The sequence below is a fragment of the Streptomyces albiaxialis genome (assembly GCF_039530985.1).
GTDB classification, from domain to species: Bacteria; Actinomycetota; Actinomycetes; order Streptomycetales; family Streptomycetaceae; genus Streptomyces; species Streptomyces albiaxialis.
Genome location: NZ_BAAAPE010000008.1, coordinates 298,452 through 354,746, shown reverse-complemented (window position 1 = coordinate 354,746; position 56,295 = coordinate 298,452). Strand labels below are relative to the sequence as shown.

52 protein-coding genes and 1 riboswitch (1 of these 53 cut by a window edge) are annotated in these 56,295 nt (G+C 73.4%); of the genes, 29 read left to right on the top strand and 23 right to left on the bottom strand.

What is annotated here, in order from left to right; genetic code table 11:
* Positions 1-265 carry the final stretch of a uroporphyrinogen-III synthase gene (locus ABD343_RS17790; protein WP_344529205.1) on the top strand. The gene continues 938 nt to the left of window position 1, outside the view, so 265 of the gene's 1,203 nt are visible here — the last part of the coding sequence; the start codon falls outside the window, past its left edge; it ends in the stop codon at positions 263-265.
* Positions 262-1,032 (top strand): sirohydrochlorin chelatase, encoded by a 771-nt coding sequence (locus ABD343_RS17785; protein WP_344529203.1) that lies wholly within the window; start codon positions 262-264, stop codon positions 1,030-1,032. Before ABD343_RS17790 ends, ABD343_RS17785 begins: the two co-directional genes overlap by 4 nt.
* 212 nt (positions 1,033-1,244) lie before the next feature.
* Here ABD343_RS17785 and ABD343_RS17780 read toward each other — a convergent pair whose 3' ends face one another.
* A complete protein-coding gene (locus ABD343_RS17780) occupies positions 1,245-1,913 on the bottom strand; it encodes a maleylpyruvate isomerase N-terminal domain-containing protein (protein WP_344529201.1) in 669 nt (222 codons plus the stop codon).
* 39 nt (positions 1,914-1,952) lie between these two features.
* Entirely contained in the window at positions 1,953-2,918 is a 966-nt protein-coding gene (locus ABD343_RS17775) for a GlxA family transcriptional regulator (RefSeq protein ID WP_344529199.1), read from the bottom strand.
* A 51-nt stretch (positions 2,919-2,969) separates the two neighbouring features.
* Here ABD343_RS17775 and ABD343_RS17770 point away from each other — a divergent pair, with 51 nt between their 5' ends.
* On the top strand, positions 2,970-3,359 hold the full coding sequence (locus ABD343_RS17770; RefSeq protein ID WP_344529197.1) for a cupin domain-containing protein: 390 nt from the start codon (positions 2,970-2,972) through the stop codon (positions 3,357-3,359).
* On the opposite strand, the gene ABD343_RS17765 is transcribed toward ABD343_RS17770, so the two are convergent.
* Both ABD343_RS17765 and fabG read right to left on the bottom strand, forming a co-directional pair.
* On the bottom strand, positions 3,337-4,566 hold the full coding sequence (locus tag ABD343_RS17765) for an MFS transporter (protein WP_344529195.1): 1,230 nt from the start codon (positions 4,564-4,566) through the stop codon (positions 3,337-3,339). The genes ABD343_RS17770 and ABD343_RS17765 overlap by 23 nt on opposite strands.
* A 1-nt stretch (position 4,567) precedes the next feature.
* Positions 4,568-5,341: a 3-oxoacyl-ACP reductase FabG gene (fabG, locus tag ABD343_RS17760; RefSeq protein ID WP_344529193.1), complete on the bottom strand. Its 774-nt coding sequence runs from the start codon at positions 5,339-5,341 to the stop codon at positions 4,568-4,570.
* Positions 5,342-5,397: 56 nt separating this feature from the next.
* Here fabG and ABD343_RS17755 point away from each other — a divergent pair, with 56 nt between their 5' ends.
* Positions 5,398-6,417, top strand: a complete 1,020-nt coding sequence (locus tag ABD343_RS17755) for an ArsR/SmtB family transcription factor (RefSeq protein ID WP_344529191.1) — start codon at positions 5,398-5,400, stop codon at positions 6,415-6,417.
* Between the two features lie 47 nt (positions 6,418-6,464).
* Here ABD343_RS17755 and ABD343_RS17750 read toward each other — a convergent pair whose 3' ends face one another.
* Complete coding sequence (locus ABD343_RS17750) at positions 6,465-7,658, bottom strand: ROK family protein (protein WP_344529189.1); 1,194 nt, start codon at positions 7,656-7,658, stop codon at positions 6,465-6,467.
* Positions 7,659-7,755: 97 nt separating this feature from the next.
* Here ABD343_RS17750 and xylA point away from each other — a divergent pair, with 97 nt between their 5' ends.
* From xylA to ABD343_RS17735, 3 genes are all read left to right on the top strand, one after another.
* The gene (gene xylA, locus ABD343_RS17745; RefSeq protein WP_344529187.1) at positions 7,756-8,931 is read left to right on the top strand and encodes a xylose isomerase; all 1,176 of its coding nucleotides are present in this window, start codon (positions 7,756-7,758) and stop codon (positions 8,929-8,931) included.
* Positions 8,928-10,334 carry a xylulokinase gene (gene xylB, locus ABD343_RS17740; RefSeq protein WP_344529185.1) on the top strand — a complete coding sequence of 469 codons (1,407 nt, stop codon included), beginning with the start codon at positions 8,928-8,930 and terminating at the stop codon, positions 10,332-10,334. Before xylA ends, xylB begins: the two co-directional genes overlap by 4 nt.
* 98 nt (positions 10,335-10,432) lie before the next feature.
* A riboswitch (SAM riboswitch) is annotated at positions 10,433-10,551 on the top strand.
* Between the two features lie 129 nt (positions 10,552-10,680).
* Positions 10,681-12,084 (top strand): aminotransferase class V-fold PLP-dependent enzyme, encoded by a 1,404-nt coding sequence (locus ABD343_RS17735; RefSeq protein WP_344529183.1) that lies wholly within the window; start codon positions 10,681-10,683, stop codon positions 12,082-12,084.
* 201 nt (positions 12,085-12,285) lie between these two features.
* Here the strand turns inward: ABD343_RS17735 and ABD343_RS17730 are convergent, their stop codons facing one another.
* The 7 genes from ABD343_RS17730 to ABD343_RS17700 form a co-directional block, all read right to left on the bottom strand.
* Positions 12,286-13,506, bottom strand: coding sequence for a glycerate kinase family protein (locus ABD343_RS17730; RefSeq protein ID WP_344529181.1), 1,221 nt, complete (start codon positions 13,504-13,506; stop codon positions 12,286-12,288).
* 22 nt (positions 13,507-13,528) lie between these two features.
* Positions 13,529-14,947 carry an SLC13 family permease gene (locus ABD343_RS17725; protein ID WP_344529179.1) on the bottom strand — a complete coding sequence of 473 codons (1,419 nt, stop codon included), beginning with the start codon at positions 14,945-14,947 and terminating at the stop codon, positions 13,529-13,531.
* Between the two features lie 277 nt (positions 14,948-15,224).
* On the bottom strand, positions 15,225-15,884 hold the full coding sequence (locus tag ABD343_RS17720) for a response regulator transcription factor (RefSeq protein ID WP_344529177.1): 660 nt from the start codon (positions 15,882-15,884) through the stop codon (positions 15,225-15,227).
* Positions 15,881-17,371 (bottom strand): sensor histidine kinase, encoded by a 1,491-nt coding sequence (locus ABD343_RS17715; protein WP_425578206.1) that lies wholly within the window; start codon positions 17,369-17,371, stop codon positions 15,881-15,883. Before ABD343_RS17715 ends, ABD343_RS17720 begins: the two co-directional genes overlap by 4 nt.
* A complete protein-coding gene (locus ABD343_RS17710) occupies positions 17,358-17,717 on the bottom strand; it encodes a hypothetical protein (protein WP_344529175.1) in 360 nt (119 codons plus the stop codon). Before ABD343_RS17710 ends, ABD343_RS17715 begins: the two co-directional genes overlap by 14 nt.
* A gap of 113 nt (positions 17,718-17,830) precedes the next feature.
* The gene (locus ABD343_RS17705) at positions 17,831-18,112 is read right to left on the bottom strand and encodes an Lrp/AsnC family transcriptional regulator (protein ID WP_344529173.1); all 282 of its coding nucleotides are present in this window, start codon (positions 18,110-18,112) and stop codon (positions 17,831-17,833) included.
* Positions 18,113-18,161: 49 nt separating this feature from the next.
* Entirely contained in the window at positions 18,162-18,923 is a 762-nt protein-coding gene (locus ABD343_RS17700) for a rhomboid family intramembrane serine protease (protein WP_344529171.1), read from the bottom strand.
* 153 nt (positions 18,924-19,076) lie between these two features.
* Here ABD343_RS17700 and ABD343_RS17695 point away from each other — a divergent pair, with 153 nt between their 5' ends.
* From ABD343_RS17695 to ABD343_RS17675, 5 genes are all read left to right on the top strand, one after another.
* Positions 19,077-19,316: a hypothetical protein gene (locus ABD343_RS17695; protein WP_344529169.1), complete on the top strand. Its 240-nt coding sequence runs from the start codon at positions 19,077-19,079 to the stop codon at positions 19,314-19,316.
* 226 nt (positions 19,317-19,542) lie between these two features.
* The gene (locus ABD343_RS17690; RefSeq protein WP_344529327.1) at positions 19,543-20,844 is read left to right on the top strand and encodes an NYN domain-containing protein; all 1,302 of its coding nucleotides are present in this window, start codon (positions 19,543-19,545) and stop codon (positions 20,842-20,844) included.
* A 446-nt stretch (positions 20,845-21,290) separates the two neighbouring features.
* On the top strand, positions 21,291-22,337 hold the full coding sequence (locus ABD343_RS17685) for a C40 family peptidase (protein WP_344529167.1): 1,047 nt from the start codon (positions 21,291-21,293) through the stop codon (positions 22,335-22,337).
* 240 nt (positions 22,338-22,577) lie between these two features.
* Positions 22,578-23,642, top strand: coding sequence for a C40 family peptidase (locus ABD343_RS17680; RefSeq protein WP_344529165.1), 1,065 nt, complete (start codon positions 22,578-22,580; stop codon positions 23,640-23,642).
* Positions 23,643-23,666: 24 nt separating this feature from the next.
* Complete coding sequence (locus ABD343_RS17675; RefSeq protein WP_344529163.1) at positions 23,667-24,854, top strand: hypothetical protein; 1,188 nt, start codon at positions 23,667-23,669, stop codon at positions 24,852-24,854.
* Positions 24,855-24,864: 10 nt separating this feature from the next.
* On the opposite strand, the gene ABD343_RS17670 is transcribed toward ABD343_RS17675, so the two are convergent.
* The gene (locus ABD343_RS17670) at positions 24,865-26,124 is read right to left on the bottom strand and encodes a glycosyltransferase 87 family protein (protein ID WP_344529161.1); all 1,260 of its coding nucleotides are present in this window, start codon (positions 26,122-26,124) and stop codon (positions 24,865-24,867) included.
* A 91-nt stretch (positions 26,125-26,215) separates the two neighbouring features.
* On the opposite strand from ABD343_RS17670, the gene ABD343_RS17665 reads away from it, so the two are divergent.
* Positions 26,216-27,358: a glycosyltransferase family 4 protein gene (locus ABD343_RS17665; RefSeq protein ID WP_344529159.1), complete on the top strand. Its 1,143-nt coding sequence runs from the start codon at positions 26,216-26,218 to the stop codon at positions 27,356-27,358.
* A 446-nt stretch (positions 27,359-27,804) separates the two neighbouring features.
* On the opposite strand, the gene ABD343_RS17660 is transcribed toward ABD343_RS17665, so the two are convergent.
* A complete protein-coding gene (locus tag ABD343_RS17660; RefSeq protein WP_344529157.1) occupies positions 27,805-29,613 on the bottom strand; it encodes an AMP-dependent synthetase/ligase in 1,809 nt (602 codons plus the stop codon).
* Positions 29,614-29,948: 335 nt separating this feature from the next.
* Between ABD343_RS17660 and ABD343_RS17655 the strand changes: the two genes are divergently transcribed.
* From ABD343_RS17655 to ABD343_RS17630, 6 genes are all read left to right on the top strand, one after another.
* Positions 29,949-30,710: a metallophosphoesterase family protein gene (locus ABD343_RS17655; protein ID WP_344529155.1), complete on the top strand. Its 762-nt coding sequence runs from the start codon at positions 29,949-29,951 to the stop codon at positions 30,708-30,710.
* Positions 30,711-30,809: 99 nt separating this feature from the next.
* A complete protein-coding gene (locus ABD343_RS17650) occupies positions 30,810-31,307 on the top strand; it encodes an SRPBCC family protein (protein ID WP_344529154.1) in 498 nt (165 codons plus the stop codon).
* Between the two features lie 92 nt (positions 31,308-31,399).
* On the top strand, positions 31,400-32,593 hold the full coding sequence (locus tag ABD343_RS17645; protein ID WP_425578211.1) for an ArsA family ATPase: 1,194 nt from the start codon (positions 31,400-31,402) through the stop codon (positions 32,591-32,593).
* A gap of 55 nt (positions 32,594-32,648) precedes the next feature.
* Entirely contained in the window at positions 32,649-33,266 is a 618-nt protein-coding gene (locus ABD343_RS17640; protein WP_344529153.1) for a DUF5304 domain-containing protein, read from the top strand.
* 102 nt (positions 33,267-33,368) lie between these two features.
* Positions 33,369-34,310, top strand: coding sequence for an ROK family glucokinase (locus ABD343_RS17635; protein ID WP_344529151.1), 942 nt, complete (start codon positions 33,369-33,371; stop codon positions 34,308-34,310).
* A gap of 23 nt (positions 34,311-34,333) precedes the next feature.
* A complete protein-coding gene (locus tag ABD343_RS17630; protein WP_344529149.1) occupies positions 34,334-35,089 on the top strand; it encodes an endonuclease/exonuclease/phosphatase family protein in 756 nt (251 codons plus the stop codon).
* A 206-nt stretch (positions 35,090-35,295) separates the two neighbouring features.
* Here ABD343_RS17630 and ABD343_RS17625 read toward each other — a convergent pair whose 3' ends face one another.
* Positions 35,296-35,889: a hypothetical protein gene (locus ABD343_RS17625; protein WP_344529147.1), complete on the bottom strand. Its 594-nt coding sequence runs from the start codon at positions 35,887-35,889 to the stop codon at positions 35,296-35,298.
* Entirely contained in the window at positions 35,876-36,652 is a 777-nt protein-coding gene (locus ABD343_RS17620) for an alpha/beta hydrolase (RefSeq protein ID WP_344529145.1), read from the bottom strand. Before ABD343_RS17620 ends, ABD343_RS17625 begins: the two co-directional genes overlap by 14 nt.
* 164 nt (positions 36,653-36,816) lie before the next feature.
* On the opposite strand from ABD343_RS17620, the gene ABD343_RS17615 reads away from it, so the two are divergent.
* From ABD343_RS17615 to ABD343_RS17595, 5 genes are all read left to right on the top strand, one after another.
* Positions 36,817-37,617 carry a lysophospholipid acyltransferase family protein gene (locus ABD343_RS17615; RefSeq protein WP_425578205.1) on the top strand — a complete coding sequence of 267 codons (801 nt, stop codon included), beginning with the start codon at positions 36,817-36,819 and terminating at the stop codon, positions 37,615-37,617.
* Between the two features lie 32 nt (positions 37,618-37,649).
* The gene (gene macS, locus ABD343_RS17610; protein WP_425578204.1) at positions 37,650-38,927 is read left to right on the top strand and encodes a MacS family sensor histidine kinase; all 1,278 of its coding nucleotides are present in this window, start codon (positions 37,650-37,652) and stop codon (positions 38,925-38,927) included.
* On the top strand, positions 38,924-39,604 hold the full coding sequence (locus ABD343_RS17605; protein ID WP_344529141.1) for a response regulator: 681 nt from the start codon (positions 38,924-38,926) through the stop codon (positions 39,602-39,604). Before macS ends, ABD343_RS17605 begins: the two co-directional genes overlap by 4 nt.
* Before the next feature lie 203 nt (positions 39,605-39,807).
* Positions 39,808-40,836, top strand: coding sequence for a 6-phosphofructokinase (locus ABD343_RS17600; RefSeq protein ID WP_344529139.1), 1,029 nt, complete (start codon positions 39,808-39,810; stop codon positions 40,834-40,836).
* Between the two features lie 225 nt (positions 40,837-41,061).
* Positions 41,062-42,081: a 2-hydroxyacid dehydrogenase gene (locus ABD343_RS17595; RefSeq protein ID WP_344529137.1), complete on the top strand. Its 1,020-nt coding sequence runs from the start codon at positions 41,062-41,064 to the stop codon at positions 42,079-42,081.
* Here the strand turns inward: ABD343_RS17595 and ABD343_RS17590 are convergent.
* Together ABD343_RS17590 and ABD343_RS17585 are read right to left on the bottom strand one after the other, a co-directional pair.
* The gene (locus tag ABD343_RS17590; protein WP_344529135.1) at positions 42,044-43,930 is read right to left on the bottom strand and encodes an anthranilate synthase family protein; all 1,887 of its coding nucleotides are present in this window, start codon (positions 43,928-43,930) and stop codon (positions 42,044-42,046) included. The two genes, ABD343_RS17595 and ABD343_RS17590, sit on opposite strands and share 38 nt — an antisense overlap.
* Positions 43,931-44,394: 464 nt before the next feature.
* The gene (locus ABD343_RS17585) at positions 44,395-45,468 is read right to left on the bottom strand and encodes an Lrp/AsnC family transcriptional regulator (protein WP_344529133.1); all 1,074 of its coding nucleotides are present in this window, start codon (positions 45,466-45,468) and stop codon (positions 44,395-44,397) included.
* Between the two features lie 126 nt (positions 45,469-45,594).
* On the opposite strand from ABD343_RS17585, the gene ABD343_RS17580 reads away from it, so the two are divergent.
* The 4 genes from ABD343_RS17580 (at position 45,595) to ABD343_RS17565 (ending at position 50,289) form a co-directional block, all read left to right on the top strand.
* Positions 45,595-46,857 carry a metal-dependent hydrolase family protein gene (locus tag ABD343_RS17580; RefSeq protein WP_344529131.1) on the top strand — a complete coding sequence of 421 codons (1,263 nt, stop codon included), beginning with the start codon at positions 45,595-45,597 and terminating at the stop codon, positions 46,855-46,857.
* Positions 46,858-46,865: 8 nt separating this feature from the next.
* Positions 46,866-48,476, top strand: coding sequence for an AbgT family transporter (locus tag ABD343_RS17575; RefSeq protein ID WP_344529129.1), 1,611 nt, complete (start codon positions 46,866-46,868; stop codon positions 48,474-48,476).
* A 68-nt stretch (positions 48,477-48,544) separates the two neighbouring features.
* On the top strand, positions 48,545-49,888 hold the full coding sequence (locus ABD343_RS17570; protein ID WP_425578203.1) for a class II 3-deoxy-7-phosphoheptulonate synthase: 1,344 nt from the start codon (positions 48,545-48,547) through the stop codon (positions 49,886-49,888).
* A 122-nt stretch (positions 49,889-50,010) separates the two neighbouring features.
* Complete coding sequence (locus tag ABD343_RS17565; RefSeq protein ID WP_344529126.1) at positions 50,011-50,289, top strand: (2Fe-2S)-binding protein; 279 nt, start codon at positions 50,011-50,013, stop codon at positions 50,287-50,289.
* Here ABD343_RS17565 and bfr read toward each other — a convergent pair.
* Positions 50,270-50,749, bottom strand: a complete 480-nt coding sequence (bfr, locus tag ABD343_RS17560; protein WP_344529124.1) for a bacterioferritin — start codon at positions 50,747-50,749, stop codon at positions 50,270-50,272. The genes ABD343_RS17565 and bfr overlap by 20 nt on opposite strands.
* 184 nt (positions 50,750-50,933) lie before the next feature.
* Between bfr and ABD343_RS17555 the strand changes: the two genes are divergently transcribed.
* Positions 50,934-51,557, top strand: a complete 624-nt coding sequence (locus ABD343_RS17555; RefSeq protein WP_344529122.1) for a sulfite oxidase-like oxidoreductase — start codon at positions 50,934-50,936, stop codon at positions 51,555-51,557.
* A 16-nt stretch (positions 51,558-51,573) separates the two neighbouring features.
* Here the strand turns inward: ABD343_RS17555 and ABD343_RS17550 are convergent, their stop codons facing one another.
* From ABD343_RS17550 to pknB, 4 genes are all read right to left on the bottom strand, one after another.
* On the bottom strand, positions 51,574-52,110 hold the full coding sequence (locus ABD343_RS17550) for a DUF4396 domain-containing protein (RefSeq protein WP_344529120.1): 537 nt from the start codon (positions 52,108-52,110) through the stop codon (positions 51,574-51,576).
* Positions 52,111-52,201: 91 nt separating this feature from the next.
* The gene (locus ABD343_RS17545; protein WP_344529118.1) at positions 52,202-53,074 is read right to left on the bottom strand and encodes a deoxyribonuclease IV; all 873 of its coding nucleotides are present in this window, start codon (positions 53,072-53,074) and stop codon (positions 52,202-52,204) included.
* Positions 53,075-53,078: 4 nt separating this feature from the next.
* Positions 53,079-53,825, bottom strand: a complete 747-nt coding sequence (locus ABD343_RS17540) for a transglycosylase SLT domain-containing protein (RefSeq protein ID WP_344529116.1) — start codon at positions 53,823-53,825, stop codon at positions 53,079-53,081.
* A 347-nt stretch (positions 53,826-54,172) separates the two neighbouring features.
* Positions 54,173-56,110: a Stk1 family PASTA domain-containing Ser/Thr kinase gene (gene pknB, locus ABD343_RS17535; protein WP_344529114.1), complete on the bottom strand. Its 1,938-nt coding sequence runs from the start codon at positions 56,108-56,110 to the stop codon at positions 54,173-54,175.
* Positions 56,111-56,295 lie beyond the last annotated feature (185 nt).

Below are 56,295 nucleotides of genomic sequence, written 5' to 3'. Positions count from 1 at the left end.
CGACGGCGAGCCGCGCCCCGTACGGCCCGGGCCCATGGCCGTGCTCCGCGTGCTCGCGGCCCGCCCCGGCCAGGTGGTCCCGGTGACGGAGCTGCTCCCCGCGCTGCCGGGCGGCGGCGCCGACGCGCACGCCGTCGAGGCGGCGGTCGCGCGCCTGCGGAGCGCCCTGGGGGAGCCGGGCCTGGTGCAGAACGTGGTCAAACGCGGCTACCGCCTCGCGCTCGACGCGGGCGACTGCGGGTCCCCCGAGGAGGGCGCCCGGTGACGGGCGGCGGCGTCCTCCTCGTGGCGCACGGCACCCGCCACGCGGCGGGCGCCCGGACCGCACGCCGGCTCGCGGACGGCATGGCCGCGCGCCTCGGCGCCCCGGCCGCCCTCGCGTTCGCGGACGTACGGGGGCCGACCGTCGCGGAGGCCCTCGACGGGATGGCGGGGCCGGTCACGGTCGTCCCCGCGTTCCTCGCCTCCGGCTACCACGTGCGGGTGGACATCCCGGAACAGGTCCGGAGCACCGGCCGTACGGACGTGACGGTCACGCCGCCCCTCGGCTCCGGGCCCGCGCTCCTGCCCGCGCTCGTGGACCGGCTGGCGGAGGCGGGCGTACGGGACGGCGACGTGGTCGTCCTCGCCGCCGCCGGTACGTCGTCGCCGGAGGCGCGCGCGGAGGTCGAGGGCGTGGCGGCCCGCCTCGGCCGCCTCGTCGGCGGCCACGGCCCCGCGCCGGTCGGCTGGGCGGCGACCGCGGAGCCGCGCATCGAGGAGACGGTCGCGGAACTCCGCGCGTCCGGCGCACGCCGCGTCGCCGTGGCCACCTGGCTCCTCGCCCCGGGCCTCTTCGCCGACCGCGTCCGCTCCTGCGGCGCGGACGTGGTGGCCGACCCGCTGGGGGCCCACCCGGCGGTCCTCCGCCTCCTCACCGAACGAGCCCACCCACCACCCGGACCGACGAGGCCCCGCCCCTTCAGCGGGGAGGGCCAGCCGGGTTGCGGCGCGGATGCCGGTCACCTCGGCGGCGGGCGGGTGGCCGTGTGACCTGGGGGCGCGGGGAACGGCGCGCTCGGCCACGACGGCGGGGAGGGGCAGCCCGGCCGCGGCGGCGGATGCCGGTCATCTCGGCGGTGGGCGGGTGGCCGTACGCCCTGGGGGCGCGGGGAACTGCGCGAGCGGCCACGGCGAACGCGCGGCCTGCCGACGGCAGCGTGGATGCCGGTGGGGTATCGGGGGAGAGGGGACGCCCTCTTTCGCTAGGCGAGGGGCTCGTTGTGCCAGCGCCAAGCGGTGCGGTGGGGGAGGCCGGGGAGTTCGGCGCGGCCCGTGGCCCACAGGAGCAGGGGCCAGGGGGCGCCGGACAAGGGGACGTCGGGGAAGAGGCGCGCGAGGGCACGGGCGCAGAGCCCGTCCGGCGGCGTCCAGTTGAGGCCGAGCCCCTCCGCGAGGTCGTACGTGTGGACGAGGACCTCCACGAGACCCATCGCCGCTGACGCCTCCGGGCTCGCGGGCCCGTAGGCGTGATGGGCCCGGACCTCCGGCGGAGCCGTCCGCACCATGGAGACCAGCAGCGCCCCGCTCGCCTCCAGCATCTGCAGCAGCCCGGCGGGCCCGGCCGTACGGTCGGCGTGGACGGCGTTCGCGGGGCCGCCCGGCCTGCGGCTCTCCCAGAGGAAGGGGACGTCGCGGTCGAGCGGGGGCGTACGGAGGCCGAGTTGGACGGCGTACGCGAAGAGGTCGTCGGCGAGGTGCTCGACGGTCTCCCAGCAGTCCCACTCCAGCGCCCCCGCCGCCTGCCCCTCCCACGCGGCGGCCGGTGCCTCGCGGAGGGTGGCGACGGCGAGCCGCACCGCCTCGTCGAGGTCGTCAGCGGTGACGGGTCCGGGACAGGGGGCGGGGGCGGGCTCAGCCGGTGAGGAGGACATCCCGGCACCGTAGCGCGCGGCCCGGCGGCGCCGGAATCGTCAGGCGGGGCCGAAGCGGTGGCGGTAGGCGGAGGGGCTGAGGCCTGTCTCGCGGTGGAGCCGGGCGCGGAGGTTGGCGGCGGTGCCGAGGCCACTGCGGCGCGCGACGACCTCGAAGCGGGACTCGCCGCGCTCGATGAGCCGGCACGCGAGCGCGACGCGCTCCCCCGTGAGCCAGGCGAGCGGCGTCGTGCCGAGCTGCGCGCGGAAGCGCCGGTGCAGCGTCGCCGCGCTCACGGCGGCGCGGGCCGCGAGGTCGTCGACGGTCAGCGGCTCGCCGAGCCGCTCCTGCGCCCAGGCCAGCACCGGGGCCAGCGACTCGTCCGGCACGTCCGGCACGGGCCGTTCCACGAACTGCCGCTGGCCGCCGTCCCGGTGCGCGGCGAAGACCAGGCGGCGGCTGACGGCGTTGGCGGCCTCGGCCCCGTGGTCGCGCCGTACGAGATGCAGCCCGAGGTCGAGCGCCGCCGCGCTGCCCGCCGCCGTGAGGATGTCGCCGTCGTCGACGAAGAGGACGTCGGGTTCGAGTCGTACGCCGGGGAAGCGGGTGCGGAAGGCGTCCGCCCACTGCCAGTGCGCGGTGGCCCGCCGCCCCTCCAGCACTCCGGCCTCGGCGAGCGTGAAGGCGCCGCTGCAGAAGCCGACCAGCCGCGCGCCGCGCGCGTGCGCCCGCCGTACCGTCTCCAGCACGGCGGGGCGGCGCGGCACCTCGACGTCGGGCCGGTTGGGCACGATCAGCGTGTCCGCGTCCTCGGCCGCCTCCAGCCCGGCCACGCCGGTGAGCGTGAAGAACCCGTCCCGCATCAGCGTGGCGGGGTCGGGCGAGCAGAGCGCGAAGTCGTACAGCTCGCGGCCCAGCTCCCCGGTGCGGCGCAGGCCGAAGACCTCGGTCGCGCAGCCGAGTTCGAACGGATTCGAGTTCGCGTCGACGATCACGACGACCCGATGCAAGGATTCTTGCGCCATATGCGATTTCTAGCACTAGCGGACAGATGTATCAGGCCGGAGCATATGTGCATGAGCAACGAACCGGTAGCCCTCGATCACGCGCTGAGCACCTTCGACGCCCTGTGGAGCCCCCGTGTGATCACCCAGGTCAACGACTACGACGTGCGCGTCGCCAAGGTCGAGGGCGAGCACGTGTGGCATGTACACGAGCACACGGACGAGTTCTTCCTCGTCCTGCGCGGCGAGTTGGACATCGCGCTGCGCGACGCCGACGGCGAACGGCACGTCACCCTGCCCCGGGGCTCCGTCTTCACGGTCCCGCGCGGCACGGAGCACAAGCCGTCCGCCCCGGACGGCGCCGCGATCCTCATGTTCGAACCCACCGGCACCCTCTCCGTCGGCGACCGCCACGAGGACGTCCCGTCCCACGTGGACGTCACACCGGGGCACGCCCTGTGACCTGCCGCACCGCCGCCGCCAGCGCCGCGAGCGCCACCAGCGCGCACACGCCCCACCACCCCACCGCGGCGTACGTCCGGGCCCCGAGCCAGGAGCCGACCGTGCCGCCCAGGTAGGAGCAGGTCATGAAGGCGGTGGTGAGGCGGGAGCGGATCTCGGGGCGCAGGCCGTAGAGGCGGACGGTGTTGGCGATCGTGCCGGACTGCATGCCGACGTCGAGCAGCAGCGTGCCCAGCACCAGCGCCGCCAGGCCCCAGGTGCCGCCCGCCCCGCCGAGCGCGAGGACGCCCGCTCCCGCGGCCACCGCCGCGGCGCACGCCAGGCCGACCACGTCCGAGCCCCGGCGGTCGGTGAGGCGCCCGGCGAGCGGAGTGCACAGCATGGTCCCCGCGTTGACGAACGCGAGCGCCCCGACCGCCGTCGCGCCCCTCCCGTACGCGGGCCCCGTCAGCAGCAGCGCCACGCTCGTCCACACGGCCGAGAAGCCGCCGAAGACCAGGGCCTGGCAGAAGCAGGAGCGGCGCAGGGCCGGTTCGGTGCGCAGCAGGCGCAGGGGCTGTGCGAGGAGGGAGGCCACACGTACGTTCTCCGCGCCCGGAGGCCTTCCGCCGCGCGGCAGCGCCCGCGCCGGCACCGCCGCCAGCAGCAGCGTGACCACGCCCATGAGCACGTACGGCGCCCGCCAGCCCAGCCATTCGCCGAGCGTCGCGCCGAGCGTGCGGGAGAGCAGGATGCCGCCGATGGTGCCGCTGGCCAGGGTGCCGCTGACCGTTCCGTGCCGCTCCCTCGGCACCATCCCGGCCACCATCGGGCCGACGAGCGGCGCGATCACCGTCGTCGTGCCGACGAGGGCGCCCGCGGCGACCAGCGGCGGCAGCCCCGGCGCGGCGCCCGCCGCGAGCAGGCCCGTGCCGGTGAGCGCGAGCAGCGTCACGAGCAGCGGGCGGTACGCGAACCGGTCGCCGAGCGGCACCAGCAGCAGGATCCCCGCCGTGTAGCCGAACTGCGCCGCCGTGACCGCGAGCGTCGCCCGGCCCGGCGGGATCCCCAGCCCGTCGGCGATCAACGGGCTGACCGCCTGCGGGAAGTAGACATTGCCCACGGCCACCCCGCAGGTCACGGCCAGGAGGAACAGCATGCCCCGGCCCGGTCCGCCCGCCCCGCCGTCCCCGGTGCTCTGTGCCGGGGTCTCCGTCCGCGTCGTCATCTCAGCCCACCGGCCCGCCCGCGACATGCAGCACCTGCCCCGAGACGAACCCCGCCCCGTCGCTCACCAGGAACGAGGCCGCGTGCGCGACGTCCTCGGGCTGCCCGACCCGGCCGACCGGAACGGCCCGTTCGGCCCTGCTCCGGTACTCCTCGAAGTCCAGCCCGAGCCGCCGCGCCGACTCCCGGGTCATGGCGCTCACCACGAAGCCGGGCGCGAGGGCGTTGGCCGTGATGCCGTGCGGCCCGAGTTCGAGGGCGAGAGTCTTGGTGAAGCCGATCAGCCCGGCCTTCGCGCTGGCGTAGCCGATACGGCCCGCGTCCCCGGCGGCGGAGACGCTGGAGACGTTGACGACGCGGCCCCAGCCCGCCTCCGTCATGTGCGGCACGACGGCCCTCGTGGCGAAGAACGCCCCGCGCAGATTGACGCCCAGCACCGCGTCCCACTGCTCGGTCGCCGTGTCCACCAGCGCCGAACGGTGGGCGAAGCCCGCGTTGTTGACCAGCACCGTCGGCGGCCCCAGCGCCGCCGCGATCCGCGCGACGGCGCCGGTGACCGCGGCCTCGTCCGCGACGTCCGCGCCGACGCCCGTCGCCCGGCCGCCCGAGGCGGTGATCGCGTCGACGGTGGCGGCGCAGTCCTCCTCGCGCCGGTCGACCACCCCCACCGCGAACCCGTCCCCTGCCAGCCGTCCGGCCGTCGCGGCGCCGATGCCGCCGGCCCCTCCCGTCACGATCGCCGTCCGCGTACGCTGCCGGGTGAAGTCATCCGTCATGCGTCGCAGTTCACGGCAGCCCGGCGCGGCTGCCAAAGGATGTAGCCCGGGGCTAAATGATCAGCTTTCTGCTCGGCGTCGACGGGCTCGCGAACACCCGGTTCGTGATGTCGCCCCTGCACGAGACCGTGTGCAGCCTCCGCGCTCTGGACGACCCGGGCCGCTATCCGCTGCACGCCGCCTGGCGCCGCGAGGCCCTGCGCGCCCTGCCCCCGGACGACGCCCGCGCGCTGCTCGCCCTGGTCGGGCACCAGCACAGCCTGCCCGACTTCCTCACCCCGCGCCCCGCGGTCTTCGCACCGTCCGTCGAGGACCAGTTGGCGGCCGTACGGGCCACGCCGCCGGACACCGTGCGCCGCGACCTGCTGCTGACGCACGCCCCGCGCCCGCTGCCCGCGCCGCTGCGCCGGGCCCTGGAGCCCGGCGAGGCGCCCGTACGCGCGCTGGTCGAGGACCTGTGCGCGCTCCTCCTGCGCCACTGGCGGGCCGCGGTCGAGCCGTACTGGCCGCGGATGCGGCTCGCGCTGGAGTCCGACATCACCTACCGCGCCCGGCTGCTGGCCACGGGCGGCGCGCGGGGGCTCTTCACCGGACTGCACCCCAACCTGCGCTGGGACGGGGCGCCGCACGCCCTGCACATCGACCGGATGATCAGCCGGCACAGCGTCGCGGTGGGCGACGAGGGGCTGCTCCTCATCCCGACGGTCTTCGCCTTCAAGCCCTGCTCGCCGGTCAGCCCCGAGGACCCGCCGGTGCTGAACTACCCCTCGCGGGGCATCGCGACGATCTGGGAGAGGGAGTCCGCGCCCGAGCCCGGGTCCGGGCCCGTCTCGCCGGCCCTGACCTCGCTCCTCGGCGAGGCCAGGGCGAGGCTGCTCGGCATGCTCGGCGACCCGCTCCCGACCGTCGAGCTGGCCCGCCGCCTCGACGTGACGCCGAGCGCCGTCTCCCAGCACCTGCGGGTCCTGCGCACCACGGGCCTGGTGACCGGCGTCCGGGACGGGCGGCATGTGCTGTACCGCCGCAGCGACCTGGGCGACGAGCTGATGACCGACCGCCTGGCGGGCGCGCGCTGACCGGCCGCCTGGCGGGCGCGCGCTGACCGACCGCCTCGCGGGGGCGCTCACGCCTCCGTGGCCGCCCGGTCCCGGCGTCCCGTCACGTACGCCTCCGGGTCCGCCAGCGTCGCCCGCGTCGCGGACTGGGCCGCGCCCCGGGCGGGGGCCTCGCGGCCGAGGGTTCCGGCGAGCACGGGGACGGGGGACCAGCGCGCGGTGAGGACGCGGGCGGCCAGCTCGTCCTCCAGCGGCGGGCGCAGCCAGGGCTCCAGCAGGGCGTAGTCCCCGCCCAGCACGACGGCGGGCACGCCCACCGCGTTGACGACCGAGGCCAGGGCCGTTCCCAGCAGGCGGCCCGAGGTCCGTACGGCGCCGACGGCGCGCGCGTCGTCCGCCTCCAGGCGCGGGACCAGCTCACCGGCCCCGGCACCCGCCGCCCGCTGCACGGCCTCGCGGCCCGCGACCGTCTCCAGGCAGCCGCGCGCCCCGCAGCGGCAGCGGGCCCCCGCGTCCGTCGGGTCGACGCAGACGTGCCCGATCTCGCCCGCGAAGCCGTGGCTGCCGGGGAAGAGCGCGCCGTCGACGACCAGGCCCGCGCCGACGCCGATCTCGCCCGAGACGTACAGGAAGTCCCGCAGCCCCGGGTGGCCGCCGGTCCACAGCTCGGCGCAGGCCGCGAGGTCCGCCTCGTTCGCGGCGGAGACGGGGAGCCCGTCGAGGGAGTCGGGCAGGGGGACGTCGCGCCAGCCGAGGTTGGGCGCCGCGCGGACGACGCCCGTCGCCGCCTCGACCAGGCCCGGCACGGCCAGGGCCACCCCGCTGACCGGGATCCCGTCGGCCGCCGCGCGGCCCAGCTCCGTACGGGCCGCCCCGCACGCCCGGTCGAGCACCCGCGCCGGATCCTCGCCCCGGTGGTCGCCGGGCAGCGTGCGGTACGTACGGACGCGGCCCGCGAGGTCCACCAGGCAGAGGGCCAGATGGTCCACGCCGATCTCGACGCCCAGGCCGTGCGGCCCGGTGGGGGAGAGGGAGAGCGCCGTCGCGGGGCGGCCCCGGCCGGAGGGGCGCGGCTGCGGCCCCGTCTCGGCGAGGACGTCGGCCGACAGCAGCCGCTCGACCAGCATCGAGACGGTCGTCTTGGTGAGCCCCGTGCGCTCGGCGATGCCCGCGCGCGAGATGCCGGGGGAGGCGGCGACGGTCTCCAGGACCAGCGCGGAGTTGTGCCGCCGGATGTCGTTCTGGCCTACGGGCGAGGACATTTGACGTTGCGCCTCCGTTGACGTGCCGCGCTCACCGATGTTTTAGTCCAGCCATCAAACTAATACCTTGACGCCTCGACGAGCGAAGGGTGTGCGCATGTCGTTCGAACCCAGCACGGCGGACCGGTTCAGCTTCGGACTGTGGACGGTCGGATGGCGCGCCGTCGATCCCTTCGGCGAGGCCACCCGCCCGCCGCTCGACCCGGCCGAGGCCGTGCACCGGCTGGCGGAACTCGGCGCGTGGGGCGTGACGTTCCACGACGACGACCTCATCCCCTTCGGCGCCGACGACACCGAGCGGGAGCGCCGGATCGCGCGCTTCCGCGAGGCCCTCGACGCGACCGGGATGGTCGTCCCGATGGCGACCACCAACCTCTTCACCCACCCCGTCTTCAAGGGCGGCGCCCTCACCAGCAACGACCGCGACATCCGCCGCTTCGCCCTGCGCAAGGTCATGCGGAACATGGACCTGGCCGCCGAACTCGGCGCCCGTACGTATGTGCTGTGGGGCGGCCGCGAGGGCTCGGAGACCGACGCGGGCATCGACGTACGGGCGGCCCTGGACCGGTACGCGGAGGGCATCGACACCCTCGCCCAGTACACCCTCGACCAGGGCTACGACCTGCGGCTCGCCCTCGAACCCAAGCCGAACGAGCCGCGCGGCGACATCCTGCTCCCCACCATCGGCCACGCCCTCGCCTTCATCTCCCGCCTCCAGCACCACGAGCGCGTCGGCGTGAACCCCGAGGTCGGCCACGAGCAGATGGCCGGGCTCAACTACGTGCACGGCATCGGCCAGGCCCTCTGGTCCGGCAAGCTCTTCCACCTCGACCTCAACGGCCAGCGCGGCCCCCGCTACGACCAGGACCTCGTCTTCGGCCACGGCGACCTGCTCTCCGCCTTCTTCACCGTCGACCTGCTGGAGCACGGCGGCTACGACGGCTCCCGGCACTTCGACTACAAGCCGCTGCGCACCGAGGACGCCGACGGCGTCTGGGCCTCGGCCGCCGCCAACATGCGCAGCTATCTGATCCTCCGCGAGCGCGCCCGCGCCTTCCGCGCCGACCCCGAGGTGCGCGAGGCCCTGAGCGCGGCCCGCGTCGGCGAGCTGTCCGTCCCCACCCTCGACCCGGGCGAGACGCCCGCCCAATTGGCCGCCGACAAGACCGCGTTCGAGGACTTCGACCCCGAAGCGGCTGCCGAGCGCGGCGGTGGTTTCGTACGCTTGTCCCAGCTCGCCCTCGACCACCTCACCGGAGCACGCGCACAGTGACACGGCACCTCGTCGCGGGGATCGACTCCTCGACCCAGTCATGCAAGATCGTCGTCCGCGACGCCGCCGACGGCAGCCTCGTACGGGAGGGCAAGGCGCCCCACCCCGACGGCACCGAGGTCGATCCGCACGCCTGGCTGCGGGCGCTGCGCGCCGCCGCGGCCGGGGCCGGCGGGCTCGCCGACGTCGAGGCCGTGTCCGTCGCCGGGCAGCAGCACGGCATGGTCTGCCTGGACGAGGACGGCGAGGTCGTGCGTCCTGCGCTGCTCTGGAACGACAACCGCTCGGCGGACGCCGCCCGTTCGCTCGTCGCCGAGCTGGGCGAGGAGGCGTGGGCGGAGGCCGTCGGCAGCCTGCCCGTGGCCTCGTTCACCGTCTCCAAGCTGCGCTGGCTCGCCGAGCACGAGCCGAAGGAGGCGGCGCGCACGGCCGCCGTCGCACTGCCGCACGACTGGCTGACCTGGCAGCTCGCGGGAGCGGACGGGTTTGAGGCGCTCACCACCGACCGCAGCGACGCCAGCGGCACCGGCTACTGGTCGCCCGCCGAGGGCGGCTACCGCCGCGACCTGCTCACCCGCGCCCTCGGCCACGACGCCGCGCTGCCCCGCGTCGTCGGCCCCCGCGAGACCGCCGCCCGGCTGCCGGGCACCGGCGCGGCGCTGGCCCCGGGCGCCGGGGACAACGCCGCCGCCGCGCTCGGCGTCGGCGCCCGTACGGGCGATGTGGTGGTCTCCATCGGCACCTCCGGCACGGTCTTCGCCGTCACCGGCCGCCCCACCGCCGACCCGAGCGGCACCGTCGCCGGGTTCGCGGACGCCGCGGGCGGCTTCCTGCCGCTGGTGTGCACGCTCAACGCCGCACGGGTCCTGGAGGCCACCGCGCGGCTCCTCGGCGTCGGCCTGGAGGAGCTGTCCGAGCTGGCGCTCTCCGCCCCGGCGGGCGCCGACGGGCTCGTGGTCGTCCCGTACCTGGAGGGTGAACGCACCCCCGCGCGCCCCGACGCCACCGGCGCCGTCCACGGCCTCACGCTCGCCACCTCGGGCCCCGCCCACCTCGCCCGGGCGGCCGTCGAGGGCCTGCTGTGCGGGCTCGCCGACGGGCTCGACGCGATGGTCGCGCTCGGCGTGGAGTGCCGCCGCGTGGTGCTCGTCGGCGGCGGCGCGCGCAGCGAGGCCGTACGCCGGATCGCGCCCGGCGTCCTCGGCCGCCCCGTCGTCGTCCCGCCCCCGGGCGAGTACGTCGCGGACGGCGCGGCCCGCCAGGCGGCCTGGATCCTCGACGGCGGAGAGACCCCGCCCGACTGGTCCGCGACCACGGGCGCCACGCGCTACGAGGCGGACCCGACGCCCCACGTCCGCGACCGGTACGCGGAGGCACGGGAGCTGGTGCTGAGCGCCCTGTAGGGGGCGCGGTGCGGAGAAGCGGGGCGTGCGCCGTATGGGGTCCGCTATGTGGACGCCCCCTGCACTCCGCCAGGAGCCATGTGCCATACTCCTGGCCAGGTCACGAGCGACAGCGATCAAGGCCCCGGCCCGCTGTCCGGCAACCCTCCGTCCGTGGCGGGGTGCCCCGGGTGATGACCAGGCCGTAGGACAGCAAGGTCCGCGGCAAGCGCGGATCCCTCGCGCCAGGGGTCCTGGTCTATCGAGGGAGTTCCCCGTGAGCAAGCGAATGCGATAGGGCCGCAGGCCCCTTCTCCGTCACGTCGTCACGTCGTCACGCCTTTCTCTCACCACGCGGAGTTCCGTCATGCCGTTCGCCACCCCTTTTGCCGCCGTTTCCGTTGATTCCTCCACGAATGCGTCCGCCGAGTCCTGTACGCCGGTCCTGCCCGTCCTCGGCCGCGACGTCACCGTCCCGCTCGTGACCGGCGGCGAGGTCACCTACGCCGCGCTCGACCACGCCGCCAGCGCGCCCGCGCTCCAGCGGGTCTGGGACGACGTCGCCGCGTACGCGCCGTACTACGGCAGCGTCCACCGGGGCGCCGGGTACCTCTCCCAGCTCTCCACCGACCTGTTCGAGCAGAGCAGGCGGGCCGTCGCCGAGTTCCTGGGGTGCCGGGAGGACGACGAGGTCGTCTTCACCCGGGCCACGACGGACTCCCTCAACCTCCTCGCCTCCGCCCTGCCCGCCGGGACCCGGGTGTTCGTGTTCGAGACCGAGCACCACGCCTCGCTGCTGCCGTGGCGCGGCCACGACGTGACGTACCTCGACGCGCCCCGCTCGCCCGAACAGGCCGTCGCCACGCTGGAGGAGGCCCTGCACGCGGCGCCCGCCGGGCCCAAGCTCGTGTGCGTGACCGGCGCGTCCAACGTCACCGGCGAGATCTGGCCCGTCCGCGAACTGACCGCCGCCGCGCACCGGCACGGCGCCCGCCTCGTCCTCGACGCCGCGCAGCTCGCCCCGCACCGCCCGGTGGACGTGAGCGAACTCGACGTGGACTGGGTCGCCTTCTCCGGTCACAAGCTGTACGCGCCGTTCGGCGCCGGGGTCCTCGCCGGGCGCGCCGACTGGCTGCGTGCCGCCGAGCCGTACCTCGCGGGCGGCGGCGCCAGCCGTACGGTCGCGCGGCGCGAGGACGGCGGCGTCGACGTCGAGTGGCACACGAACGCGGCGCGGCACGAGGCCGGTTCGCCGAACGTCATCGGCGCGTACGCCATCGCCTCCGCGTGCGGGGCCCTGCGGGCGGCGGGCTTCGAACGTCTCGTGGCCCGCGAGGAGGAGCTGCTGGCGCGGCTGCGCGCCGGGCTCGCCGAGGTCCCCGAGGTCACGGTCCTCTCCCTGTTCGGGGACGACGCCGACCGGGTCGGCGTGCTCTCCTTCGTCGTCGAGGGCTGGAACAGCTCGCACTTCGCCGCCGCGCTCTCCGCCGAGCACGGTATCGGTGTACGGGACGGCCTCTTCTGCGCTCACCCGTTGCTGCGCACGCTGCTGGGGGCGGAGTCGGGCGCCGCCGGCGAGTGCGGGGCGCCGGACGCCGCCGCGGGGGCCGTGTCCCTCAACGCGATCCGCGTGAGCTTCGGCGTCGGCACGCCGGACGAGCATGTCTCCCGCTTTGTCTCGGCGGTACGGGAATTGGTGCGGAACGGTGCGAAGTGGTCCTACCGGACCGAGGCCGGGCGTTGCGTTCCGGCTCCGGCTGCCGCGGAGTAGGCCCTGCGCCTTCGCCGCCGCTGCCGAGTGCGGACGACCGCATGTGCGGAGCAGAGCTTGCCCCTCTGCCGCCGTCGCCGAGTGCCGGCGAGCTTGTGGCTCGGCGCGCAGTTCCCCGCGCCCCTGACGGGGCACTTCCGCGAGGGCGCTCCGAAGGTGCCGCTAAGGGGCGCGCGCTCGGCAGCGGTGGATTCGGGGCAGTCACGGGGTCCGGACTCCAGGGACGGCGGCCAACATGGGCGCGGGGCGCATGCGCGTGCCCAGCAGGACCATGCGTACCGCATGTTCGGCGGCGTCCGTGAGGTACTCGCGGGCATGCAGCAGCGCCTCGGCCAGCCCGACCGGCGCGGGGAGGATCGAGCGGTAGGCGTCGACGCCGACGGCACGCACCTCCTCGGCGCCGACCCCCAGCGTGCCGGCGAGGGCCAGTACGGGCCGGTCGAAGGCCTTCGCGCGGCGGGCGACCTCCGAGGGGACCTTGCCCCGCACGGTCTGGCCGTCGAGCGCGCCCTCCGCCGTCACCACGAGGTCCGCGCGGCCCAGCCGCGCGTCCAGGTCGAGCCGGTCGAGCAGCACGTCGAAGCGCGGCAGCAGCCGCGCGCCCAGCGCCGCGAGGCCCGCGCCGAGCCCGCCGGAGGCGCCCGTGCCGGGCGCGGACCGGAGATCGGCGTCCGCGCCGAGGTCCCGTACGAGTACGTCCGCCCACCGCTCCAGCCCGTACGAGAGCTGCTCGACCTGCGCCGGGGTCGCCCCCTTCTGCGGGCCGAAGACCCGCGCCACGCCCCGTTCCCCGCACAGCACGTTGAACGGGTTGCAGGCCACGAGCAGTTCGGTGTCCTTGAGGCGGGGGTCGAGGCCGCTCACATCGACGCGGTCGAGGAGGGGCAGCGCGTGGCCGCCGCGCGGCAGTTCCGCGCCGTCGGCGTCGAGCAGGCGCGCGCCGAGCGCCTGGAGCGCGCCCGCGCCCCCGTCGGACGTACCGGAGTCCCCGCAGCCGACGAGGACGCGCCGCGCCCCCGCGTCGAGGGCGGCGCGGATCAGCTCGCCGACGCCGTACGTCGTCGTCAGCCCCGGGTCGCGGCGGTCCGGGGGGACGAGCGTGAGCCCGGCGACCGCGGCCATCTCCACGAGCGCCGTCGGCACGGCGGGCACCGTCGCGCCCAGCATCGCGAAGTGCGTGCGCACCGGATCGCCGACGGGCCCCGTGGCCGTACGGCGCAGCAGCGTGCCGTCCGTCGCGGAGGCCAGCGCCTCGGCCGTGCCCTCGCCGCCGTCGACGAGCGGGATCAGGTCGACGGAGGCGTCGGGCGCGGCGCGCCGTACGCCCTCGGCGATGGCCTCGGCGGCGTCGCGCGCGGAGAGCGACTCCTTGAAGCCGGAGGGCGCCACAGCGATGTGCAGGGGATTGCGGAGGGTGTTCATCTGTCAGCTCCCAAAGGGTCGTTCAGCGCACGGAGACGCCGAGCAGCGGCCACACCGCGACGGCGAAGAGCAGCACGAGCGCCGCGGTGAGCGGCGCGAGCACGGCGGAGAGACGCAGCAGGTCGCGCGGGGTGTAGGTGGGGGTGTCCGGCACGTCGGCGAAGAGCGCGACGGGCTTCGCGGAGGCGGGCAACGTGTGGCAGAACCCGGCGGCGGCGGTCGAGGCGAGCGCCGCCGAGACGGGGTTGACGCCCGCGCCCGCAGCGGCGGCCACCACCAGCGGTACGAGCACGCTGGAGCGCGCGGAGCGCGACTGGAGCAGCAGGTGCGCGCCCGTACTGACCAGGACGACGGCCGCGAGGAACGCCCACGGCGGTACGGCCGCGTCCCCCGGCAACCCGCTCACCAGCCACTTCGCCGCGCCTGAGGCGGACAGGGCCACGCCCATCGCCATCGTCGCGGCCATGAACAGCAGCAGCGACCACGGCACGGTCTTCAGCGCGTCCTTGAGCCCGACCGTGCCGAGCGCGGGGGAGGCTGCCACGACCGCGCCGATGAGCGCGACGAGCGCGGGCGAGACCCCGTGCAGCGGTTCGCTGCACCACAGCGCGACCACCGTGCACAGCAGCAGCGCGGCCCGCGCCTCCGGCTGCGACAGCGGCCCCGTGACCGTGGTCTCCGAGTGCCGCTGGATGTCCTCGGCCGTGATCCGCACGGGACCCCTGCGGTCCTCGCGCCGGGTCGTCGTCAGCAGCACGGCCTCCGCCGCCAGATGGGACGTCACGACCGCCAGCGGCAGCCCGAGCAGCAGCCACTGCGCGAAGCCGACGTGCTCGCCCGCCGACTCCCACAGCACGCTCACCGTGATCAGGTGCGCGCCCGCGCCGATGAGCGTGGCGACGGCGGAGAGCAGGATCACCGTCGGGAAGAGCAGCGCCAGCATCACGACGAGCCGCCTGCGGTCCCGCAGCACCCGCGCCAGCGCGAGGAATACGGGCAGCGCGAGCGCGGCCCGCCCGGACGTCGCCGGAATCGCGAACGCGGTGACGACGAGCGCCGCGGTCGTCAGATGCGTGAGCTGCCGTACGGAACGGGCGCCGCTCACCAGGAACGCGGCGGCCCGCGCAGCGAGCCCCGTGCGCGAGATCGCGGCGGCGAGCACGAACGCGCAGATCAGCAGCCACACGGTCTCGTCGCCCAGCGTCCCGAAGAGGGTCTCGGAGCTGATCACCCCGGTGGCCGCGAGGGCGAGGCCCGCGCCGAGCGCGATGTACGTGTCGTCGATCGGCGTCCCGATCCACGCGCAGGTCGCCACCGCGAACACGGCGAGCGTCACCCGGGCGTCGCCGCTCAGCCCTTCGAAGTTGCCGGGCACGGCGAGCGCGGCGCATGCGCTCAGCGCGACCACGAGGGGTAGGGCTTGCCGGAGACTCAATGTCATGCGAATGAGTCTTCGACGACCCGGTGAGCCCTGAATGAGCCCTCTATGAAGGAGGTTTCATCCGAGTACTGAGCAGGGGGCAGCCCCTGCCGGTGCTTCGCAGGCCGCGCCTGCGTTGTGGTCGCTCGCGCAGTTCCCCGCGCCCCTTAGCGGCACCTTCGGAGCGCCCTCGCGGGAGTGCCCCGTCAGGGGCGCGGGGAACTGCGCGACAAGCCACGGCGAGAGGAGCGGCCTGCGACGCACCGGTCGGGGCAGCCCCTGTTCAGGCAGCCGGAAGTCACGGCAGGCGGTAGCCCATGCCGCGTACCGTCTCCACGCACGCGGCGCCCAACTTCTTGCGCAGAGCGCGCACGTAGACGTCGACGATGTTCGACCCGGGGTCGAAGTCGTAGCCCCACACGTGGGAGAGGATCTGCTCGCGGGAGAGGACCTGCCCCGGATGCCGCAGGAACAGCTCCAGCAGGACGAACTCACGGGCCGTCAGATCGACCGTACGGTCGTCGGCGCGCGCCCGCCGCGTGCGGAGGTCCAAGGAGAGAGCGCCGCTCCGCAGCACGGTGACCTCGGGCGTACGCGCGGCGGTGCGCAGCCGCAACCGCACGCGGGCCAGCAGCTCCTCGAAGCGGAACGGCTTCGTCATCCAGTCGTCGGCGCCGCCTTCGAGCCCGGCGACGGTGTCCCGCACCGAGTCGCGGGCGGTCAGCACGATCACCGGCACCGTGATCCGCGCCTCGCGCAGCTCCCGCAGCACCGTGAAGCCGTCGCGCCCCGGCAGTCCGATGTCGAGGATCACGAGGTCGAAGCCGCCCGTGCAGGCGTAGTCGAACGCGGTCTCGCCGTCCGCGGCGACCGTCGTCGTGAAGCCGCTGGCCCGCAGCCCCTTCTCCACGAACGCCGCGATCCGCTCCTCGTCCTCGACGATCAGGATCCGCGTCATTCCTCGTCCTCCTCCTCTTCCGCCACGTCGGCCGCGCTGTCCGGCAGGACCAGGACGAACGTGGCACCCCCGCCCTCCGTCGCGCGCAGCTCGACCCGGCCGGGCCCGGGGTGGCCCTCGGCGATGGCCTTCACGATGGACAGGCCCAGCCCGGCGCCGCTGCCGCGCGAGCCGCGCCGCGTCGTGCCCCGCCGGAACCTCTCGAAGATCAGCTCGCTGTCCTCGGCGCGCACGCCGGGCCCGCTGTCCGCGACGTACAGCTCCACCGCGCGGTCCTCGGGGAGGCGGCGCGAGCCGATCCGTACGCGCGCGCCCGGCGCCGTGTGCTGCACCGCGTTCTGCGCGAGCTGCACCATCGCCTGGGTGACGCGCTGCGGGTCGAGCAGCACGGTGCCCTCGGCGACCCCGTCGAGCCGCCAGTCGCGCTCGCCCAGCGTGCGGGCCTTCACGAAGACGTCGGCGGTCAGCTCGGCCAGCTCCACGGGGCCGGGCGTGACGAAGTCGGGGCGTTCGGCCTTGGCGAGCAGCAGCAGGTCCTCGACGATGCGGCTCATCCGGTCCAGCTCGTCCGTGACGACCCGCACCGTCTCCTCGCGCTCCTCCGGCTCGTCGCCCATCAGCTCCAGATGGCCCCGGACGATGGTGATGGGCGTACGCAGCTCGTGCCCGGCGTCGTCCACGAACTGCCGCTGCGCCGCGAAGGCCCGCTCCAGCCGGTCCAGCATCGCGTTGAACGTCTCGGCGAGCGCCGCGATGTCGTCCCGCCCCTGGACCGGGATCCGCCGGGTGAGGTCCTGCTCGGTGAGCTGCGCGGCCGTGGCCCGTACCAGCCGTACGGGCGCGAGGATGCGCCCGGCGACGACCCAGCCGATGCCGCAGGTCAGCAGCAGCGCGACGCCGGATATCGCGAGGAGGATGCGGAACACCTCGTCGGGCCCGGCCTGTTCGCGGTCGGCGTGGAAGGCGACGACGAACGTGCCGGGCTCCGTACGGCCGCCGGGCTCGATCGTCACCCGCGCCCAGCGGATCTCGCCCTCGGGCCGCTCCAGGGTGCCGGAGCGGGCCTCGCCCTCGGTGATGCGGCGCAGCGCCTCCTTGTCCTCGTGGAGCGGCAGGCCGGAGGGGATGTCGCGGCGCTGCCGGATCACGCTGTCGCCGTCGACGACGCCGAGCAGCTCCTCGTCGGGGTCGGAGTACTGCCGTTCCAGGAAGACGTGCAGGAGCCGGCGGGCGGTGGTGAAGGGGCGCCCGGTCTCGGGGTCCCTGCCGCGCTCCACGAAGTTCGCGAACTCCCCGGTCTCCTGGGCCAGCAGCCGGGAGATGCGGTGGTCGACATCGCGCGCCAGGATCGAGCGGGTGGTCGTGGCGACGGCGGTGAGCGCCACCGTCATCACCACGAGCAGCCACAGCAGGATGCGGACGCGCGCCGTTATCCGGGGCAGGGTGCGGGAGCCGGGTGTACGGTCCGCGTGATCAGCCGTCGTCACCGGGGCCGTCGTCGTCCTGGTCGCCCTTGTCGCTCTTCTCACCCTTGCCATTGCCGTCGTCGCCGTCGTCGTTCCCGTCGTTCCCGTCGTCGTCCGTCGCCGGCGGCTGGGGGACGGCCTCGTCGCCGGAGGGCGAGGGGTCCGAGGACTTCGGCGACTTCGAGGGCCCGTCCGAGGGGCCCCCGGAGGGGCTGCCCGAGGGGGCGGGGCTCTCGGACTCCAGCTCGACCTTCGCGGGCGGCTCCGGCGTATCGGGGCTGTCGGTGAGCGCGTAACTGGTGACGGCGATGCCCAGCGGAATCGCCACCACGGCCGCGAGAGTCGCTATGCGGTGGGAGAAGGCCATGCGGAAAAGGCTCCCCCGGGCACCCTTTCCGCCCGATGAACGCCGGATGAGGAAACCTTCATCCGGGGCCTTCGTCAGGAGCCGTCATCAGGAGCCTTCCTCCGGAGCTTTCCTCAGGCGTCCAGGCCGATGCTGAAGGCCGTCTCCAGGTCGTGCTGCGAGTAGGTGCGGAACGCGATGTGGGTCTCCGTCGACTCCACGCCCGGCACCTTGCTGATGCGGCCGGGGATGACGTCCGCGAGATCGTCGTGGCGGGCCACGCGCACCATCGCGATCAGATCGTGCGCACCGGTCACGGAGTAGACCTCGCTGACGCCCTCCAGCGCGGCGATCTGCTCGGCGATCTCCGGAATGCGGTCGGTGCTGGTCTTGATGAGCACGATCGAAGTGATCACGGCGGGCTCTCTCCCTCGGACGCGGGCGCTGGCGCTGGCGATGGCCACTTTACTCAGGCTTGCCTGGTGGTTGCCGTGCCGAGCGCGTCGGCCGGCCTGCTTGTCCGGCTGGGGGTCCGGGGGTCGTCCCCCGGGAAGACGCAGCAGCCCGGCGGAACCGGAGCCACGCATAGAGGAAGCCCAGCGTGAAACCGACCACGTGGGCGAGATGCGCGACCCCCGGACCGTCGGTGTCCCGGCGCACCGCGAGCCACTGGAGCGTCAGCCAGAACAGCAGCACGATCCAGGCGGGGAAGCGCAGCGGCAGGAAGAAGAGGAAGGGGAAGACGCTGGTCACCCGCGTACGGGGAAAGAGGTAGAGGAAGGCGCCGAGGACCCCGGAGATCGCCCCGGAGGCCCCGACGAGGGTCTCGGCCGACTCCGGGTGCGAGGCGGCGTAGCAGAGCATCGCGGCGTAGCCGACGCACAGATAGAAGAGGGCGAAGCGTGCCGGGCCCATCCGCTGCTCGACCATCCCGCCGAAGACGAACAGGAAGAGGAGGTTGCCGAGCAGATGGAGCCAGTTGCCGTGCAGGAAGAGCGCGGTCAGCGGCGCGAGCAGCGGCCGGACGGCGCCGCTGAGCAGGGTGCGCGGCACCACGCCCCAGCGGTTGAAGTACGCGGACTGCGCCTCCCGCAGCGCCTCGCCCGTCCCGTACGAGGGGGAGAAGCCCGAGGCGGGGCCGATGAGGAAGATCAGGCAACAGGAGCCGATGAGGGTATAGGTCATCACGGAGCGTGGCGTTCCGGGCGAGCGAGCGGTGCCGTCCATGCGCGGATGATGACGGCTCCACTACGGCGCGTACGCCACGACACACGCGGCGGGCGGCAGGCCGTAGGGTTGACGCCCGGCAGTGCAGGACTCTCCCCGGGTCCTCCGAGGCTCCCCGGGCTCCCCGGGCTCCGAAGGAAAGAGGACGAGACAATGGCGGTCCCCACCCCCACGGCAGAGACCCGCTGGCGCTGCACGCTCTGCGGCAATCTGACGCGGTTCGACGTGACGCGCTCCAGCAAGGTGGTGGAGTACGTCCATCTGGACCTGGCGGGGGAGCCGAAGGTCGAGGAGCGGGAGGTGCTCAGTGAGAGCATCGAGTCCGTGCGCTGCCGCTGGTGCAATGCCGTGGACGAGGTCGAGCTGGTCGACCGCCCTGGCGCAGAGGTCTGAGGAACGGCGGGTGTGACCGGTGGTGGAACGGACGGGCGACGAGCCGGACGCCGGAGGCGTCGGCGAGGGCGTTCCCGACGTCCCCGGCATTCCCGGCGCCCCTGACGCCGCCGATGCCACTGGCGCCCCTGATGCCCCTCACGCCGCTGACGTTCCGGAGGACGCCCCCGAGGACGCCCCCGAGGACGCTCCGGAGGAGGACGGTGCCGCCGCCGAGCCGGAGGCGCTGGACCGGCCCCTGCCGGAGAAGGTGCGCCGCCGCGTCGTGGCCCTCACCGGTGACGCGCTCGGCGGACTGACCCTCGCCGAACTCCCCGCGCCCCTGCGCCAGTACGCCCGCTTCACCCCGCAGCGCCGCACCAAGTTCGGCGGCAACGCGATGGCGGCCGAACTGGAGGGCGACGCGGTCTTCCGGCAGCGCATCGCCGCGCGGTTCCGCGAGAGGTTCCCCGAGCTGGCGGGGGCGCTGGAGGAGTCGGGCCCGCCGCCCGCCGCCGACCCCGTGGATGTCGCCGCGCTCGCCTACGTGCTGCGGCCCGCGGGCTGGGCCAAGCTCGTCGCCGCCGCGGGCGAGGAGGCCCAGCGCGCCCAGGCCGAACGCGCGGGCGAGGAGGCCCAGCGCGAACTGGCCCGGCTCCGCGAGGAGCTGGCCCAGGCCAGGGCCGCCGCGCGCGCCGACTCCGAGGAGGCGCGCACCGAGCTGGACGCCCTCCGCCGCGAACTGGACTCCACCCACCGCAAGCTGCGCAGCGCCCAGAGCGACGTACGGCGCGGCGAGGCCGAGGTCCGCAAGATCCGCGCCGAGCTGGAGTCCGTACGGCACGCGGCGAGCGCCGAGAAGGCCGCGGCCGACGGCGAGGTGCGGCGCCTCAAGTCCCGGCTCGCCGAGGCCGAGTCCGCGCTGGAGTCCGGGCGCCGCGCGGCCCGTGAGGGGCGCAGCGTCGAGGACATGCGGGTCCGGCTGCTGCTCGACACGGTCCTGGACGCCGCGCAGGGGCTCCGCCGCGAGCTGGCGCTGCCCCCGGCGGCGACCCGCCCTGCCGATACGGTCGACGCGGTCGAACCCGGACAGATGACCCCCAAGGACGTGGCCGCCAGGGCCCTTTCGGACACCGACCCGGCGCTCCTCGACCAACTCCTCGCCCTGCCCCAGGCCCACCTCGTCGTCGACGGCTACAACGTCACCAAGACCGGCTATCCCGCGCTCCCGCTGGAGAAGCAGCGGCTGCGGCTGCTGGGCGGACTCGCGATCCTCGCGGCCCAGTCGGGCGCGGAGGTGACCTGCGTCTTCGACGGCGCGGAGCTGGCGGCGCCGGTGCTGCTCGCGCCGCCGCGCGGTGTCCGCGTCCTCTTCTCGAAGCCGGGCCAGACGGCGGACGAGCTGATCCGCCGCCTTGTCCGTGCCGAACCGCCGGGCCGGCCCGTGGTGGTCGTCTCCTCGGACCGCGAGGTCGCCGACGGCTGTGCCGCGGCCGGGGCCCGACCGGTCGCCTCTTCCCTGCTCCTGAATCGCCTTGCCCGGACGTAAGACGCCCACCGGGTTGCCCGTTTCGCTCGTCGCGCGACTGCGGGTCCGCCGTGGCCGGCCGCGCAGTTCCCCGCGCCCCTGAAGCAGCCCCTTCGGGGCGCTTCGGGGCCCGACGGGAGCGCCCCGTCAGGGGCGCGGGGAACTGCGCGAGCGAGCACGACGCGGTCGCAGCCGCCCGACGGCAGTCGGGGCACCCCAATGGGCGCTGGGAGAGACGGTGCGTAATTGGTTTGTCGCGCCCTGTGCGGTGCAGGTAAAAGATTGCGCTTGCCGATGCCCTTTTTTCCAGAGGGATTTGATCCTACGAGTTACCCATGGCTAGTGTCTGGCCCGAACCTTCGCGCGGTTGATCACCCATCCGGGGTGACCGCGGAGGCCCGCCCACGTCCGTCGGAGTTGACCGCCCGGCACGGCAGTGGCGGCTGAGGAGAAGGAGCTCGCCTCCAGTGGCGTCCCACCGTCGTCCCAAGCAGCCGGGCCGCGCACGAGTCGGTGTGTTCACTCTGACCGCCGCGGCCGCAGTCGCCCTCACTTCGCAGGCGGCGCACGCCGATCCGCAGACGTCGAAGAAGGACGTCAAGGAGAAGGTCGACAAGCTCTACGAGGACGCCGAAGGCGCCACCGAGAAGTACAACGGCGCCAAGGAGAAGCAGAAGAAGCTCCAGAAGCAGGTCGAGAACCTGCAGGGCAGCGTGGCCCGCGGTCAGGGCCAGCTCAACAAGATGCGCGACAACCTCGGTTCGATGGCCACCGCGCAGTACCGCTCGGGCGGCATCGACCCGTCCGTGCAGCTCTTCCTCTCCTCCGACCCGGACAACTACCTGGACCGGGCCTCGGCCATGGACCAGTTGAGCGGCAAGCAGGCCGCAGCGCTCAAGAAGGTCCAGTCGAAGCAGCGTTCCCTCGCGCAGCAGCGCAAGGAGGCCGCCGGCAAGCTGAAGGACCTCGCCGAGACCCGCAAGGAGCTGGGCGACAAGAAGAAGAGCATCCAGGGCAAGCTCTCCAAGGCACAGTCCCTGCTCAACTCCCTCAGCGCGAAGGAGCGCGAGCGCCTCCAGGAGAAGCAGGAGCGCGCCGACCGCGACTCCCAGAAGCGCGCCGAACTCCCCAGCAACGACGCCCCGTCGGGCAAGCCCGGCTCCGGCCGCGCGGCCTCCGCCTTCGCCGCCGCCAAGGGCAAGATCGGCAGCCCGTACGTGTGGGGCGCCACCGGCCCCAGCTCCTTCGACTGCTCGGGCCTCACCTCGTGGGCGTACAAGCAGGCGGGCGTCTCCCTGCCGCGTACGTCGCAGGCCCAGGCCAACGCGGGCACCCGGATCTCCAGCCAGAGCCAGCTCAAGGTCGGCGACCTGGTCTTCTTCTACAACGACCTGCACCACGTGGGCTTCTACGCGGGCAACGGCCAGATCCTGCACGCCCCGAAGCCGGGTGCGAACGTCCGCTTCGAGTCGATCAACAACATGCCGTTCATGTTCGGCGCGCGCGTCGGCTGACCGACGGGCGCACGGCTCCCGGCCGGATCAACCGCCGGTCCTACGATCGTTAAACGTCGTTCCTCCGGGTGAATCCGGCGGGGCCGGGGTGACCCCCGTACCCCGCCGGTGACCTGCACCGTCACCGTGCCGCACGCGGCACATGCGGATTCTCTTGCGAGTCACGGTCCTTGGAGCCCCGGGACGGCGCGGCTACATTCTGCGGGCGCAGTTCGCCTCGCGGAAGGAGCGCGTCCCCCAGTGGCATCGCACCGGTCCCCTCGACGTACCCCGCTGCCGGTCCACGGCTGGCCCGCCCGGGTCACCGTGCTGTCGGCCGCGGCGGCCTCGGCCGCCGCGCTCGCGCCCGGCAGCGCGGGCGCCCGGCCCGCCGACGACCCGGCGCGCCCCTCGGCCGCCACGGTCAACTCCCGCATCGACCGCCTCTACGAGCAGGCGGAGGGTGCCACGGAGAAGTACAACGCGACGGCGGAGAGCGCGGGCAAGCTCCGCGAGCAGGTCGAGACCGTCCAGGACCGCGTGGCCCGCGGCCAGGCGAAGGTGAACCGGCTGCGGGGCGAGCTGGGCGGGCTCGCCGGGGAGCAGTACCGCTCGGGCGGCATCTCCCCGTCCGTCGCGCTGCTGCTCACCGCCGACCCGGACAGCTATCTCGACAAGGCCTCCGCGCTCGACCGCGTCAGCAGCCGCCAGTCGCTCCAGCTCCGCCAGCTCCAGGCCGCCCAGCGCGAGCTGAAGCGGCAGCGCACCGAGGCGACCGGCAAGCTCGCCGACCTCGAACAGCACACGCGGACCCTGAGGAAGCAGAAGCGGAACGTGCAGCGGAAGCTCGGCGCCGCACGCCGCCTGCTCCACGAGCTGACCCCGAAGCAGCGCGCCGAGCGCGAGCGCGCCTCGCGTGAGGGCGGCCGGGGGCAGCAGAGCGGGGACACGCCCGACCTCGGCGGCGACCGGGCGTCCTCGGGCCGCGCCGCCGCCGCCGTGGCCGCCGCCAAGTCCGCCGTCGGGAAGCCCTATGTGTGGGGCGCCGCCGGGCCCAGCTCGTTCGACTGCTCGGGGCTGACCCAGTGGGCGTACGGGAAGGCGGGCACCTCCATCCCGCGCACCTCGCAGGGGCAGCGCGGCGCGGGCAAGCAGGTCCCGCTCTCCCAGGCCCGCCCCGGCGACCTGGTGGTCTACCGGGACGACGCCAGCCACGTGGGGATGTACGTGGGCAACGGCCAGGTGGTCCACGCCCCGCACCCCGGCGCCCCCGTGCGGTACGACCCGGTGGGCATGATGCCCGTCTCCTCGGTGACCAGGCCCTGAGCATTCGCACGTACGATCGCGTGTGTGAAGGACTGGAGGAGCGGGCGGCGGCCGGCGGGCGCGGTCCTCGCGCTCGCGCTGCTGGCCGGGGCGGTCTCCTGCGGTGACGACGGCGCCGGGAGCGCCCCGCCCGGCGCCCCGTTCCAGCGGGTGCTGGACCGGCAGGCGGCGGCCGTGCGCGACGGCGACGAGGGCGCCTATCTCGCGACCGTCGCCCCCGGCTCCCGCGACCACGGGCGCCAGGTGTTCCGGAATCTGCGAAGGCTGCCGCTCGCCACGTGGACGTACGACGTCACCGGGGTGACCGGCACCACCGTCGAGGCCCGGCTGCGCTACCGCCTCAAGGGGTACGACCGCGCGACGACCTCCGCCGTGGAGAAGCTGACGTTCTCCCGGAAGCGCGGCACGTGGCGCGTCGAGGGCGAGGCGCCCGGCAGCGCCCGGCAGTTGTGGGAGCAGGGCGCGATGAGCGTCGTGCGCGGCGCGCGCAGCCTCGTCCTCGGCGTCGGCCGCGAACGGTCCGAGCTGCGCCGGCTCGCGCGCACCGCCGACGCCGCCGTGCCCGCCGTCCAGCGCCACTGGCCCCGCGCCTGGTCGCGCAGGCTCGTGCTGGAGGCCCCGTCCTCGGTGAAGGACCTCGCGCGGCTGCTGGGCGAGTCCCCGTCCGCGTACGCGGGCATCGCGGCCGTCACCACCGGCGAGGCCAGCGGCAAGGGCGAGCCGGACGCGCCCTCGGACCGCGTGCTGATCAACCCCGAGGCGTACGCGGCGCTCAGTGCGGAGGGGCGGCAGATCGTCACGACCCACGAGGCCGTGCACGTCGCCACCCGGCGCCAGACCACCCCCGCGACCCCGATGTGGCTCTCCGAGGGCATCGCCGACTGGGCGGCGTACCGCGACAGCGGGCAGGGGCCGCGGCAGGCCGCGCCGGAGCTGGCCGGGGCCGACGGGCCGCCCCGCGCGCTGCCCCGGGACGAGGACTTCCGCTTCGGCTCGGGCTCCGACCGGCTGTCCCGCGCCTACGAGGGGAGCTGGCTGGCCTGCCGCATGATCGCCGAACGGTGGGGCGAGAAGCGGCTGCTGGCGCTCTACGCGCGGGTGGGCGAGGGCGAGCGCGGCGGCACCGACCGCGCGCTGCGGTCCGTACTGGGGATCGGCGAGGCCGAGTTCACCGCACGCTGGCGCGCGTACGTCGAGGACGAGGTGGGCTGAACGTTCCTCCTCACCAGGAGAGGAGCCGCTCGGGGCGGGCGGGCGCCGCCGCGCGCTCGCGGTCCTCGGCCGCGCGGCGCCTCGGCCCGGTCACCGTGTCCTGCCACAGCCGCGCGCAGGCCAGCGCCGAGGCCGCCACCAGCAGCCCGTTGCGCGCGGCGAGCAGCACGATGCCGCGCCAGTCGCTCGCGACGACGTGCGTGAACCAGACGGGGAACTCCAGCGCCGTCAGGCCCGTCGCGACCAGCACCAGGACGGCCGGGAGCGCGAGCCGGCTCGCGCGCAGCGACAGGCACACGGCCGCGAGCCCCACCAGCCAGATCATGTACTGCGGGCTGAGCACCCGGCTCGTCGTCGTGAAGAGCAGCACCGCCGCGAACGCCGCGTCCGCCGGGGTGCTCGGCGTCCACTCCACCGCCTGGATCCGCCACAGCAGCATCCAGCCGCCCGCGAGCACCGACAGCACCAGCGCCGCGCTGCTGACCAGGTCCACATGAGGGCCGAGGAACTCCATCGAGCCGTAGTGCAGCAGCACCTGGCCCTCCCAGCCGAAGTGCCGCGCGACGTGCAGGACCAGCGCGCCCAGCGACTCGATCTCGGTGCCCCGGCCCTCCTGCGCGGTCAGGAAGTCCAGCGCCCCCGGCATCGTCGCCGCGAACCCCGCCGTCAGCAGCGCCGCGACCGCGACCGCCGTCGTCCACGCGGCCCGCGAGGCCCGGCCGCGCGGGGTGCCGAGGAGCAGCAGCGCGGGCCACACCTTCACCATCGCGCCGAGGGCCGCCAGCGCCGCGCCGACGCGGGGGTGGCGGACCGCGGCGATCAGCGCGGCGACGGCGAGGGCGGTGACCATCAGGTCGTAGCGCGCGTACGCCGTAGGCCCCAGCAGCGGTACGCCCGCGATCCACACCCACGCGCCCGCGCGCCGCGCGTCCGTACGGCGGCGGGCGTACAGCAGCAGCGCGAGGACGGCGGCGTCGGCGGCGCAGGCCAGCACGTAGAACGCCGAGGCGTAGCCGAGCAGGCCCAGTCCGGTGAAGACGGCGGGGGAGAGGATCACCAGCGCGGCGGCGGGCGGATACTGCCACGTCACGTCGTCCGCCGGGAACGAGCCGCCGCTGAGCGTCTCGAACCAGCCGCGGTAGATCACCGACACATCGGACGTCACATCCTGGCCCGGGGTGTCGATCACGTGGAAGACGCACAGCAGCAGTACGGCGCGCGTGACAGCCCAGGCCGCCAGCGGGCCGCTGACGGTCCCTGTCCTTCGCATGCGGCCATCATGCCGTTCCTGACCGTGACCTGCCACGAGGAGGGTGACACTCCGCACTGTCGTGCCCAGCGACCCGGTAACGTCGGGCGCGATGCGTAAAACCTTGATCGTCACCAACGACTTCCCGCCCCGGCCCGGCGGGATCCAGGCGTTCCTGCACAGCATGGCGCTGCGGCTCGACCCGTCCGAGGTCGTGGTCTACGCGTCGACGTGGAAGCGGAGCCGCGAGGGCGTCCGGGCGACGGCCGAGTTCGACGCCGAGCAGCCTTTCACGGTCGTCCGCGACCGTACGACGATGCTGCTGCCCACGCCCCGGGTGACCCGGCGCGCGGTCCGGCTGCTGCGCGAACACGACTGCCGGTCGGTCTGGTTCGGCGCCGCCGCGCCCCTCGGGCTGATGGCCCCCGCGCTGCGCCGGGCCGGGGCCGAGCGGCTGGTGGCGACCACGCACGGGCACGAGGCGGGCTGGGCGCAGCTTCCCGTCGCGCGGCAACTCCTGCGGCGGATCGGCGAGGGCACGGACACGCTCACGTACCTCGGCGAGTACACCCGCTCCCGGATCGCGAGTGCGCTCAGCCCTTCGGCGGCGTCCCGCATGGTCCAACTGCCGCCCGGCGTCGACGAGAAGACCTTCCACCCGGGGTCGGGCGGCGAGGCGATCCGCGCCCGGCTGGGCCTCGCGGAGCGCCCCGTCGTGGTCTGCGTCTCGCGCCTCGTCCCGCGCAAGGGGCAGGACACGCTGATCCAGGCGATGCCGCGCGTGCTGTCCGCCGTGCCGGACGCGGTGCTGCTGATCGTGGGCGGCGGGCCGCACCGCGCCGACCTCGAACGGATGGCCGCCGACCGCGGCCTCACGGACTCGGTCCGCTTCACCGGGCCCGTGCCCTGGGAGGAACTCCCCGCGCACTACGGGGCGGGCGACGTCTTCGCCATGCCGTGCCGGACGCGGCGCGGCGGGCTCGACGTCGAGGGGCTCGGCATCGTCTACCTGGAGGCGTCGGCGACGGGCCTGCCCGTTGTCGCGGGCGACTCCGGGGGTGCGCCGGATGCCGTCCTGGACGGCGAGACGGGCTGGGTCGTCCGCGGCGGCCACCCCCGCGAGGCCGCGGACCGCCTCATCGAGCTGTTGCGCGACCCGGCACTCCGGTCCCGTATGGGCGAACGGGGCCGGACCTGGGTCGAATCCCACTGGCGCTGGGACCTCCTCGCGGACCAACTCCGCGAACTCCTGTAAGCCCGCAATACTTCTGGGCTTGCCCCTTCAGGGGCGCGGGGCTGTATTCAAGTTGCGGCTCCGCCGCGCGGGGGCTTGCCAACTAGGGGCGCGGGGAACTGCGCGCCCAGCCCCGACGCGGGCGCGCCCCGCGAACCACAGCCCGGGGCACCCCGAACCCGGCCCTGTACGCGGGGCACCCGGCGCAGGGGGCTGCGCTTGCCAACCCTGCGCCTTGCGCAGACTTCCCAAGCTTCGCGGGAGGGCGAAGCGGACGTGCCCCGTTAGGGGCGCGGGGAACTGCGCGGCCAGCTACGACGCGGGCGCGGCCCGCGAAGCACAACCCGGGGCACCCCGAACCCGGCTCTCTTGCCGGAGCACCCGGCGTAGGGGGCTGCGCTTGCCAACCCTGCGCCTTGCGCAGACTTCCCAAGCACAGTCGGGTGGAGGGAGAAGCAGAGGTGCGGTTACTTGGTGTAGATCGCTTCGATCTCGTCGGCGAAGTCCTTCGCGACCACACCACGCTTGAGCTTCAAAGAGGGCGTCACATGACCCGACTCCTCCGTGAACTGGTGCTTGAGGACGCGGAACCTGCGGACCGACTCCGCCTTGGAGACGGCCTTGTTGCCGTCGTCCACGGCACTCTGCAGCTCGGCGAGCAGGTCCGGGTCGGACAGGAGCGCGTCGTGCGACAGCGACTCCTTGCCGTGCTCCTTCGCCCAGCGGGGCAGGAACTCCTCGTCGACGGTGAGGAGGGCCCCGACGAAGGGGCGGCCGTCGCCGACGACCATGCACTCGGCGATCAGCGCGTGCGCGCGGATGCGGTCCTCGATGACCGCCGGGGCGACGTTCTTGCCGCCCGCCGTCACCAGGATCTCCTTCTTGCGCCCGGTGATGGAGAGGTAGCCGTCGACGTCGAGCGTGCCGAGGTCACCGGTGTGGAACCAGCCGTCGGCGAGGGACTCGGCGGTGGCCTGCTCGTTGTTCCAGTAGCCGGTGAAGAGGTGTTCGCCGTGGAGCAGGACCTCGCCGTCGTCGGCGATGCGGACGACGGAGCCGGGCAGCGGCTGCCCGACGGTGCCGATCTTCGGCCGGTCGTAGGGGTTGAACGTGGTGGCCGCGCAGGACTCCGTCAGGCCGTAGCCCTCCAGGACGGTGAAGCCGAGGCCGCGGAAGAAGTGGCCGAGGCGCTCGCCCAGCGGGCCGCCGCCGCTGATCGCGTGGGTCGCGCGGCCGCCGAGCGCGGCCCGCAGCTTGCCGTAGACGAGCTTGTCGAAGAGCTTGTGCTGGAGGCGAAGGCCCAGCGAGGGGCCGCCCTTCTCGTCGAGCGCCCGCGAGTACGCGCCCGCGACGTCCGCCGCGCGGTCGAAGATCTTGCCCTTGCCGGTCGCGACGGCCTGCGCGCGCGCCGAGTTGTAGACCTTCTCGAAGACGCGCGGCACCCCGAGCACGACCGTCGGCCGGAAGGAGGCCAGCTCGTCGGTGAGCGTCTTGACGTCGGAGACGTGCCCGAGCTTGATCGGCGCCATCAGCGCGGCGACCTCCACGAGCCTCCCGAGCACGTGCGCGAGCGGCAGGAAGAGCAGCACCGAGCCCTCGCCCGTGCGGAACATCGGGCGCAGCCGCTCGACGACGTTGCCGCACTCGGCGAAGAAGCTGCGGTGGGTGAGGACGCAGCCCTTGGGGCGGCCGGTGGTGCCCGAGGTGTAGACGATCGTGGCGGGGGAGTCGGCGTTCGCGGCGGAGCTGCGTTCGTCCACGGTCGCGTCGTCCACGGCGGCGCCCGCCGCCGTCAGGGCGGCGACGGCGCTCTCCGTGCCGTCCGACGGCTCGATCTGCCACAGGTGCGCGAGCCCCGGGAGCCGGTCGCGGACGGAGGCGACGGCCTCGGCGTGCGCGTCGGTCTCGACGAGGCAGGCGACCGCGCCCGAGTCGCTGAGGATCCAGGAGATCTGCTCGGGCGAGCTGGTCTCGTAGACGGGGACGGTCACGCCGCCCGCGGTCCAGATCGCGAAGTCCAGCAGCGTCCACTCGTACCGCGTGCGCGACATCAGCGCGACCCTGCCGCCCGGCTCGACGCCCGCCGCGATCAGGCCCTTCGCCGCCGCCCGTACCTCGGCGAGGAACACGGTCGCGGTCACGTCCTCCCAGCGCCCGTTCCGCTTGCGCCCTACGACGGCGACGTCCGGATGCTGCGCCGCGTTGCGGCGGATGAGATCCGTGAGGTTGCCGTCGGCGGGGACTTCGTAGAGGGCCGGAAGGCTGAACTCGCGCAAGACTGCTGCTCCTCGTCGGCACCGGACAGGGGGCCGTCGGGGGCGGCCTCCATTGGCTCGGCCCAAGAAACGTGGGGGGTTCGGATCTTGGGAGGGGGTTGACGGCCCGGACGTTACCCATGGGTATCGCTTGCGGGATAGGGGGAGACCCCGAGATGTCTTGTGCGTCACACGCCGGAGGTCTGTTTTGTGCAGCCTAGACCAGGTGTTCGGTGACCCGACAGTATCCTTCGGGCCCCGAATCCCCGGGCCCTCGGCGGACCCGCAGGTCAGGCGGTGTGCAGGAAGTCGGATTCCGGGCCGTCGCGGGCGGACGGCGTGCGTACGCTGACGTCATGCGAGTCCATGTGGTGAGCGATGTGCACGGCAACAGCGGGGACCTCGCGCGTGCCGGCGACGGCGCCGACGCGCTCGTGTGCCTGGGCGACCTGATCCTCTTCCTCGACTACGCCGACCACTCGCGCGGCATCTTCCCCGACCTGTTCGGGGTGGAGAACGCGGACCGGATCGTCGCGCTGCGCACCGCGCGCCGCTTCGACGAGGCCCGCGAGCTGTCGCGCCGCCTGTGGTCCGACGTGGACCGCGCGAAGGTGACCGAGGAGGCGGTGCGCAGGCAGTACGCGGAACTCTTCGCGGCCTTCCCCGACCCGACGTACGCGACCTACGGCAATGTCGACATGCCGCCCCTGTGGCCCGAGTACGCGGGCCCCGGCACCACCGTGCTGGACGGCGAGACGGCCGAGATCGGCGGCTGGCGCTTCGGCTTCGTCGGCGGCGGGCTGCGTACCCCGATGCGCACGCCCTTCGAGATCGACGACGAGACGTACGCCGCGAAGATCGCCGCGCTCGGCGAGATCGACGTGCTGTGCACCCACATCCCGCCCGACGTGCCCGAACTCTGCTACGACACGGTCGCGCGCCGTTTCGAGCGCGGCAGCGCGGCCCTGCTGGACGCGATCCACGCCGTGCGCCCGCGCTACCACCTCTTCGGCCATGTCCATCAGCCGCTGGTCCGGCGCATGCGGATCGGCGCCACCGAGTGCGTCAACGTCGGCCACTTCAACGCGACCGGCACCCCCTGGGTGCTGGAGTGGTGACCACCGACGCGGCACCCCCTCGGGGCGCGCGGTAGCCTTCCACGGCAGAACCGGAGTACCGGGCGCCAGGGGATCGCAGCAAATCGGAGGGCCATCGCGATGGCGGAACACACCAGCTCGAGCATCACCGTCGAAGCGGCGCCCGGCGCCGTGATGAAGGTGATCGCCGACTTCCCCCGCTACCCGGAGTGGGCGGGCGAGGTCAAGGAGGCGGAGGTGCTCGGTGAGGACGCCGAGGGCCGCGCCGAGCAGGTCCGCCTGCTGCTGGACGCCGGAGCGATCAAGGACGAGCACACCCTCGCGTACGAGTGGATCTCGGGCCCCGGCACCGGCGGCGAGGTCAACGAGGTGCGCTGGAAGCTGGTGAAGTCGCAGATGCTGCGCTCCCTCGACGGCGCGTACCACCTCACGCCCCTGGAGGACGGCTCCCGCACCGAGGTGACGTACCGCCTCACCGTGGACGTCAAGATCCCGATGCTCGGGATGATCAAGCGCAAGGCCGAGAAGGTCATCATCGACCGCGCCCTCGACGGGCTGAAGAAGCGCGTCGAGTCCGGCGCGGCCGACGGCGCCGCCGGGAGCGGGGCCGAGAACTGAGCGAGCAGGAGTCCGAGGGGTCCGGCGGTACGGAGGAGACCCGGCCGCAGACCGTCCTCGTCACGGGGGCCGGGGGCTCGGGGCGTACGACCATCGCCGCGGCCACTGCGTGCGCCGCCGCGGCCGAGGGCCAGCGAGTCCTCCTCGTCAGCGCCGAATCCGGGGGCCGGCTCCGCGCGCTGCTGGGCGAGGGTGAGGGCGAGAGCGGGGACGGCGCGGAGGGCGACGGTCCCGGCACCCCCGTCGCCCTCCGCGCCGTGCCCGGCCTGTGGCTCGCCCGTATCGACGCGGGCGAGGAGTTCCGTACGCGCGGCGCGGCGCTCCAGGAGCGGGGGAAGGCCGCGCTCGATCTGCTCGGCACGGCCCCGCTCGACGGGGAGGAGCTGACGGAGCTGCCCGGCGCCGGGACGTTCGCGCTGGTGCACGCGCTGGGCCACGCGCGTTCCGCCGACTGGGACACCGTCGTCATCGACCTGCCCCCGACCCCGTACGGGCTCAACGCGCTCGTGCTGCCCGAGCAGTTGCGGCGGTACCTGCGCCGTCTCGTCCCGCCCGAGCGGCAGGCCGCGCGCGCCCTGCGCCCGGTGCTCGCCCAGCTCGCCGGGGCCCCGGCGCCCGGCCCGTGGCTGTACGAGGCGACGGCGCGCTGGGAGCGCGAACTCGCGGCGGTGCAGGACGTCGTGGAGTCCCCGCACACGGCCGTACGGCTCGTCGCCGAGCCCGGCCCGCTGGCCGCCGACGCGCTGCGCACGGCGCGGGCCGGACTGCGGCTGCACGGGCTGGCGCTGGAGGCCGTCGTCGCCAACCGGCTGCTCCCGGCCGGTTCCGCCGACCCCTGGCTCGCCTCGCTCTCCGGGCAGCAGCAGGACGTGCTCAAGGAGCTGCGCGCGACGTGCGAGGCCGAAGGCGTGCCGCTGTGCGAACTCCCGCACCTCGGGCGCGATCCGCGCGGCCCCGAGGACCTCGCCGCGCTCGCGCGCGCGGCCCGTGCCACCGCCTCGCGGGTCCCGGACCCGCAGGGCCCCGCGCGGCACGGCTGGGTCGAGGACCGGCTGGAGACCGACGGCCACCTCGTGTGGCGGCTGCCGATGCCCGGCGCCGAGCGCGGCGAACTGGAGCTGGTGCGGCGGGGCGACGAGCTGATCGTCGGCGTCGGCCCGTACCGCCGGGTGCTGCCGCTGCCCCCGGCGCTGCGCCGCTGCCGGGTCGCGGGCGCGGGGCTGCGCGGGGGCGAGCTGGGCGTCCGTTTCCGCCCGGACCCCGACCTCTGGCCGTCGGGGCACTGAGGGCGGGCCGTCGAGTAACCTCGGTTGAGTCCCAGGAAACTGCGAGGAGACCGCCATGAGCGACGACGTCGAGCGCACCCTCTCCGAGCCCGCGTCGCGGCCCGACCCCGACGCCTGGGCGACGGCCTGCGAGGAGGACCTCAAGGCGGAGAAGGCCCGCCGCCGCGCCCAGTACGGCCCGCCGCCCACGAACGCGGCGGAGGAGCTGCGCCGCCTCGCCGACGCCGTCACCGAGAAGGTCGCCGGGCTGAGCAAGCCGCTCGGCGGGGCCATGGCCTCGGCCGCCGCGCAGGGCGTGGCCCAGCAGTTGATCGCGCAGGCCAAGGCGTCGATCGAGCCGGTGGTCGCCCGTAATCCGCAGCTCTTCGACCACCTCGCCGCGGCGGGCAACGAGCTGCTGGCTGCCTACCGCTCCGCCGTCCACGACGCCGAGCGCCGCTGGACCTCCGAGGGCACCGGCGGCACCGATCCGCGCGACGAGCACGTGGAGCTGGACGAGCCCGCGGACGTCCCCGACGACCGGGCCGCACTGGACAAGCGGCTCGACGAGCGCGTGGAGCTGGACGACGCGGATCACGCGGATCACGCGGACGACGCGGCGGCGGGCACGGACGGCGCCGACGGCAAGGACGCCCGCGACGCCTCGGACGACCCCCGCGACGACAGCGTCTGACCTCGGTTTCCCGCCCTGCCACAAGCGGGACTGAACCCGGCACACGAGGCCCCTCCGGTACGGTTGTCGGCGGCGGGGTCAGACCGGATAACCGAGGGACACATGGGACTCACTATCGGCGTCGACATTGGCGGCACCAAGATCGCGGCAGGCGTTGTCGACGAGGAAGGCACCATCCTCGAAACGAGCACGGTGCCGACGCCGCCCACCCCCGACGCCGTCATCGACGCGATCGCGGACGCGGTCCGCCAGGCGAGCTCGTCCTACCGGGTCGAAGCGGTCGGCATCGGAGCGCCGGGGTACGTGGACGACAAGCGCGCCACCGTGCTGTTCACCCCCAACCTGAGCTGGCGGCACGAGGCGCTCAAGGACAAGGTCGAGCAGCGTATCGACGTCCCCGTGGTGATCGAGAACGACGCGAACGCCGCGGCCTGGGGCGAGTACAAGTTCGGCGTCGGCACCGGCCACGGCGAGGTCGTCTGCATCACCATCGGCACGGGCCTGGGCGGCGGCGTCATCATCGGCGGCAAGCTGCACCGCGGACGCTTCGGCGTGGCCGCCGAGTTCGGCCACATCCGCATGGTGCCGGACGGCCTGCTGTGCGGCTGCGGCAACCAGGGCTGCTGGGAGCAGTACGCCTCGGGCCGCGCCCTCCTCCGCTACGCCCAGCAGCGCGCCTCCGCCACCCCGGAGAGCGCCGCCATCCTGCTCGGCCTGGGCGACGGCACCACCGAGGGCATCGAGGGCAAGCACATCAGCGAGGCGGCCCGGCAGGGCGACCCCGTCGCCATCGACTCCTTCCGCGAGCTGGCCCGCTGGGCGGGCGCGGGCCTCGCCGACCTGGCCTCGCTCTTCGACCCGGGCGCGTTCATCGTCGGCGGCGGCGTCTCCGACGAGGGCGAGCTGGTGCTCGACCCGATCCGCAAGTCGTACCGCCGCTGGCTCGTCGGCAGCCGCTGGCGGCCCCACGCCGAGGTGCTCGCCGCCCAACTCGGCAACAAGGCGGGGATGGTGGGCGTCGCGGACCTGGCCCGGCAGGGCTGAGACCCCGGAAGGGCTGAGCACCCATGACTCCTCTGACGGACCTGCCGTCCTCCCGTACCGAGCCGGACGGTTCGGCCGTCGTCCGGCTGCTCAGCTACAACATCCGCTCGATGCGCGACGACAAGGGGGCGCTCGCCCGGGTCATCCGGGCCTGCGCCCCCGACGTCGTCTGCGTCCAGGAGGCGCCCCGCTTCTTCCGGTGGCGCAAGTACGCCTCCCGGCTCGCCATGTCGGCCGAGCTGCACTACGTCACGGGCGGCGCCACCGCGAGCGGCCCGATGATCCTCTCCTCCCTGCGCCCGCACGTGGAGCACACGGAGGACGTGCTGCTGCCCCGTACGCCGGGGCTGCACCAGCGCGGCTTCGCGACGGCCGTGCTGCGCTTCGGCACTGCCGCGCGGCTGGGCGTGGTGAGCTGCCACCTGAGCCTGCAGAGCAGCGAGCGGTACGAGCAGGGGGGCCTGCTCCTGGAACGGCTGCGCGCCCTCGGGCCGTACGCGGTCGCGGCCGGTGACCTCAACGACCGCCCGAAGGGCCGTACGTTCCGCCGCCTGGCCGGAGAGCTGCAGGACGGCTGGGCCACGGCGCCTTGGGGCTCCGAGATGACCTCGGAGCCCCGTGATCCGCGGCAGCGGATCGATGCCGTGTTCGCCACGGGGGGCGTGGAAGTGCTGGGGTGTGGGGTGCCGGTGGGGTTGCCCGGCGTGGAAGAGAGTGACCTCTTGTCGGCCACGGACCACTTGCCGGTGCTGGCCGCACTCCGCGTGCCCCCTGCTTGAGGGGCTGCCAAGGGGCTGCCCCTTGCGGTGCGCTGCAGACTCCGGGTGCGTCGTGGCCGCTCGCGCAGTTCCCCGCGCCCCTGAAGGGCACCTTCGCCCTGCCCTCGCAGGAGTGCCCCGTCAGGGGCGCGGGGAACTGCGCGACAGGCCACAGCGCAGCCGCAGCCCGCGAAGGCGCGTGGCGGGGCAGCCCGTGCCCGGCACGGCTATACGACGGCGCCTCGGCCCGGGTCGTCCCAGTCGTCGTCGTCTCGGCCATCGCGCATCCGCGCGATCAGCGTGCCGAAGCCGCCCAGGAAGCCGCCGACGCCGAGCGTGACGATCCACCACGTCAGGTGGACCTGGAAGAGGATCGCGCCGAGCAGCAGGAGCGGGCCGCCCAGGACCGCGAGCCAGGCGAACTTGGTCGTGACGTCGGTCTCCGGGAGCGGCGGGGGCTCGGGCGGCACGAAGTGGCCCTCGTCCTCGTCGTCCGGGCCGTCCCAGTCGCGGGGGCCCGTCCCCGCCGCGTACACCGTGAAGCTGCGGACCGGGGGGTCGCTCTCCGCGCTGTCGCCGCCCGGCTTGGTGAGCGTGTCGCCGTCCGGCTCACGGGGAGCGTCGGGCTCGGCCTCCTTTTCCGAGTCCGAGTCCGAGTCCGGGTCGGGGCCGGGGCCGGGGTCGTCCGCGGGCTCTTCGCCGTACGCGGCGACGATCTGGGCCCAGGCCGCCTCCTCGTCCGGAGGCAGGGTGGGCTCGCGGCGCGCCCCGCCGGGGGTCTCGTCGTCGCCGCGCTCCGCGTCCGGGTCACGCTCCGTCACTTGCCGCCCTCTTCGCCGTCAGCCGGGTGATGAATCCGTACGAGTCCGCGAAGATGCTCTCCGCGTCATGGTCCAGCGTGGCCACGTGATAGCTGCGCTCCAGCACGGTCTCCGTCACGTCCACCGAGGAGACCTTGCCGAGCACCAGCGCCGAGTCGCCCGGCGGGACCACATGATCGGTCCTGCTGTGCAGCACCAGCAACGGCTGGGTCACCTGCGGCAGTTCAGCGCGGATGACGCGCGAGAAATTCCGCACCTCGTACGCGGCGCGGGTCGGCACCCGCTCGTACCCCACCTCGGCGGAGCCCTCCTTGGCGATGTCGCTGGCGATGCCCTTGGCCGAGCGCAGCACGTGACGGCCCAGCGGCAGCAGGTAGCCCTCCAGCCGGGGGAAGGTCGCCATCGGGTTCACGACCACGACGCCGCTGATGTCGGCGCCGTGCCGGGCGGCGAGGCGGAGGGCGAGCGCGCCGCCCATCGACAGGCCGCAGACGAAGACCTGGTCGCAGCGCTCCTTGAGGAGCCGCAGCTCGCGCTCCACCGTCGCGTACCAGTCCACCCAGCCCGTCAGCTCCAGGTCCTCCCAGCGGGTGCCGTGGCCCGGCAGCAGCGGCAGGGAGACGGTCAGGCCGCGGTCGGCGAGGTGCTCGGCCCAGGGGCGCAGCGATTGCGGGGTACCCGTGAAGCCGTGACAGAGCAGCACACCCACCTCGGACGATCCGTCGCGCCGCAGGGGCTCGGCACCAGGAAGGATGGGGGTCACGGTGGGCCTCCAGGGGGCTCGTCAGTGGTCGGCTGCTGGTCGGGGGAGGTGCTGCCACCCTAGCCGCGCGGTCCCGTGGCGGGTAGCTCCGCTGAGTGCCCGGGGGCCGGGCGAGATAGGGTCGAGGCGTCAGACACAGGAGGTCCAGGTTGTTCTACGGCGCGATGAAGCTCTCTGTGGGCAACGCCCTGAAGCTCACGTTCCGGCCGTGGGTCGAGGGCCTGGAGAACGTGCCGGACGAGGGGCCCGCGATCCTCGCGAGCAACCATCTCTCGTTCTCCGACTCGTTCTTCCTCCCGGCCGTGCTCGACCGGAAGGTCACGTTCATCGCCAAGGCGGAGTACTTCACCTCGCCCGGCGTGAAGGGAAAGCTCACCGCCGCGTTCTTCAAGGGCGTCGGCCAGCTCCCGGTGGACCGCTCGGGCGTACGGGGCGCGGGCGAGGCCGCGATCAAGAGCGGGCTCGAAGTGCTGGAGCGCGGCGAGCTGTTCGGGATCTACCCGGAGGGCACGCGCTCTCCCGACGGCCGGCTCTACCGGGGCAAGCCCGGCGGCCTGGCCCGCCTCGCGCTGCGCTCGGGGGCGCCGGTCATCCCCGTCGCCATGGTCGACACCGAGAAGATCCAGCCCCCCGGCAAGGTCGTCCCCAAGCTGATGCGTCCGGGCATCCGGATCGGGGAGCCGCTCGACTTCAGCCGCTACCAGGGGATGGACAACGACCGCTTCATCCAGCGCGCGGTCACCGACGAGGTGATGTACGCGATCCTGCGCCTCTCCGGGCAGGAGTACGTGGACATGTACGCGACGGCCGCCAAGCGCCAGATCGCCGAGGCCGCGAAGCGCGAGGCGGAGGCGGAGAAGGCCGAGAAGGCGGAGCGCGCCGAGGCGGAGAAGGCCGAGAAGGCCGAGCAGACGGAGCAGAAGGCCGCGTCCGAGCGGGCGGGGAAGACCGACCGGGCGGCATAGCGGCCCGCGGGGGGCCGGAGGGGGGAGCGTCGATGGCGGCGCGGCAGCGGGCGAAGCGCTTCGGAGGCATCCGGAAGATGTCGGTCGAGCAGCCGCTCTGGCATGCCCTGACCGGCTACCGCGTGCTGACGCTGGCGTACGCGCTGGTCGTCTTCTCCTGGCAGTTCGACGACTACAGCGCCCCCGTGCCCGGCGCCGTCTATCTGGGCGCCCTGACCGTATGGACGCTGGTCACGCTCCGTCGCGTCTCCTCGGCCCGCCGCTGCACCCGCCCGTTCCTCGCCGCCGACATCTCCTTCGCGCTCGTCGGCATCCTGCTCTCGCCGCTCATCGACACGCACGAGAAGGTCGGCCCGACGCTCCCGTCGATCTGGGTCGCGGGCCCCGTCCTGGCCTTCGCGCTGAAGGGCGGCTGGCGCTGGGCCGCGGGTGCCTCGCTGCTGGTCGGCGTCGCGAACGTGATCGAGCGCGGCGCCGTCACCCGCCCCACCCTCCACAACGTGCTGCTGGTCTGCGTCGCGAGCGTCGCGATCGGCTACGTCGTGGAGGTGGCCCGCGACAGTGAACGGACGCTCGCCCGCGCCCTCCAGATCGAGGCCGCGACGCGCGAGCGGGAGCGCCTGGCCCGCGACATCCACGACAGCGTCCTCCAGGTCCTGGCCATGGTCCAGCGCCGGGGCACCGCGCTCGGCGGCGAGGCGGCCGAGCTGGGGCGGCTGGCGGGCGAGCAGGAGGTCGCGCTGCGCACGCTCGTCTCCAGCGGGATCGTGCCGCGGCAGGGCGACGGGGCGGGCCCGCGAGACGGCCCGGGGGGCGGCCCGGGAGACGGACCCGGGGACGGCGAGGACGAGCCCGCTCCCGTCCCCGCAGGGGCCGGGAGCGCGGACGAGGACGGCGCCGTGGACCGGGCGCCCTGCGATCTGCGGACGCTGCTCTCGGCGCACTCCGCCGCGCGCGTCTCGTTCGCCGAGCCGGGCATGCCCGTGGAGCTGCCCTCGGGGGTGGCGGCGGAGCTGGCGGCGGCCGTCAGCGCCGCGCTGGACAACGTACGCGAGCACGCCGGCGGCCCCGAGGGGCAGGAGGCCCAGGCGTGGATCCTGCTGGAGGACGAGCCGGACGAGGTCGTCGTCACCGTCCGCGACGACGGCCCCGGCATCCCGCGCGGGCGCCTCGCGGACGCGGAGGCGGAGGGCCGGATGGGCGTCGCGCTCTCGATCCGGGGGCGGCTGCGCGACCTGGGCGGCAGCGCGGAGCTGGTGTCCGTTCCGGGACAGGGGACCGAAGTCGAGCTGAGGGTGCCGAAGAGATGACGGACGAAGCGGCGGGGAAGCCCGTGAAGGTGATGGTGGTCGACGACCACCCGATGTGGCGGGACGCGGTCGCGCGCGACCTGGGCGAGGCCGGGTTCGAGGTCGTCGCGACGGCGGGCGACGGGCTGCAGGCCGTGCGCCGGGCCCGCGCGACCGGGCCCGACGTGCTGGTGCTGGACCTGAACCTGCCGGAGAAGCCCGGCGTCGAGGTCTGCCGCGAGCTGGTCGGCAAGGGCACGGGTCCGCGCGTGCTGGTCCTCTCGGCGAGCGGCGAGCACGCGGACGTCCTGGAGGCCGTGAAGTCCGGCGCCACCGGCTATCTGGTGAAGTCGGCGAGCACGGAGGAGCTGCTGGACGCCGTCCGCAGGACGGCCGTCGGCGACCCGGTCTTCACCCCGGGTCTGGCCGGGCTGGTCCTCGGCGAGTACCGCAGGCTGGCCGCCGACCCGGCGCCGTCCGCGCCGGACAAGCCCGCGGTGCCGCACCTGACCGAGCGCGAGACGGAGGTCCTGCGGCTCGTCGCCAAGGGGCTGAGCTACAAGCAGATCGCCGAGCGCCTGGTCATCTCGCACCGCACGGTGCAGAACCACGTCCAGAACACCCTCGGCAAGCTCCAGTTGCACAACCGCGTGGAGCTGGTGCGGTACGCGATCGAGCGCGGACTCGACGAGGAGTGAGGACGCGGGTGACGGCGCGGACGAGGGCACGGATGTGCGCCTGGGACGTGCACACCTGTCCTTCGTACGAGTGATTGCCGATCGGCAACTCCCCTTTTCCCCCAAGGAATTCCGCTTCGCGCGGCATCCCCTGTGACGTGGATCACCGTTAGCGTGGCCGCAGTTGTGTCCACAGGCGCGTCCACGCGGAGAAGGGAGACCCCATGCGGGTCGGAGTGCTGACCGGCGGCGGTGACTGCCCCGGTCTCAATGCGGTCATGCGGGCCGTAGTCCGTAAGGGAGTCCAGCGTTATGAGATGGACTTCGTCGGCTTCCGCGACGGCTGGCGCGGCCCCCTGGAGGGGGACACCGCCCAGCTCGACATCCCGGCGGTCCGCGGCATGCTGCCGCGGGGCGGCACGCTGCTCGGCTCCTCGCGCACCAACCCCTTCAAGGAGGAGGACGGGGTCCGGCGCATCAAGGAGAATCTCGCGAAGCACGAGGTCGACGCCCTGATCGCCATCGGCGGCGAGGACACCCTCGGGGTGGCGGCCAAGCTCACCGACGAGTACGGGATCCGGTGCGTAGGCGTCCCCAAGACGATCGACAACGACCTCTCGGCCACCGATTACACCTTCGGTTTCAACACCGCGGTCACCGTCGCCACCGAGGCCATCGACCGCCTGCACACCACCGCCGAGTCCCATATGCGCGTCCTCGTCGTGGAGGTGATGGGCCGCCACGCGGGCTGGATCGCGCTCCACTCGGGCCTGGCGGGCGGGGCGAACTGCATCCTGATCCCCGAGCAGCGCTTCGACATCGAGGAGGTCTGCTCCTGGGTCACCTCCCGCTTCAAGGCGAGCTACGCCCCGATCGTCGTCGTCGCCGAGGGCGCGATGCCGAAGGGCGGCGAGATGGTCCTCAAGGACGGCTCCACGGACTCCTTCGGCCATGTCCGCCTCTCGGGCGTCGGCGAGTGGCTGTCCAAGGAGATCGAGAGCCGCACCGGCAAGGAGGCCCGGACGACGGTGCTGGGCCACATCCAGCGCGGCGGCACGCCCAGCGCGTTCGACCGCTGGCTCGCCACGCGCTTCGGGCTCCACGCGATCGACGCCGTCCGGGACGAGGCGTGGGGCACGATGGTCGCCCTGCGCGGCACGGACATCGTCCGGGTGCCGCTCTCCAAGGCCACGGAGAAGCTCAAGACGGTCGACCCCGCGCTGTACGAGGAGGCGGGCGTCTTCTTCGGCTGAGGCGCCGACGCCTGCGGCGGGCCCGGGGCGGCCGGGGGCCGGGGCGGGACCCTCCGCAGGCGTACGCCCTGGTCACTCCGGCTGCATTTCCCCGGGCGACGGTCCCCGGATCCCCGGCCGGACAGGCAGGTCGACCGGGATGCCCCGCCAGGACATCACGCGGAGAGTCCGAGTAACGTACGACGTATCGCCCGATATGAGCCCTCTGTCCCGGGAGTGCGTGCCATGGAGATCCTCGCCTTCGGCGTTCAGCAGGACGAACGGCCCTTCTTGGAGCGCGCGTTCCGGCAGCGCCAGCTCCACGCGCGCTGCGTCGACGTGTTCATGAACCGGGACACGGCGCCCCTCGCCGCGGGCCACGAGGTCATCTCCGTCAGTGTCAACGCGGACCTGGACGCCGACACCCTGCGCGCCCTCGCCGAGGGCGGCACGCGGATGATCGCCCAGCGGGCCACCGGCTTCAACAACATCGCGCTGGACACCGCCGCCGAGCTGGGCATGACGGTGGCCCGGGTGTCGTACTACTCGCCGTTCGCCGTCGCCGAGTTCGCCTGGGCCCTGGCGATGGCCGTGAACCGCCGGGTCGTCCGCGCGGCCCGCCGCACCCGCGAGTTCGACTTCCGGCTGGACGGCCTGATGGGCCGCGACATGCACGGCCGTACGGTCGGCGTCGTCGGCACCGGCAAGATCGGCGAGGCGTTCACCCGCATCGCGCACGGCTTCGGGATGAACCTGCTGGGCTGGGACGTCGCGGAGAACCCGGCCTGCGTCGAGCTGGGCATGCGGTACGTCGAGCTGCCGCGCCTCCTCGCCGACGCCGACCTGCTCAGCCTCCACGTCCCGCTGCTCCCCGACACCCACCACCTCATCGACGGCCCCGCGCTCCGCTCCATGAAGGACGACGCGCTGCTGGTCAACTCCTCGCGGGGCGGCCTGATCGACACCGAGGCGCTCGTCGAGGAGCTGCGCCAGGGCCGCTTCTCGGGCGTGGGCCTGGATGTGTACGAGGCGGAGTCGGGCCTCTTCTTCCACGACAAGTCGCTCGACGTGGTCCAGGACGACGTCCTCGCCCGCCTGATGACGTTCAGCAACGTGCTGGTCACCTCGCACCAGGCGTACTACACGAGCGACGCGGTCGGCCAGATCGTCGACACCACGGTGAGCAACGTGGAGGACTATCTGGCCGGCCGCACCAGCGCCAATGTGCTCACCGCACCAGGACAGCCTCCAGCAGTTCCGCGATGATCCCCGCGCCGTCCAGCGTCAGCACCGACTCGGGGTGGAACTGCACCCCGGCGAAGCCCGGCCCGCGCAGCGCGTGCACCTCGCCGCTCGCCGCGTCCCGGCTCAGCTCGACGCGGTGCAGGGACAGCTCCTCGGCGGCCTCGTCGTCGCAGCGCGCGGTGTAGGAGTTGTAGAAGCCGACGGTCGCGGGCCGCCCGAACAGGTCGATCCGCTCCTGCGCGCCCTGGTACGGCTGCTCCTTCCGTACGAGGTCGAGCCCCAGCTCGGCGGCGAGCAGCTCGTGCCCGAGGCAGACGCCCAGCAGACCGTGCCGGTGCTCGCGCACCAGCTCGGCGGCGAGCCCGCGCAGCAGCCGCATCTTCGGGTCGCCGGTGTCGCGCGGGTCGCCGGGCCCGGGACCCAGCACCACGGGACCCTCGTGCGCCAGCGCCGCCCCGCGCAGCCCCGGGGCGTCGTAGCGCCGTACGGTCACCGGGTGGCCCGAGGCGCGCAGCAGATGGGCGAGCATCGAGGTGAAGGTGTCCTCGCCGTCCACGACGAGCACCTCGCGCGCGTCCCTCTCCGGCCGCCCCGTCCGCATCCGCAGCCAGAACGGCGCGAGCCCCGCCCGCCGCTCCTCCAGCGCCGCCTGCACGCGCGGGTCGTCCGCGAGCCTGACGCGAGCGCGTGCGGCCCGGGGGCGCCCCTCGCGCACGCCGAGCGCCGTCAGCACCCCGGCCGCCTTCGCGTGCGTCTCGGCGACCTCGCTCGCCGGGTCCGAGGCGCGGACGAGCGTGGCGCCGACCGGGACGCGCAGCCTGCCCGTGGCCGCGTCGATGTCGGCGGCGCGGATGAGGATGGGGGAGTCGAGGGTCTGCGCGCCGCCCGCGTCCCGTCCGACGAGGGCCAGCGCGCCCGCGTAGTAGCCGCGCCCGCCGTGCTCGTGGCGCTCGATCACGCGGCACGCGTTCTCGACGGGCGAGCCGGTCACGGTCGCCGCGAACATCGTCTCGCGCAGCACGTCGCGCACGTCGAGCGTGCTCTTGCCGCGCAGCTCGTACTCGGTGTGCGCGAGATGCGCCATCTCCTTGAGCCGGGGCCCGACGACGACGCCGCCCTCGTCGCCGACCGTGCACATCATCTTCAGTTCCTCGTCGACGACCATGGACAGCTCCTCGCTCTCCTTCCGGTCGCCCAGGAACTCCAGCAGCCCCTCCACGCCCGGCCCCTCGGGCGGATACCGGTAGGTCCCGCTGATCGGGTTCATCACGACGGTCCCGCCGCTCATCCGCACATGCACCTCGGGGCTGGCGCCCAGCAGGACACGGTCGCCGGTGTGCACGACGAACGTCCAGTACGCGCCCTGCTCGCCGCGCAGCAGCCGCCCGAAGAGCGCGAGCGCGTCGGCCCGCGAGAAGCCGGGGACGGTGCCCTCGAAGGTGCGGCGGATGACGAAGTTCGCGCCCTCGCCCGCGCCGATCTCGTCCTCCACGACCCGGCGCACGATCTCCTCGTACGCCGTGTCGTCCACGTCGAACGCGCCGCCCTCTACGGTGACCGCGTGCGCGGGCAGGGCCTCCAGCACGTCGTCGAGGGGGAGTTCGTGCCGGTGTTCCGGGACCAGGACCGAGAGGGGCGTACCGTCGTCGGTCACGTCGAACCCCCGCTCCCGGATCTGCCGGAAGGGGATCAGCGCCAGCGCGCCGGTGCCGTCCACGGGCATGCCGGCGAGCCGTTCCCTCTCGACCACGGGCCCGGTCAGGAGCTCGACGGTATCGGCCTCGCGGCCGGGCGTACGCCTGCGGAGCAGGGCGAAAGGTGGGGCGTCGTCGCTGGTCAGGCGGTTGATGAGGGTGCTGGTGCGGTCCATGGGCGGGTTCCTTCACGTGGGGAGGAACGGCCGGACGCAGACACGAAAAAGGCCGCCCCTCGGGCGGCCGGTACGTTGCGTTAGCGCACGCGCGTAAGTGGATGGGCCGCCGACTGAGCGGGCCACCACCAGTTCATGTTCATGAGCGCGTGCATGCGAGCACCCTAACGGATCCAGCCGAGCCCGTGCTGCCCCCTACTCCTCCCTTCCGCTGCGCTTGGGAGGCCCGCGCTCCTGACGGGGCAAGCCCCACTCCTCCCTGCAGCGCTTGGGAAGTCTGCGCAAGGCGCAGGGTTGGCAAGCGCAGCCCCCATGCCGGGTGCGGCTGCAAGGGGGCCGGGTTCGGGCAGCCCCGCACGCTGCTTCGCGGGCTGCCGCTGCGCCGTGGCTGGGCGCGCAGTTCCCCGCGCCCCTTATGGGGCAAGCCCAGAAGTCTTGGACCGGGTGCTCTCGCAGAGGTCTGGTCAGCCGTCCAGTTCCATCGGTACAGCTCTTACGCTGCGGCCCGCCTTGTCCAGGACGCGCCCCACATGCTTGATGGTGCGCAGCACCACCGCCCGTTCGTCGATGCGCAGCGACAGCCCCTGCAGCTCGCGCCCGATGTGGGTCTCCAGGGCGTGGACGTCGTGGAGGGCCCTGAGCCACACGTCGAGGACCAGGTTGTAGGGGCCCGCGGTGATCGTGCAGAGGCGCAGCTCCGGCAGGGTGCGGAGCGCCTGCGCCGCCGCTTCCAGATGCTCGGCCGGTACGGACGCGAAGTACACCGCGGCGACCGGCGAGCCCGACAGCGGGCGGGCCACGGTGCAGCGCAGGGAGACCTGGCGGCTCGCGGTGAGGAGCTGGAGTCTGCGGCGGGCCGTCGCCACGCTCGTACCCACCACCGCGGCCAGCTCGGTGAGCGGCATCCGTCCGTCCTGCCCGATGGCCACGGCGATGCGCTGGTCGACCGGGGTCAGGGAGGTGAGGACCGCGGGCCGCTCGGGCGACGGCGGCTGGAGCGCGGCGCGCTGCCGCGCGGTCAGGGCGCGCAGCCGCCACATGCTGCCCTCCCACGGCGCCGCCGTGATGACGTGGATGCGGGTCGTACGGACGCCGGGGATGCGGGAGACGCGTTCGGAGACGTAGTCGACGAGCCGTCCCAGGTCGCGGGCGATGACGATGGCGATGAGGTCGCGGGAGCCCGAGGTCTGCTTGAGGCTCATGATCTCCGCGTCGTCGGCGAGGACGCCCGAGACCTCGGCGAGCCGGGCGCCGTCCGTGACGATCTCGACGTGCGCGCGGACCGCGCCCTCGTGACCGATCGAGAGGTAGCCGTCGACCCAGGCGGTGCCCGCGTCCCGCATCCGCTGCCAGCGGCGCGCGACGGTGACGGGGTCGACGCCGAGCACCTTGCCGACCAGCGACCAGGGGGCGCGCGGCTGGATCTGGAGCGCGTGCAGGAGCTGGAGGTCCAGCTCGTCCAGCTCGCCCAGTTCGTCCAGCTCGTCCACCGCGTCCGGCGCCCCCCGCGTTCCGCGCGGGTCGGCAGATCCCTGCATCTCTCTGGCCTTTCCGGATCGTGCGTATACAGGCTCCCGATGAACGATTCCGGCGATTCGACAGCCCGTTCGTCGAGAGACCTGACCGTATCCCCAGACCTCACCGCGACGACACCAGGAGTTTCTGTGACCTCCCCTGCCTCTTCCGCCCCGCTCCGGATCACCGGCGCCCGCATCGTCGACGGCACCGGCGCGGGCCCCGTGGACGACGGTGTGGTGCGTACGGGCGCGGACGGCACGCTCGCCTACGTCGGGCCCGCCGCCGCCGAGCCGCCCGTGGAGCCCGGCACGCGGACCCTCGACGTCGGGGGCCGCACGGTGCTGCCCGGGTTCATCGACACCCACGTCCACTTCTGCGCGGGCTCCTCGGCCGACCTCACCCGGCGCTTTCAGGAGGACCCGACCGTGGGCGTCTTCCGTGCCGCCGAGCGGATGCGGCTGACGCTGGAGGCGGGCGTCACCACGGCCCGCGACCTGGGTGGCCTCCCGGCCGGGTTCCGCGTCGCGCAGGCCGAGGGGCTGACCGTGGGCCCGCGGATCCGTACGGCCGTACGGATCATGGGCCACACCGGCGGCCACGCCGACTACAGCACGCCCTGCGGGATGGACCTCAGCGGCGGCGTCGGGGAGATCGCGGACACGGTCGACCAGGTGCGGATCTCGGTGCGCAGGCTGCTGCGCGAGGGCGCCGACGTGATCAAGGTCTGCGCGACCGGCGGCATGGGCAGCCCGCACGACCAGCCCGACGACGAAGGGCTGAGTGAGGAGGAGATCCGCGCGGTCGTCGACGAGGTCTCGCGGCACGGCGGCCGTCCCGTCGCCGCCCACGCGCAGGGCACGGCGGGCATCCTCAACGCGATCCGCGGCGGCGTGACCAGCGTCGAGCACGGCTACGGACTCGACGTGCGGGCCCGTGAACTCGCGGGCGAGCGCGGCACGTTCGTCGTCCCGACGCTCTCCACGGTCTTCGACGGAATCGACAAGTCGACCATGGAGTCGTACCACTACGAGAAGAAGGTCCGCTGGTCCGGGATCACCCAGGAGAACATCGCGGCCGCCATCGCCGACGGCGTCCGGATCGCGCTGGGCACCGACTCCGCGATCTGTCCGCACGGCCGGAACCTGCGCGAGCTGATCCATCTGGTGAGACTCGGCATGTCCCCGCTCGACGCGATCACCGCGGGCACCCGCACCGCCGCCGAGCTGCTCGGCCTCGACGACCGCGTCGGCACCCTCGCCGCGGGCAAGGAGGCCGACCTCGTGGTCTGCGACGGCGACCCGCTCGCGGACATCTCCGTCCTGGCCGAGCCGGAGCGGATCGCGTACGTCCTCCAGGGCGGCACCGTCCGCAAGAACCTGCTGCCAGCGCAGCCCGACGCGAGAGGGTAGCGACGACGATGGCCAAGACGACGGACAAGGCCCCGGCCCCGGCCGGCGGCGGGCTCCTCGACAGGGTGCTCGGCCTGATCGAGCGCGGCGGCAACCGGCTGCCGCACCCCTTCTACCTGTTCACCGGCATTTTCGCGGTCCTCGCCGTCGCCTCGACCGTGCTGGCCGTGGCGGGCGCGAGCGTGACCGTGCCGGGCTCGGACAAGACGCTGGAGATCCACGGCCTGCTCACGGGCGAGGGCGTCCAGTGGCTGCTGGCGAACCTCATCCCGAATTTCACCGGCTTCCCCTCGCTGGGGACCGTGCTGCTGATGATGATGGCGGTCGGCGTCGCCGAGAAGACGGGGCTGCTGGAGGCGGCCGTACGGATCAGCATCGCGCGCACTCCCGCCCGTTTCCTTCCGTACGTGATCGCCTTCGTGGCCTGTCAGGCGCACCTGATGAGCGACATCGCCATCATCGTGATCCCGCCGCTCGCCGCGCTCGCCTTCCGGGCCGCCGGGCGCAACCCCGTGGCGGGCCTGATCGGCGCCTTCGCCTCCGTCTGCGCCGGATACGCGGCGGGCTTCACCATCGGCGCCCTCGACGCGCTCTACGTCGGGATCACCGAGAAGGCCGCCGCCGTCCTGCCGGACGCGCCGGGCGTCGAGACCCACATCCTGATCAACTACTTCTTCACCGCGACCGCCAGCGCCCTGCTCGGCCTCCTCGGCGGCTTCCTCACCGCGCGCGTCCTGGAGCCCCGGCTGCCCCAGCCCACGGGCGACGGCGTCACGGACCCGGACGCCGCGGAGACCGGCCGGGCCCCCGAGGGCGCCGCGCAGGCGGGCGAGGTCACCACCGCCGTCACCGCCGCCGAGAAGCGCGGGCTGCTGCGCGCGCTGCTCGCCGTCGGCGCGTACGGCGCGGCCGTCGTCGTCTGCTGGCTGCTCCCCGGCAGCCCGCTGCGCGGCGAGGGCGGCGCGCTCGTGCCCTCGCCCGTGCTGGACGGGGTGGTGCCGCTGCTCTTCGTCGCGTTCCTGCTCGGCGGCGTGGTGTACGGCGTGTCCGTCGGCACCCTGCGCGGCGCCGACGACGTGCCGAAGATCATGGCCCAGTCGGTCACCGGGATGTCCGGCTACATCGTGCTCATCTTCATGATCAGCCAGGTCATCGGGGTGTTCGAATGGTCGAACGTCGGTACCCTGCTCGCGGTCAAGGCCGCGGCCCTGCTGAAGGCGGCGGGCCTGACGGGCTTCCTGGGCGTCCTCCTCTTCGTGCTGCTCGTCTGCGTCCTCAACCTCTTCATCACCTCGGGCTCGGCCCTGTGGTCGCTGATGGCGCCGGTCTTCGTGCCGACCTTCATGCTGCTCGGGCTGGAGCCCGCGCTGACCCAGGCCGCGTTCCGGATCGGCGACTCCGCGACGCAGATGATCACCCCGATGAACCCGTACCTCTTCCTGGCCCTGGCCCTGCTGCGGCGGTACGAGCCCGAGGCGCGGCTCGGCACCCTGCTCTCGCGGCTGGCCGTCTTCACCGTGCCGTTCCTGCTGGCCTGGCTCGCGGTGCTGGGGATCTTCTACTTCGCCGACCTCCCGCTGGGCCCGGGCTCCGGCGTCCACCTCCCGGCGAAGCCGTGATACCGGTCTCGTATCGCGGGCAGGGGGACGGAGGCCCCCGGAAACCCCGTAATCTTTACCGTGTGACTGTGAACGCCAACACCGACGCCGGTGCCCACACCTGGCGAGACCTTCCCGCGGCACAGCAGCCCGACTGGCCGGACCACGAGGCTCTGCGCGACGTGCTCGCGGAGCTGGAGTCCTATCCGCCGCTCGTCTTCGCCGGCGAGTGCGACCAGTTGCGTGCCCGGCTGGGCGCGGTCGCCCGCGGTGAGGCGTTCCTGCTCCAGGGTGGCGACTGCGCCGAGGCATTCGACCAGGTCAGCGCCGAGCACATCCGGAACAAGCTCAAGACGCTGCTCCAGATGGGCGCCGTGCTGACCTACGCCGGGTCCGTCCCGGTCGTGAAGGTCGGCCGGATCGCCGGGCAGTACAGCAAGCCCCGCTCGAAGCCGACCGAGACCCGCGACGGCGTCACCCTGCCGTCGTACCGGGGCGACTCGGTGAACGGGTTCGAGTTCACGCCGGAGGCGCGTACGCCCGACCCGGAGCGGCTGAAGCGGATGTACCACGCCTCGGCCTCGACGCTGAACCTCGTGCGTGCCTTCACCACCGGCGGTTACGCGGACCTGCGCCAGGTGCACGCCTGGAACCAGGACTTCGTCAAGAGCTCCCCGTCCGGGCAGCGGTACGAGGCGCTGGCCCGCGAGATCGACCAGGCCATGAAGTTCATGCGGGCCTGCGGCACGGACCCCGAGGAGCTGCGCACCGTCGAGTTCTACTCGTCGCACGAGGCGCTCCTGCTCGACTACGAGTCGGCGCTCACCCGCGTCGACTCCCGCAGCGGGAATCTCTACGACGTCTCCGGGCACATGGTCTGGATCGGCGAGCGCACCCGCCAACTGGACGGGGCGCACGTGGAGTTCGCCTCCCGCGTCCGGAACCCGGTCGGCGTGAAGCTGGGCCCGACGACCACCTCCGAGGAGGCGCTGGCGCTCATCGACAAGATCGACCCGGACCGCGAGCCGGGGCGCCTCACCTTCATCACGCGGATGGGCGCCGACAAGATCCGCGACCGGCTCCCGGAGCTGGTGGAGAAGGTCACGGCGTCCGGCGCCCAGGTGGCCTGGATCTCGGACCCGATGCACGGCAACACCTTCGAGGCCGCCAGCGGGCACAAGACCCGGCGCTTCGACGACGTGCTGGACGAGGTCAAGGGCTTCTTCGAGGTCCACAAGGGCCTCGGCACCCACCCGGGCGGCATCCACATGGAGCTGACCGGCGACGATGTCACGGAGTGCGTGGGCGGCGGCGACGAGATCTTCGTCGACGACCTCCACCAGCGCTACGAGACGGCGTGCGACCCCCGCCTCAACCGCAGCCAGTCCCTGGACCTGGCCTTCCTGGTCGCGGAGATGTACCGGGACCAGTAGCCGACCGCCGCGCAGCCGTGGGGCCCGCATCGATGTGATGCGGGCCCCACGCGCATTTATGGACACTCCGGCCGGGGTAAGGTTAGGTTAACCTCATCGATTCGATGCCCTGATGCTCCACCATGCTCCACGGAGGTGACCGCGTGTACGTCTGCTCATGCTTCGGCATCACAGAGGAGCAGGTGCGCGAGCACGCGGCGGCGGGTGCGTGCACCCCGCGCCAGATAGCCTCCGAGAGCAAGGCGGGCACCGACTGCGGCTCCTGCGTGCGCCGCATCCAGGGCCTCCTGGGCCGGGGCACCTGCCCCCGCCGCGCGGCCATGGACAAGGGGGAGCCGGCCCTGGAGCCGATGGAGCCCGAGCCCGTGCAAGAGCGGGCTCTTACGAGTCCGGCTGCTTGATGAGCTGGGCGATGTAGAGCGCCTCTCCGAGCTTCTCGACCAGTTCGAGCTGGGTGTCGAGATAGTCGATGTGGTGCTCCTCGTCCTTGAGGATGTCCTCGAAGAGCTTCGCCGACGTGATGTCGCCCTTGGAGCGCATCAGCTCGATGCCCCGGCGCAGCCGGTCGATGGCCTCGACCTCGATCTGCCGGTCGGCCTGGAACATCTCGGTGACCGTCTGGCCGACGCGCACATGGAAGAGCCGCTGGTAGTTCGGCAGGCCCTCCAGGAACAGGATCCGGTCCGTGAGCACCTCGGCGTGCTTCATCTCGTCGAAGGACTCGGACCGCGTGTACTCCGCGAGCTTCGTCCAGCCGAAGTTCTCCTGCATCTTGGCGTGCAGGAAGTACTGGTTGATCGCGGTCAGCTCCGCGGTCAACTGCTCGTTGAGGAATTCGATGACCTCGGGGTCGCCCTGCATGGTGGCGGGCTCCTTCCAGGGGGCAGGAATGTGCGAGTGCTTGCGCGCGCCCGCGCATCCTCGCACCGCCCCCGCGCGCCGGTCCAGTAAGTGCAGGCTTACCGAATTTGCCCGGATTTACGACCGCGAGTGAGGGGTGAGGGGGCGGTAAGGAGCACCCCTGTCGGTCTGTCACCATGGAGACATGGGTCAACCGCAAAGCCGCGAAGGGGAGCAACCGGAGCTTCCGCCCGGGCAGCGGCTCCAGCGCGGCTGGCCGGTGACGCACTACGGGCCGGTGCCGAAGTTCAAGCCCGACCGCTGGGACTTCCGGGTCTTCGGAGCCACCGCCGACGGCGACAAGCGGTCGTGGACGCACGAGGAGTTCACCGCTCTGCCGTACGAGACGGTGGTCGCCGACCTGCACTGTGTCGCCAAGTTCAGCATGCTGGGCGCCGAGTGGGGCGGGATCCGCGCGCGTACGGTCCTGGAGCTGGCGCCCCCCGCGCCGGACGTCACCCATGTGATGGTCTGGGCCGAGTACGGCTTCAGCTCGAATCTGCGGCTCGCCGACTTCGCCGCGGACAACGTCGTGTTCGCGACCCATCGCGCGGGCGAACTCCTCACCGCCGAGCACGGCTTCCCCGTACGTCTCGTCGTGCCCCATCTGTACGCCTGGAAAGGGCCCAAGTGGGTGCGCGGCATCGAGTACATGACGGCCGACCGCCGCGGTTTCTGGGAGGAGCGGGGGTACCACAACATCGGCGACCCCTGGGAGGAGCAGCGTTACTCCTACCAGGAGGAGCCGGGGGACGGTCCCGAGCTGTAGGCCCCGTGCGGCGGGGTCAGTGGTACTGGTGGACCACCGCGTGGCCCTTGCCCTTGCCGATGAGCCAGCGGTTGACGGGCGTGGTCACCACGAAGGCGATGGCGAAGGCCACGGCCAGCGTGATCCAGAACAGCCACTCCGTGAGGTGCGCGTCCATCGCGCCCGGGGTCACCAGGATCACCCCGTTGTCGACGATCTCCATGACGAGGATCGAGACCGTGTCGGCGGCCAGGGCGACCTTGAAGGCGGACTTGAAGTCGAGCCCGGCGCGGAGCACGGCGTACATCGTGAAGCTGTAGCCGAAGACGAACGCCAGGGCGATCGCGAGCGCCATCGTCGGGGCGTTGTGCCAGGCCAGCGCCGTGCCGATCATCATGCCCAGGATCTCGCCGATGGCACAGCCGGTGAGGCAGTGCAGCGTGGCCCTGGCGGCCATGGCCCAGGAGACGGGGCCGTGGCCGCCGTGGTCGTGCTGCGCGTGTTCGGGCTGCGCGTGGGTGTGGTCGTGCGGGGTGTGGTCGTGCTGCGCGTGGTCGTGGTGGTGCTGGGACATGTGCGACACCTCGCGAGAACGGAGCGGTTCCTGGCGTGCTACGAGGTGAACCATATACCCCTGAGGGGTATTCCCGTACCCGGGAAACGGATCAGCGGAGCTTCTTCAGCAGGGCCACGTCGTCCGCGTGCCCCTGCTTGCCGCCCGGGGTCTCGATCACCAGCGGGACGCCCTCGGTCGCCGGGTGGGCCAGCAGCTCGGCGAAGGGGCTCTCGCCGATGTGGCCCGCGCCGATGTTCGCGTGCCGGTCCTTGTGGGCGCCCACGACGTCCTTCGAGTCGTTGGCGTGGATCAGCTTGAGCCGCCCGGGCCCCGCCACCGCCACCAGCTCGTCGAGCGTGTCCCGTACGCCGTCGGGCGCCGCGAGGTCGTGCCCGGCGGCGAAGACGTGGCAGGTGTCGAGGCAGACCCCGAGCCGGGGGTGCCGGCCGAGGACGTCGAAGTACGGGCCGAGATCGCGCACTTGCGAGCAGAGCGAGGCGCCCTGGCCCGCGGTCGGCTCCAGCAGCAGCCACGGGTCGTCGTCGTGCGTCAGCTCGTCCAGCAGGGGTCGCATCAGCTCGCCCGCCTGTGCGAGCGCCGTCTCCCGCGGCCGTCCGCCCGTCGCCGAGCCCGTGTGGACGACCACGCCGAGCGCGCCGATCTCCCGGCCCCGGCGCAGCGAATGGCGCATCGAGGAGACGGACTTGGCGGCCGTCGCCTCGTTGTCCGAGCCGAAATTGATGAGATACGGCGCGTGGATGTAGGCGGGAATGTTCTCCTCCGCGCAGGCGGCGCGGAATTTCTCGTCCTGCTCCGGATTTCCCGGGGGAGTGGCCCAGCCGCGCGGATTCGCGACGAAGACCTGAACCGTCTCCGCCGCTATTTCCCGCGCATAGGAAATGCCATTGGCGGCCAGACCCCCGGCTACGGGGACATGGCCGCCAATGGGATTGCGCTCTTGCTTCGTCTGTTGTGCGGTCACACGCTCAGTATGCCGAATTGACGTTGTCCATCGAACCGTACCTGTCGGCCGCGTAGTTGCAGGCGGCGACGATGTTGGCGACCGGGTCGGTGAGGTTCTTCGGGGTGCCCTCGACGTGGTAGGCGTCGAAGGTCGGCTGGATGACCTGGAGCAGACCCTTGGACGGCACGCCGTTCTTGGCGTTCACGTCCCAGTCGTTGACCACGTTCGGGTTGCCGCCGGACTCGCGGATGATGTTGCGCTTGATGCCGTCGTACGAGCCGGGGATGCCGTGCTGCTTCATGATCGACCGGGCCTCGCGGATCCATCCGTCGAGGTTGTCGGGGTAGCTGGGCTTGGCGGGGGCGGCGCGCTTGGCGGAGCGGCTGGCGGGCTTGTCGGCCTTGTCGCGCGCGGCGGCCTCGGCCTTCGCGTCCTCGGCCTCGCGGGCCTCCTGGGCCTTGCGCTCGGCGTCGCGCTTGGCGGCGGCGTCCTTGCGGGCCTCGGCGGCCTTCCGCGCCTCGTCGGCCTCCTGCTTGGCCACGGCGGGGTCCTTCTTGGCGACCGACGACTCGTGCTTCGCGGAGGCGGAGCCCGCGGCGAACGCGACGGGCTCGGCGGAGATGGTGGCCGCGGCCTGGCTGTGGTTCCCGTCCTCGGCGGAACCGGGGACGACCGTAAGAGCCAGGGCCGCCGCGCCCGCCGCGCTGATACCGACGGCGGAAATCTTCTTGGCCTTGGGGTTGCGGAGATAACCGGAGATGCTGGGCATGGGGAGAGCGGAGCCTTTCCGTTGGTTTGCGTCGCAGAGCCGGGGGTAGGCGGGCTAACGCCGAGTTCATGTCCCGGCGCCGTGCGACGAAGACCAAGTGTTAAAGGCTTCGAATTGGCAAATCAAAGGTGTGACGTACGACCCTGATTAGTGGGCGGCGTATGACGTCATGTCAGAAGTGCCGCATGTCCGGTTCTGTTCCACTAATCCCCTTCGTACGTGATGTGCGCCCTATGCGCGGGCTCACACGGGGGACCCCCTGATCTCACCCTCTGTCGAGGGCACATCACCGGAATCGGCACTCAGTGAGGGCTCAGTGAGGCTCCGCGGGGACTCCGCGAAGAGGCTCAGCGGAGCCAGAGGGTGACCTCGGAGCCGCGCGGGGCCTCGTCGCCCGCGTCGGGGGACTGGTTGAAGACCGTGTCGCCGATGAAGAGCCTGCGCACCTTCACCTTGAACCCGGCGTCCTCCAGCTTCCTGCGGGCCTCGTCCTTGCCCGTCTCCTCCACGTCGGGCACCTCGACCATGTCCTGGCCCTTGGAGAGCGTGAGCGTGATCGTCGCGCCCCGCTCCCGTACGGCGCCGTCGGCGGGGGACTGGCGGGCGACCGCGCCCTCGTCCTCCTCGGAGAAGACCCGCTTCGCCGCCACGCGGACCTTGAAGCCCTCCTCCTTCAGCTCCTCCCGGGCCGCGCTCTCGTCCTCGCCGACCACGTCCGGCACGTCCAGCGGCTCGCCCTTGGAGACGGACAGCGCGACGGCCGAGCCGGAGCGCCGCTTCGTCCCCGGTGTCGGGTCCGTCGTGACGACCTCGCCGCGCGGCACGCTCTCGCTGAAGCGGCGCTTGACCACGCCGGGCTCCAGGCCCGCCTTCTTCAGCTCGTTCTTGGCCTCGGCGAGCGGCGAACCCTTCACGTCCGGGACCTTCACGACGTCCGGGCCGCGCGAGACGACCAGCGTGACGGTGCCGGTGTTGCGGATGCGCTCGCCCGGATTCGGGTTGGTGTCGATGACGTGGCCGCGCTTCACCCGCGAGCTGTAGTCGTGCGTGACCCTCACGTCGAGGCCCTCGTCGTCGAGGAGCCGGGTCGCCTCCGCCTGCGTCTTGTCGAGCACGGCGGGCGTCCGCGTGAACTGTCCGGAGTTGATGTACCAGATCCCCACGCCCAGCAGGACGAGCAGCAGCGCGCCCACCGCGACCAGCGCCCAGCGCGGCGGACGGCGCGGCCCTCCGCGCGCGTCCCCGCCGCCCCCGGGCGTGGCCGGGGGGTCCAGCGGCGGCGGGGCCAGCCGCGTGGTGGCGTTCAGCGGCTCGGCGGCGGAGACGAGCGCCGGGCGCGGGATCACGTACGTACTGGCCTCGTCGCCGCCGGAGCCCGCCGCCTGCTCCTCCGCGCCGTCCGCCTTCGCGCGCGGCGGCACGGCGTCCAGCTCCGCGTCGGTCAGCCGGGCCCGCGCCGCGCGGGTCTCCGACAGCAGCGCGACGGCGTCGGCGGGGCGTCGCTCGGGGTCGCGCGCCGCGGCGCGCGCCACCAGCTCGTCCAGCGCCCGCGCGGCGCCGGGCGCCGCCTCCGACGGGGCCGGGACGTCCTCGTGCAGATGCTGGTAGAGCACCTGCGCCGGGGTGCCGCCCGCGTGCGGCTTGGCGCCGGTCAGCATCTCGTAGAGCATCACGCCGCACGCGTACAGATCGGTACGGGTGTCGGCCGCGCCGTGCTCGATCTGCTCCGGCGCGAGATACGAGACGGTGCCCAGGATCGAGTCCGTCGTCACCCCGGACTGGCTGTCCACGGCCCGTACGAGCCCGAAGTCGGCGACCTTCACCCGGCCGTCGTCCCCTATCAGGACGTTCTCCGGCTTCATGTCGCGGTGCACGAGGCCCGCGCGGTGCGCGGCGCCGAGCGCGGCGAGGACGGGCTCCAGGATGTCGAGCGCCGCGCGCGGCTGGAGCGCGCCCCGGTCGCGCAGCACGTCACGGAGCGTGCAGCCGGAGACGTACTCCATCGCGAGATAGACGTACGTCCCGTCGGTGCCCTGGTCGTAGACGCCGACCACGTTGGGGTGCGCGAGGCGGGCGGCCGACTTGGCCTCCCGGATGAACCGGCCCACGAACGTGTCGTCGGCCACGAGAGAGGGATGCATCACCTTCAGGGCCAGCACGCGGTCCAGGCGTGTGTCCATCGCACGGTAGACCGTGGCCATGCCGCCGACGGCGATCCGCGCGTCCACGCGGTAACGCCCGTCCAGCACCTGGCCGACCAGCGGATCCTTGAGGGTGGTGTCCATTGCGGAGAGTTTACGAGCCGCGATGCCCTTCGGGTTCGTGCGGTGCCCTGCTGGAGCCGAACAGTGACGTTGCCCGGCATCCGGACTGCCCCCGGGCTGCCCCTTGCGGTGCGTCGCAGACCGTGCGTGCGCCGTGGTCGCTCGCGCAGTTCCCCGCGCCCCTGACGGGGCGCCCCTGCTGGCGC

Coding starts and splice junctions, on each gene's coding strand:
- ABD343_RS17780 (WP_344529201.1), bottom strand. CDS start 1,913: ATGTCCTCCTCACCGGCTGAGCCCGCCCCCGCCCCCTGTCCCGGACCC.
- ABD343_RS17775 (WP_344529199.1), bottom strand. CDS start 2,918: ATGGCGCAAGAATCCTTGCATCGGGTCGTCGTGATCGTCGACGCGAAC.
- ABD343_RS17770 (WP_344529197.1), top strand. CDS start 2,970: ATGAGCAACGAACCGGTAGCCCTCGATCACGCGCTGAGCACCTTCGAC.
- ABD343_RS17765 (WP_344529195.1), bottom strand. CDS start 4,566: ATGACGACGCGGACGGAGACCCCGGCACAGAGCACCGGGGACGGCGGG.
- fabG (WP_344529193.1), bottom strand. CDS start 5,341: ATGACGGATGACTTCACCCGGCAGCGTACGCGGACGGCGATCGTGACG.
- ABD343_RS17755 (WP_344529191.1), top strand. CDS start 5,398: ATGATCAGCTTTCTGCTCGGCGTCGACGGGCTCGCGAACACCCGGTTC.
- ABD343_RS17750 (WP_344529189.1), bottom strand. CDS start 7,658: ATGTCCTCGCCCGTAGGCCAGAACGACATCCGGCGGCACAACTCCGCG.
- xylA (WP_344529187.1), top strand. CDS start 7,756: ATGTCGTTCGAACCCAGCACGGCGGACCGGTTCAGCTTCGGACTGTGG.
- ABD343_RS17735 (WP_344529183.1), top strand. CDS start 10,681: ATGCCGTTCGCCACCCCTTTTGCCGCCGTTTCCGTTGATTCCTCCACG.
- ABD343_RS17730 (WP_344529181.1), bottom strand. CDS start 13,506: ATGAACACCCTCCGCAATCCCCTGCACATCGCTGTGGCGCCCTCCGGC.
- ABD343_RS17725 (WP_344529179.1), bottom strand. CDS start 14,947: ATGACATTGAGTCTCCGGCAAGCCCTACCCCTCGTGGTCGCGCTGAGC.
- ABD343_RS17720 (WP_344529177.1), bottom strand. CDS start 15,884: ATGACGCGGATCCTGATCGTCGAGGACGAGGAGCGGATCGCGGCGTTC.
- ABD343_RS17710 (WP_344529175.1), bottom strand. CDS start 17,717: ATGGCCTTCTCCCACCGCATAGCGACTCTCGCGGCCGTGGTGGCGATT.
- ABD343_RS17700 (WP_344529171.1), bottom strand. CDS start 18,923: ATGGACGGCACCGCTCGCTCGCCCGGAACGCCACGCTCCGTGATGACC.
- ABD343_RS17695 (WP_344529169.1), top strand. CDS start 19,077: ATGGCGGTCCCCACCCCCACGGCAGAGACCCGCTGGCGCTGCACGCTC.
- ABD343_RS17670 (WP_344529161.1), bottom strand. CDS start 26,124: ATGCGAAGGACAGGGACCGTCAGCGGCCCGCTGGCGGCCTGGGCTGTC.
- ABD343_RS17665 (WP_344529159.1), top strand. CDS start 26,216: ATGCGTAAAACCTTGATCGTCACCAACGACTTCCCGCCCCGGCCCGGC.
- ABD343_RS17655 (WP_344529155.1), top strand. CDS start 29,949: ATGCGAGTCCATGTGGTGAGCGATGTGCACGGCAACAGCGGGGACCTC.
- ABD343_RS17650 (WP_344529154.1), top strand. CDS start 30,810: ATGGCGGAACACACCAGCTCGAGCATCACCGTCGAAGCGGCGCCCGGC.
- ABD343_RS17640 (WP_344529153.1), top strand. CDS start 32,649: ATGAGCGACGACGTCGAGCGCACCCTCTCCGAGCCCGCGTCGCGGCCC.
- ABD343_RS17635 (WP_344529151.1), top strand. CDS start 33,369: ATGGGACTCACTATCGGCGTCGACATTGGCGGCACCAAGATCGCGGCA.
- ABD343_RS17630 (WP_344529149.1), top strand. CDS start 34,334: ATGACTCCTCTGACGGACCTGCCGTCCTCCCGTACCGAGCCGGACGGT.
- ABD343_RS17615 (WP_425578205.1), top strand. CDS start 36,817: ATGAAGCTCTCTGTGGGCAACGCCCTGAAGCTCACGTTCCGGCCGTGG.
- macS (WP_425578204.1), top strand. CDS start 37,650: ATGGCGGCGCGGCAGCGGGCGAAGCGCTTCGGAGGCATCCGGAAGATG.
- ABD343_RS17605 (WP_344529141.1), top strand. CDS start 38,924: ATGACGGACGAAGCGGCGGGGAAGCCCGTGAAGGTGATGGTGGTCGAC.
- ABD343_RS17600 (WP_344529139.1), top strand. CDS start 39,808: ATGCGGGTCGGAGTGCTGACCGGCGGCGGTGACTGCCCCGGTCTCAAT.
- ABD343_RS17595 (WP_344529137.1), top strand. CDS start 41,062: ATGGAGATCCTCGCCTTCGGCGTTCAGCAGGACGAACGGCCCTTCTTG.
- ABD343_RS17590 (WP_344529135.1), bottom strand. CDS start 43,930: ATGGACCGCACCAGCACCCTCATCAACCGCCTGACCAGCGACGACGCC.
- ABD343_RS17585 (WP_344529133.1), bottom strand. CDS start 45,468: ATGCAGGGATCTGCCGACCCGCGCGGAACGCGGGGGGCGCCGGACGCG.
- ABD343_RS17575 (WP_344529129.1), top strand. CDS start 46,866: ATGGCCAAGACGACGGACAAGGCCCCGGCCCCGGCCGGCGGCGGGCTC.
- ABD343_RS17565 (WP_344529126.1), top strand. CDS start 50,011: ATGCTCCACGGAGGTGACCGCGTGTACGTCTGCTCATGCTTCGGCATC.
- bfr (WP_344529124.1), bottom strand. CDS start 50,749: ATGCAGGGCGACCCCGAGGTCATCGAATTCCTCAACGAGCAGTTGACC.
- ABD343_RS17555 (WP_344529122.1), top strand. CDS start 50,934: ATGGGTCAACCGCAAAGCCGCGAAGGGGAGCAACCGGAGCTTCCGCCC.
- ABD343_RS17550 (WP_344529120.1), bottom strand. CDS start 52,110: ATGTCCCAGCACCACCACGACCACGCGCAGCACGACCACACCCCGCAC.
- ABD343_RS17540 (WP_344529116.1), bottom strand. CDS start 53,825: ATGCCCAGCATCTCCGGTTATCTCCGCAACCCCAAGGCCAAGAAGATT.
- pknB (WP_344529114.1), bottom strand. CDS start 56,110: ATGGACACCACCCTCAAGGATCCGCTGGTCGGCCAGGTGCTGGACGGG.